Annotated in this window: 41 protein-coding genes; 14 read left to right on the top strand and 27 right to left on the bottom strand. The window is 50.7% G+C overall.

All coding sequences use genetic code 11. The annotated features are described in order from the left end of the window. The 19 genes from E1162_RS06685 to motA all read right to left on the bottom strand — a co-directional run. The coding region (locus tag E1162_RS06685) for a flagellin N-terminal helical domain-containing protein (RefSeq protein WP_155128582.1) at positions 1-1,157 on the bottom strand (1,157 nt) is incomplete at its 3' end. A gap of 512 nt (positions 1,158-1,669) precedes the next feature. Then, positions 1,670-2,857 (bottom strand): flagellin N-terminal helical domain-containing protein, encoded by a 1,188-nt coding sequence (locus E1162_RS06690; RefSeq protein ID WP_155128584.1) that lies wholly within the window; start codon positions 2,855-2,857, stop codon positions 1,670-1,672. Positions 2,858-3,256: 399 nt separating this feature from the next. After that, positions 3,257-3,982: a flagellar type III secretion system pore protein FliP gene (gene fliP / locus E1162_RS06695; RefSeq protein WP_155128854.1), complete on the bottom strand. Its 726-nt coding sequence runs from the start codon at positions 3,980-3,982 to the stop codon at positions 3,257-3,259. A 20-nt stretch (positions 3,983-4,002) separates the two neighbouring features. Next, positions 4,003-4,527 carry a flagellar basal body-associated FliL family protein gene (locus E1162_RS06700; RefSeq protein WP_155128586.1) on the bottom strand — a complete coding sequence of 175 codons (525 nt, stop codon included), beginning with the start codon at positions 4,525-4,527 and terminating at the stop codon, positions 4,003-4,005. Beyond that, positions 4,528-5,235, bottom strand: a complete 708-nt coding sequence (gene flgH / locus E1162_RS06705) for a flagellar basal body L-ring protein FlgH (RefSeq protein WP_155128588.1) — start codon at positions 5,233-5,235, stop codon at positions 4,528-4,530. Next, positions 5,232-5,726: a MotE family protein gene (locus E1162_RS06710; protein WP_155128590.1), complete on the bottom strand. Its 495-nt coding sequence runs from the start codon at positions 5,724-5,726 to the stop codon at positions 5,232-5,234. The genes flgH and E1162_RS06710 overlap by 4 nt, the downstream gene beginning before the upstream one ends. A gap of 152 nt (positions 5,727-5,878) precedes the next feature. Continuing rightward, positions 5,879-7,012, bottom strand: coding sequence for a flagellar basal body P-ring protein FlgI (gene flgI / locus E1162_RS06715; protein ID WP_371311836.1), 1,134 nt, complete (start codon positions 7,010-7,012; stop codon positions 5,879-5,881). A gap of 4 nt (positions 7,013-7,016) precedes the next feature. Next, a complete protein-coding gene (flgA, locus tag E1162_RS06720; protein ID WP_371311837.1) occupies positions 7,017-7,493 on the bottom strand; it encodes a flagellar basal body P-ring formation chaperone FlgA in 477 nt (158 codons plus the stop codon). A 22-nt stretch (positions 7,494-7,515) separates the two neighbouring features. After that, the gene (flgG, locus tag E1162_RS06725) at positions 7,516-8,304 is read right to left on the bottom strand and encodes a flagellar basal-body rod protein FlgG (protein ID WP_155128594.1); all 789 of its coding nucleotides are present in this window, start codon (positions 8,302-8,304) and stop codon (positions 7,516-7,518) included. A gap of 13 nt (positions 8,305-8,317) precedes the next feature. Then, positions 8,318-8,656: a flagellar hook-basal body complex protein FliE gene (gene fliE / locus E1162_RS06730; RefSeq protein ID WP_155128596.1), complete on the bottom strand. Its 339-nt coding sequence runs from the start codon at positions 8,654-8,656 to the stop codon at positions 8,318-8,320. Then, a complete protein-coding gene (gene flgC / locus E1162_RS06735; RefSeq protein ID WP_155128598.1) occupies positions 8,656-9,075 on the bottom strand; it encodes a flagellar basal body rod protein FlgC in 420 nt (139 codons plus the stop codon). The genes fliE and flgC overlap by 1 nt, the downstream gene beginning before the upstream one ends. Before the next feature lie 3 nt (positions 9,076-9,078). Next, on the bottom strand, positions 9,079-9,462 hold the full coding sequence (gene flgB, locus E1162_RS06740) for a flagellar basal body rod protein FlgB (RefSeq protein WP_155128600.1): 384 nt from the start codon (positions 9,460-9,462) through the stop codon (positions 9,079-9,081). 207 nt (positions 9,463-9,669) lie between these two features. Continuing rightward, the gene (locus E1162_RS06745; RefSeq protein WP_155128602.1) at positions 9,670-10,119 is read right to left on the bottom strand and encodes a BspJ family T4SS effector nucleomodulin; all 450 of its coding nucleotides are present in this window, start codon (positions 10,117-10,119) and stop codon (positions 9,670-9,672) included. A gap of 28 nt (positions 10,120-10,147) precedes the next feature. Beyond that, positions 10,148-11,215 carry a flagellar biosynthesis protein FlhB gene (gene flhB / locus E1162_RS06750; RefSeq protein ID WP_155128604.1) on the bottom strand — a complete coding sequence of 356 codons (1,068 nt, stop codon included), beginning with the start codon at positions 11,213-11,215 and terminating at the stop codon, positions 10,148-10,150. A gap of 46 nt (positions 11,216-11,261) precedes the next feature. Next, entirely contained in the window at positions 11,262-12,296 is a 1,035-nt protein-coding gene (locus E1162_RS06755; RefSeq protein WP_155128606.1) for a flagellar motor switch protein FliG, read from the bottom strand. A 21-nt stretch (positions 12,297-12,317) separates the two neighbouring features. After that, positions 12,318-12,629 (bottom strand): flagellar motor switch protein FliN, encoded by a 312-nt coding sequence (gene fliN, locus E1162_RS06760; protein ID WP_257098734.1) that lies wholly within the window; start codon positions 12,627-12,629, stop codon positions 12,318-12,320. Positions 12,630-12,748: 119 nt separating this feature from the next. Next, positions 12,749-13,345, bottom strand: coding sequence for a hypothetical protein (locus tag E1162_RS06765; RefSeq protein WP_155128610.1), 597 nt, complete (start codon positions 13,343-13,345; stop codon positions 12,749-12,751). After that, the gene (locus E1162_RS06770) at positions 13,326-14,291 is read right to left on the bottom strand and encodes a flagellar motor switch protein FliM (RefSeq protein WP_155128612.1); all 966 of its coding nucleotides are present in this window, start codon (positions 14,289-14,291) and stop codon (positions 13,326-13,328) included. The genes E1162_RS06765 and E1162_RS06770 overlap by 20 nt, the downstream gene beginning before the upstream one ends. Beyond that, positions 14,288-15,151 (bottom strand): flagellar motor stator protein MotA, encoded by an 864-nt coding sequence (motA, locus tag E1162_RS06775; protein ID WP_155128614.1) that lies wholly within the window; start codon positions 15,149-15,151, stop codon positions 14,288-14,290. The genes E1162_RS06770 and motA overlap by 4 nt, the downstream gene beginning before the upstream one ends. Positions 15,152-15,300: 149 nt before the next feature. Between motA and E1162_RS06780 the strand changes: the two genes are divergently transcribed. From E1162_RS06780 to fliI, 4 genes are read left to right on the top strand one after another with little or no spacing between them, the layout of a single operon-like run. Further along, positions 15,301-16,074, top strand: coding sequence for a DUF1217 domain-containing protein (locus E1162_RS06780; RefSeq protein ID WP_155128616.1), 774 nt, complete (start codon positions 15,301-15,303; stop codon positions 16,072-16,074). Between the two features lie 4 nt (positions 16,075-16,078). Continuing rightward, complete coding sequence (gene flgF, locus E1162_RS06785) at positions 16,079-16,801, top strand: flagellar basal-body rod protein FlgF (protein ID WP_155128618.1); 723 nt, start codon at positions 16,079-16,081, stop codon at positions 16,799-16,801. Beyond that, on the top strand, positions 16,802-17,518 hold the full coding sequence (locus E1162_RS06790) for a hypothetical protein (RefSeq protein WP_155128620.1): 717 nt from the start codon (positions 16,802-16,804) through the stop codon (positions 17,516-17,518). After that, on the top strand, positions 17,505-18,824 hold the full coding sequence (fliI, locus tag E1162_RS06795; protein ID WP_155128622.1) for a flagellar protein export ATPase FliI: 1,320 nt from the start codon (positions 17,505-17,507) through the stop codon (positions 18,822-18,824). The genes E1162_RS06790 and fliI overlap by 14 nt, the downstream gene beginning before the upstream one ends. Positions 18,825-18,845: 21 nt before the next feature. Here fliI and E1162_RS06800 read toward each other — a convergent pair whose 3' ends face one another. Further along, positions 18,846-19,520 carry a response regulator transcription factor gene (locus E1162_RS06800; RefSeq protein ID WP_155128624.1) on the bottom strand — a complete coding sequence of 225 codons (675 nt, stop codon included), beginning with the start codon at positions 19,518-19,520 and terminating at the stop codon, positions 18,846-18,848. A gap of 673 nt (positions 19,521-20,193) precedes the next feature. Here E1162_RS06800 and E1162_RS06805 point away from each other — a divergent pair. The 3 genes from E1162_RS06805 (at position 20,194) to E1162_RS06815 (ending at position 30,648) form a co-directional block, all read left to right on the top strand. Beyond that, on the top strand, positions 20,194-21,516 hold the full coding sequence (locus E1162_RS06805) for a UDP-glucose dehydrogenase family protein (RefSeq protein WP_155128627.1): 1,323 nt from the start codon (positions 20,194-20,196) through the stop codon (positions 21,514-21,516). 205 nt (positions 21,517-21,721) lie between these two features. Further along, positions 21,722-29,293: a type I polyketide synthase gene (locus E1162_RS06810; protein ID WP_257098721.1), complete on the top strand. Its 7,572-nt coding sequence runs from the start codon at positions 21,722-21,724 to the stop codon at positions 29,291-29,293. Then, the gene (locus E1162_RS06815; protein ID WP_155128631.1) at positions 29,293-30,648 is read left to right on the top strand and encodes an aminotransferase class I/II-fold pyridoxal phosphate-dependent enzyme; all 1,356 of its coding nucleotides are present in this window, start codon (positions 29,293-29,295) and stop codon (positions 30,646-30,648) included. Before E1162_RS06810 ends, E1162_RS06815 begins: the two co-directional genes overlap by 1 nt. Before the next feature lie 74 nt (positions 30,649-30,722). Here E1162_RS06815 and E1162_RS06820 read toward each other — a convergent pair whose 3' ends face one another. The 5 genes from E1162_RS06820 to E1162_RS06840 all read right to left on the bottom strand — a co-directional run bounded on the left by E1162_RS06820 (position 30,723) and on the right by E1162_RS06840 (position 37,096). Further along, positions 30,723-31,556, bottom strand: coding sequence for an SDR family NAD(P)-dependent oxidoreductase (locus E1162_RS06820; protein WP_155128633.1), 834 nt, complete (start codon positions 31,554-31,556; stop codon positions 30,723-30,725). A gap of 1 nt (position 31,557) precedes the next feature. Beyond that, positions 31,558-33,195, bottom strand: a complete 1,638-nt coding sequence (locus tag E1162_RS06825) for a capsular polysaccharide export protein, LipB/KpsS family (RefSeq protein WP_155128635.1) — start codon at positions 33,193-33,195, stop codon at positions 31,558-31,560. Then, the gene (locus tag E1162_RS06830) at positions 33,164-34,522 is read right to left on the bottom strand and encodes a capsule polysaccharide biogenesis protein (RefSeq protein WP_155128637.1); all 1,359 of its coding nucleotides are present in this window, start codon (positions 34,520-34,522) and stop codon (positions 33,164-33,166) included. Before E1162_RS06830 ends, E1162_RS06825 begins: the two co-directional genes overlap by 32 nt. Continuing rightward, on the bottom strand, positions 34,501-35,895 hold the full coding sequence (locus tag E1162_RS06835) for a capsule polysaccharide biogenesis protein (RefSeq protein ID WP_155128639.1): 1,395 nt from the start codon (positions 35,893-35,895) through the stop codon (positions 34,501-34,503). Before E1162_RS06835 ends, E1162_RS06830 begins: the two co-directional genes overlap by 22 nt. A gap of 73 nt (positions 35,896-35,968) precedes the next feature. After that, the gene (locus tag E1162_RS06840; protein WP_257098722.1) at positions 35,969-37,096 is read right to left on the bottom strand and encodes a polysaccharide biosynthesis/export family protein; all 1,128 of its coding nucleotides are present in this window, start codon (positions 37,094-37,096) and stop codon (positions 35,969-35,971) included. Between the two features lie 531 nt (positions 37,097-37,627). Between E1162_RS06840 and E1162_RS06845 the strand changes: the two genes are divergently transcribed. Together E1162_RS06845 and E1162_RS06850 are read left to right on the top strand one after the other, a co-directional pair. Continuing rightward, a complete protein-coding gene (locus E1162_RS06845) occupies positions 37,628-39,583 on the top strand; it encodes an autotransporter assembly complex protein TamA (protein WP_257098723.1) in 1,956 nt (651 codons plus the stop codon). Between the two features lie 49 nt (positions 39,584-39,632). Beyond that, the gene (locus E1162_RS06850) at positions 39,633-44,015 is read left to right on the top strand and encodes a translocation/assembly module TamB domain-containing protein (protein ID WP_155128643.1); all 4,383 of its coding nucleotides are present in this window, start codon (positions 39,633-39,635) and stop codon (positions 44,013-44,015) included. Between the two features lie 139 nt (positions 44,016-44,154). Here the strand turns inward: E1162_RS06850 and E1162_RS06855 are convergent, their stop codons facing one another. After that, positions 44,155-45,144, bottom strand: coding sequence for a YeiH family protein (locus E1162_RS06855; RefSeq protein WP_155128645.1), 990 nt, complete (start codon positions 45,142-45,144; stop codon positions 44,155-44,157). 467 nt (positions 45,145-45,611) lie between these two features. Here E1162_RS06855 and E1162_RS06860 point away from each other — a divergent pair, with 467 nt between their 5' ends. From E1162_RS06860 to E1162_RS06875, 4 genes are all read left to right on the top strand, one after another. Next, on the top strand, positions 45,612-46,118 hold the full coding sequence (locus E1162_RS06860; RefSeq protein WP_155128647.1) for a class I SAM-dependent methyltransferase: 507 nt from the start codon (positions 45,612-45,614) through the stop codon (positions 46,116-46,118). A gap of 309 nt (positions 46,119-46,427) precedes the next feature. Further along, positions 46,428-47,003 (top strand): YceI family protein, encoded by a 576-nt coding sequence (locus tag E1162_RS06865; protein WP_155128649.1) that lies wholly within the window; start codon positions 46,428-46,430, stop codon positions 47,001-47,003. An 85-nt stretch (positions 47,004-47,088) separates the two neighbouring features. Next, positions 47,089-47,712, top strand: coding sequence for a cytochrome b (locus tag E1162_RS06870; RefSeq protein ID WP_155128651.1), 624 nt, complete (start codon positions 47,089-47,091; stop codon positions 47,710-47,712). 10 nt (positions 47,713-47,722) lie between these two features. Then, positions 47,723-48,271 (top strand): YceI family protein, encoded by a 549-nt coding sequence (locus tag E1162_RS06875; protein WP_155128653.1) that lies wholly within the window; start codon positions 47,723-47,725, stop codon positions 48,269-48,271. A gap of 81 nt (positions 48,272-48,352) precedes the next feature. On the opposite strand, the gene E1162_RS06880 is transcribed toward E1162_RS06875, so the two are convergent. After that, positions 48,353-48,940 (bottom strand): NAD(P)H-dependent oxidoreductase, encoded by a 588-nt coding sequence (locus E1162_RS06880; RefSeq protein WP_155128655.1) that lies wholly within the window; start codon positions 48,938-48,940, stop codon positions 48,353-48,355. 100 nt (positions 48,941-49,040) lie between these two features. Here E1162_RS06880 and E1162_RS06885 point away from each other — a divergent pair, with 100 nt between their 5' ends. Then, the gene (locus E1162_RS06885; protein ID WP_155128657.1) at positions 49,041-49,622 is read left to right on the top strand and encodes a TetR/AcrR family transcriptional regulator; all 582 of its coding nucleotides are present in this window, start codon (positions 49,041-49,043) and stop codon (positions 49,620-49,622) included. Positions 49,623-49,783 lie beyond the last annotated feature (161 nt).

Below are 49,783 nucleotides of genomic sequence, written 5' to 3' on the forward strand. Positions count from 1 at the left end.
TGAATGCCGAGCTGCTGCTGGGTCTGCAGAGCTTGAAGGCGAGTGGACTCTTCGTTCATGTCTGCGTCAACGAGCTGACCAACACCGCGGTCAACTGCGTCCTGCAGGTTACCAACGAATTCAGACTGCATGTCGATACGGGACTTAGCAGAACCAAGAGTGGTAGCCGCGTCAGTCATTGCCTGAATCTGCTTATCTAGACCGGATGTGATGGATTCGAGTTTCGCGATATCTGCATCACTATCGGTTAATTTGGAAATATCCAAAGTCAAGACAGACTGGCCACCAAGGTAGTTGGCGTCGTAAGTTGCCGCGCCAGTGGTCGTATCTAGAGTAACACCAAACTTTGCAGCATCAGTACCGATATCGGCCGCAGCACCCCAAGTTGCTTTAACCGCCGCGTTGAAGGCCTTTTCCTCATCTGTAGCGTCAGCTTCAGGAGTGATTGCGATTTCCTTCATGATTTCTTCTGCGGTAAAGGTTCCAGTAACGTCTACTAATTCAGTAGCAGTACCTTTGCTTTCAGCAATCTTAGCTTGAAGTTTCTTATTCAAAGCCTCTGTTGCGTTTTCCAGCAGCGTCTCGTTAGACACAGAAAGACCACTATCCAGAATACCGGTATTCCCATTGCTATCAATCAAGGTAGTTCCAGTTGTATCAATTGTGATTTTCTGGATAGTTACGTTACCAGCGGAGTCACGAGTAAAACCACCAACAACTTCCTTGTTGAAGTTTGCAGTAGCGGAATCCTGCTCAAGCCAGTTTTCACCGTTAAAAGATGCAGAACCTGAAATAGTTTTCAACTGCTCCTGAAGAGCGCTGATATCTTCTTGAATCTTGCCGCGATCAACACCAGGCTCAGTTGCAGCAACCAGCTTGGATTTGATTTCATCAACAACGTCAACAGCCTGATCAACAGCGGTGAACGCAACATCAACAGTTGCAGCACCAAGACCGAGAGCATCACCAACAGCGTCCATAGCTTTGTTATCGGACTTCATGGTTGTCGCGATAGACCAGTAAGCAGCGTTGTCGGAAGCATCGTTCACGCGCAGACCGGTGGAGATACGGCTCTGAGTGGTTTCCAGGTCTTTATTGATGGTCTGCAGAGTCTGCAGAGCAACCATTGCAGAAGAGTTAGTCAAAAGAGATGACATTGTATTAGTCCCTAAAAAGAAAAATTAGTGGGACATGCCGGAGTATGAATACCGGCTCGGCGCATAAAAGCATCATACTCTACTTGGCTAAAACAATGTGCCAGTAGTGCGCGACTTTGCAGAATGTGTCTGCTTTCAACGCCAAGTAGTGACTGCTTTTTCCTTAAAATCCACGCGTACAAATACGCAGACGACCACTGCAAAGCTCTCGCTCTACAATGGCAAAAAATCATATTCTAACAATTTTAAACGTATTATAGCTCAATTGGAGGCTATAGTTTTATTTCAACTTAATAGTGTATTCTGACCTTCCCTAACTCCCTTATCTTGGGTTGCAGATGAATAAAGAAATCACGCGTTTTTCAAATTGCCGTTAGACCAAAAAAGATCATTGCGACAAGGCTGATGCCTGACGCGAGCTTCTTGATAAAACAGTTTTTAGATTATCATTTGCGAAAAGATGGGAGCGAAATTCGCCCCCATCTACTATCGCAGATTGTACTTCTCTACCCTTAGCGGAACAGAGAAAGAATGTTCTGAGACTGTGAATTAGCGATGGAAAGCGCCTGAATACCCAGCTGCTGCTGAGTCTGCAGAGCCTGAAGACGGGTTGATTCTTCGTTCATGTCTGCATCAACGAGCTGGCCAACGCCGCGGTCAACTGCGTCCTGCAGGTTGCCAACGAACTCAGACTGCATGTCGATACGGGACTTAGCAGAACCAAGAGTGGTTGCCGCGTCAGTCATCGCCTGAATCTGACCGTCGAGAGCAGAAGTGATAGCTTCCAGCTCAGCAATGTCAGTTTCACTGTCGGTCAGACCGGAAATGTCGATGGTGAGAACGGACATTTCAGCAGGAGCGTTGGTGGTAGACGCAACCCAGTTGGTACCATCGTGCTCGAGGTTGAAGTCTGCAGTATCAAATGCGGCTTCAAGGCCTGCTGCGTCGGTGTAAGCTGCTTTCAGGGTTTCCTGAAGTTCAAAGCCTGGGTCACCTGCAGTCAAAGAACCGCCGATTGCAGTCATTGCTTGATCAAGGCTTACTTCGCCAAGATCGCCATAGCCGAGTTCTTCAGCTTTAGCTGCAACAGTTGCGTTAAGAGCTTTGGTCGCTTTGTCCTTAGCAACGTCGAGGGAGAAATCCTTATCCAGGATACCTGCGCCGTTACCGCTGGTGTCGATCAATGTAGTACCAGAAGTGTCGATGTCGATTTTCTGGATGGTTACATTGCCGTCGGAGTCACGAGTGAAACCGCCTACAACTTCTTTGTTGAAGTTTGCAGTGGTGGAATCCTGAGACAGCCAGTTTTCACCGTTAAAGGATGCGGATTCAGCGATGGTTACCAGCTGGTCCTGAAGAGCGCTGATATCTTCCTGAATCTTGCCGCGATCAACACCAGGCTCGGTTGCAGCAACCAGCTTGGATTTGATTTCGTCCACAACGTCAACAGCCTGGTCAACTGCGGTGAATGCAACGTCTACAGTTGCTGCACCAAGACCAAGAGCATCACCAACAGCGTCCATAGCTTTGTTATCGGACTTCATGGTTGTCGCGATAGACCAGTAAGCAGCGTTGTCGGAAGCATCGTTCACGCGCAGACCGGTGGAGATACGGCTCTGAGTGGTTTCCAGGTCTTTATTGATGGTCTGCAGAGTCTGCAGAGCGACCATTGCGGAAGAGTTAGTCAGAAGAGAAGACATATTATTTTGTCCCTAAAGTAAGTCAAAGTGGGACATGCCGGATTGAAACCGGCGCAGCGTATTGAAGCATCATGCTCTACTAAAATTTTAATCTAATCTCAGTAGTACGCTGATTGGTTGAGCTGTATCGCTCATGCATCTTTTATAGATTCCTCAGAGTGATTCTGTCCATAGTCGAATCAGCGTAAAACAACTTCCGCGTGAGCTATACATCCAATGCGGGTATATATTCCACAAGCTATTGCAATATAAAAATAAACATCTAATTTTATGCAACTATTACTATAAAACAGGAAAACATTTCGCTTATTTATATAAATGCGCAAGAAACAAAGAAAAAGGCGCAGAGAATTAGATCTCTACGCCTTAAAAAGCGAAATAACTGTAACTGTATTGGCGCTAGATAAACGACCTGATGAGTCCGGCAGTCAGCAGATGCCAACCATCGATAAGCACAAAGAAGAGCACTTTGAAGGGTAGCGAGATCACCGTTGGTGGTAGCATCATCATACCCATGGACATAGTCAGCGTTGCAACGATCATATCGATGACGACAAAGGGCAGTGCGATGAGAAATCCTATCTCGAAACCGCGCCGTAACTCCGAGATCATAAAGGCCGGAATAAGCACGCGCAGGTCGATCTCTTCCACCGGCGCGTTTTTGTCGTAGTTGAATGAACTCACAGCAAGATCATCGAAAAGAACGAGGTCCTTTTCACGAACATTATCCAGCATAAACTCCCTGAAAGGAGCCGTTATGTTCTTGTAAGCGACCCGCTCGGTTATCTCGTTATCGATCAGCGGCTTAAGGCCGGTCTGCCACGCCTTATCAAAAGTGGGCGCCATGACGTAAAAGGTCATAAACAACGCAAGCGAGATCAAAATGATATTTGCTGGCGTTGTCTGCAGGCCCATTGAGGAACGCAGGAAGGAGAAGGCAACCACAAAGCGCGTGAAGCTGGTCACCATAATCAGAATACCCGGCGCCAGTGATAGCACCGTCAATATGAGAACATATTGAATTATGCGCCCGGAAGCAGTGGCCTGCCCTTCTGGCAACAAAGCTGACAGGTCAAGCTCTTGGGAAAACGCTGCAGACGTTGTGGCTAGCAGTATACCAAGCATCCAACCGAGACGAGACAACGTCACTGCAGCACCACCGATTCAATGATGAGCTCACGCACTGCATCGCCGCCGCGAATTGTTGCTCGCTCGTTGAGGTCATCGCGCAGACGCAATAAACCTCTAGAGCCCTCCAACTGGCGTGGCCCCAATGTTCTTGCGTAGATCAGCAGGTCCTGCTCAATTTCCTTGGCAAGGGCAGCGAAGGCCTCTTCATCAACCACCTGACTATTGAGGATGAGCGAACTCTCGATACGGATCCATGTACCGGAGGACGATAGCAGGTTCGTCACAATAGGCTTGAGCGCAAAGATATGGCTTTTGCTCGCATAAACGGGGTTGATTACGCCTTCCTCGCTCTCGGCCTTACGCTCCTCAAGCAACTGGGTGTGCACACTCCTGACAAGGGAGCTTGCAAAGAGGTACCCTCCCCCAACCGCAAGTGCGGTAAGAAACACAATGGCACCAGCTAACGCACCAACAGACGCCAGTTTTGGCGCAGGTTTACGTGCTGCAGGCTCTTCAGCTGAAAATTCTTGAAGACTCATTTAGTAAGGCCACACGTTATCTAGCAGCTGCTGGCCCCATCCCGGCTGCTGCACTTCAGTCATACGACCACGACCACCGTAAGAAACGCGCGCTTCTGCGATCTTGTCATATTCGATAGTATTTCGGCTGGTGATGTCTTGCGGGCGAACAATACCTGCTACGGAAAGCACTCGAACCTCGTAGTTCACGCGCACTTCCTGCTGACCGCTTATGATGAGGTTACCGTTTGGCAACACCTGCGTTACGACCGCAGCGACGGAAAGCTCGACAGTGTCTTTACGATCAACCTCTGCATCACCCTTGAATCGGGAGTTTGCACCGATCTCGCCGCTGTAGTTACCAGAGCCCGTGAAGCTCTTGCCCCATGTGCCTTCCAATGCACCGGAGGAGCTTGAGGCTGAGTCTCTGCTTCTTTCCGAGGTATTTTCAAGCTTGGCGGTATCGTTGATAAGAACCTTTACGGTTAATACATCGCCAATAGCTTTCGCACGCGGGTCACGGAAAAAGTCCTGCTCACCATCGGCCCAAAGCCCGTTGTAGGCCTTTTTTCCGTAGGAGCTTTGCGGTCCAGTCGTAACCGGCAGTGGCCCAACGTGCGGTGCTAGACCATTACCGACTGGACTTAACGCAGGTTCCTTGCGGATATTTTCGACAGAACTGCAACCGGCAAGCAAACCGGCAAGGGCAACGAGATATAGGGCCCTCATAGACCGGCTCCTTTTGCTGTCTTTTGCGTCAATAGCGCCATGCTGTCAGCCAGATAGGCAGCGCGCTCGGCAGGCATTTCAGCCAGAATGCCGCCAGCTTGACGTGGTTTCATTTGAAGAAGGACAGAAACGGCTGTCTTGTCATCAAGGGTAGATAGCTGCTCGGCAGCCGCATCGGCTCGCATGTTGGCGTAGATCTGTACGACATGCCCCTCTGCTCTTCGCAGAATTTCATCACGCTTTTTCACCCAATGCTGCAGCTCAGCGGTTTTCTCTTCCAGCGCTTTCAGCTTGGCGTCCATCTCTTCCTTTGCAGCAAAGATGGCTCTCATCTGCCACTGAAGGCGGGTATCGGAAGCTGAGTTAGCAACAGAGTCGCAATAGGCCTTTGCCTCGTTGACGGCCTCTTCCTTCAGCGCATGAGGGAGTGCTGGCGCCTGAGCATTTGCAGCGGGAGAAAGTGTCGGCGGCACTTCTGCAGCTACGGGCAATACTCCCCCGCAGCTCATTAGAAGAACTGTCGCTAGCAGACTTTTATAGCCTAAAGACCGTTTTGAGTTCATTGCAGCCGTACTAAATAGATAATCTAGAGGCACTATGACGCTGCTAGCTTGCCCGTGGCTTATGTCTCTGCGCAAGGTGATTACTTGACGACCAGAGTTGCCTGTAGCGCCCCTGCACTCTTGATGGATTGCAAGATGGAGATGATACCGCTCGGCTTCAGTCCAATTCTATTCAGACCGCGAACAAGCGTCTGCAAGTCGGTCCCCTGCACGATCTGCATTTGACCGCCGGTTTCTGTCACCTCAATGTCGGTACGAGGCACCACAACGGTTTCAGCATTACCGCCAATTGTGAACGGCGACGGCTGCGATACCACCGGCGTTTCTGCAATCTGAACGGTGATATTGCCATGGGTGACAGCAACGGTGGAAACGCGGACGTTCTGACCAATAACGACAGTTCCGCTCTTTTCGTTGATGACGACACGCGCAGGAGTATCGGGCTGAACCATCAGCCCTTCAATCTCGGCGACGAAGCGAACTGCACTAATGCCCGACGGACGCTTCACTTCAACAGAGCGATAGTCCTGCTCGGATGCCATTTTGCGGCCATAACGGGTCGTCGTGTAGGCGTTGATAGCGTCTGTAACGCGAACAGCGGTTTTGAAGTCCGGATTTTTAAGCTCAAAGACGAGCGATGGAACTTTGGAAAAGCGGTCTGGCAGCGTTTTTTCGATCAACGCACCATTGGCAATCATGCCCGCTGTCGGCACGCCTTGTGTGATGGAAGCAGCGTCGCCCTCAACAGCAAAGCCGGACACAGACACAGGCCCCTGCGCTACCGCATAAACGTTTCCGTCAGCGCCCATGAGCGGGGTTACCAGAAGCGTACCACCTTGCAAGGACGTGGAATCGCCCAATGAACCGACAGAAACGTCAATCTTGGAACCGTTGCCAGCAAATGGCGGCAATTCAGCTGTCACAACAACAGCTGCAACGTTTCGCGAGCGCAGCTGAGCATCACGAACGTTGACACCCATACGCTCCAGCATCGATTGCAGCGATTGCTCGGTAAATGGCGAGTTACGCATTGTGTCGCCAGAGCCATCCAGCCCGACGACGATACCATAACCAACCAACTGATTATCTCGCACGCCGCGAAGGTCAGCGATATCTTTAATGCGAACGAGTGCGGATGCTGGCCCAACTGAGGAGAAAGCAAATAGCGCTAGCGCAGCAAGGGATCCGGCGACACGGGTAAATTTAGAGAACACCTTCTCAACCACCTTCTACTAGCAAAGTGCCATCTTCTTGAACGACACCGACCACTTGAAGACCGGTATCAAGGTTTTTGGCTTTGACCGTTTCACCCACAGCGCCAGACTGGAGCGGTTCAACAACCGCGATGATCTCAAGACCATCCTCACGGAATATGAGCTTTGCAAGCGTTCCGCGCCGCACAATGAGCGGTTCGCGGGTGGCATTCAGCGCAATTGGATGTCCGGGAATAAGGGTGCGTTTTGCTTCCTTGCCCAAAATAGCGTCTTCATGACGATGTATTGGCATGCCCGCTATTGAGCGCTTCAAAACCCGCTGCTGTGTCAGCATACCCTCTTCGATCAAGTCGCCGGGATAGATAACAAGATTAGGGACAGGAATTTCGGTAACTTTGGACTGGGCGAAAGCTGTAGCGCCGTTACTGAGCGCAATCACCACAAGCGTAACTGCCGATAGTTTTCTGGCTACACTTTTCACCAGTCCTCACTTCCCGCTAAGATTAGCGAATGCCCTTGGAAACAGTACCGGCCATTTCATCTGCCGCCTGCACAACCTTCGAATTCATTTCGTAGGCACGCTGCGCGCTGATGAGCTCGGTAATCTGCTTGACCGGATCAACGTTGGACTGCTCAAGATAACCTTGATGCATAACGCCGTAGCCAGCATCACCAGCAGCACCTTCAACACCAGCGCCAGATGCCTCGGTCTCTCTAAACAGATTACCGCCAACAGCCATCAGACCTGCGTCATTTACAAAGTTGGTGAGCGTAATCTGTCCAAGTTCTTGAGGGGCCTGATCGCCATCAAACACAGCAAAAACTTCACCGCTCTCGTTGATAGCCACTTTGACAGCATCTTCAGGAACAACGAGGCCCGGCTCGATTTCATAGCCATCAAGTGTAACGATAGTTCCCTCGCCGTTGACGTTGAAAGAGCCAGCTCTGGTGTAGAGTGTTTCCCCGTCCGGGCCTGCAATTCGGAACCAGCCGCGACCGTCGATCGCAAGATCAAGCGCGTTACCGGTTTGAACCAAGGAACCTTGCGTGTGCATGCTACGAACAGCTGCCGTTTTCACGCCAAGGCCCTGAGTGACACCTTCAGGGATCGGGGATTCACCGCCACGGTTAGACACACCGGCTGCACGATCAATCTGATAAAGAAGATCCGTGAACTCGGCTCTGGATGCCTTGAACGCAGTCGTGTTCATATTAGCGATGTTGTTGGAGATCACTTCCAGATTGGTCTGCTGGGCAGACATACCTGTTGCAGCAATTGCCAGAGCCTTCATTGCAGGATTTCCCTTAGATACTCATACGTGAGAATTCTTGATAGGCCTCTACGACCTTGTCGCGGATTGCCAAAGCGCTCTGCAAAGAGAGTTCAGCTTTCATGACGGCTTCCACAACGTTTTGAGCGGATGTTTCACCGCGCATACCGCCGATAGAGGCCGCTTCTGCGGACTTAAGGTCCTGAGAGGTTGAGTTGAGGGCCTGTGCCATGCTGTCGGCAAAGCTCTCCTGCGTTTGATTTACCGCCTGAGCTTCACTCGTCGAATACTGGCGCACTCTAGACGTATCACCCAAAGCGCCAACGCCGCGCAGGGAAGAAACCCCGCCCAGGCCAGAAATCGCATCAACCATTATCGGGACCTCAATAAATCAATTGTTCTATTAATCATGGCGCTGGTCTGCTTCATCACCTGCAAGCCCGCTTCATAAGAACGGGTCGTCTCGCGCATATCGGCAAGCTCAACCAACATATTCACGTTCGGCAGTTTAACATTGCCGTTTTCATCAGCAGCTGGATGGGAAGGATCGTATTCAACGCGAAACGGACTATCGTCCCGTCCGATCTTTTTCACATCAACAAGCTCGGCGCCCAACAGACGATCGATCTCGGAGTTGAAGGTAATCGTCTTACGGGAATAAGGCTCGGCACCAGCCGTTTCACCAGTGGAGTTTGCGTTGGCAAGGTTTTCAGAAACAACCCGCATACGCTGGGATTGCGCATGCAAACCTGAACCGGAAATCCTTAGAGATGCAGATAATGGATCAATCATGGCTTATCTCTTACCAAGGCTTGCCAGCATCAAACCGTGGAATGAACTGGTGATCGAAGTTGTAAGGTTATGAGAACGGGCAACCTCGCCCGCTTTAATCATTTCTTGCTCTAGGGAGACGGAGTTCTTGGAGTCATGAACTTCCCATGCTTCGCCGGGTTTCACCTCGAACTGACCAGCCTTGCCTGCGCCAATGTTCATATGGCCGCTGTCGGTCATAGCCATGGTTAATTTGGTCTGATCAAGGATTTCACGAAAAGGCTCAACGTCTTTGGATGCGAAACCTGGAGTATCCGCATTGGCGACGTTCTGCGCAATCGTCGTCTGACGAACTGAAAGCCAGCTCGATTGACGTGCAGCAAGATCGAAAATGTAGACAGGTTCCAAAATGCACCCCACTTAGCAGTCGTCGCATGGGGATAGCAGCTCAATCTTGCCCGTAGCTGACAGGTTACCGCCCTAAGTTGCGCAATTCATTGGGGGAACTGTTTTCTGAGATATCAAAATGCTTGATAAACAAAGGGTTAACAGCAAAAAGCAGCCCTACCCTCTCCTAAAGTAGAACTGCGTGATAATTCTGGAGGAAAACGCCTGCTAGCGCTGGATCAAAGCATCTGCAACGGCATCGGCCAGCTGCTGTGTGTTTGCCTTGGCATCGTGCGAGGGATTATCAAAGGCTACGTACTTGATCGACACAGCTGTGTTTCGTGGAAGCAAATAAAGATCAAAGAGAACTTTGACGCCCATATTGGTAAAGTTCAGCGAGAAGCTTGCAGCTATCTCACCTTCCCAAGCCAACTCAATCCCGGAGTCATCGGCAAACTTCAACGTGCCATCACGGAAGAACATTTCCGATGATGAGTCAACCAGGTCGGCGATATTTGCGTTTTCATGACCAAGGATATGGCGTGCCAGCGCGGACAGGTCTACGAGACGAAGCTCAGTTGCGACTGGAAGAACCGCCTTGGCCAATATCGCCTCGCGATTAATGTCCTCAGCATGAGCATCTATAACGCGATCATTTTCTCTTGGTATGTTATTCAATGACCCAACCTTGCACGCGAACCGGAAACTAATTTCTTCTACCTAGATATACGTAGGATATAATTTCTGCAACCGCTCTATAGTATTCAGCCGGGATATATTGATCGATAGCAACAGATGCATACAAAGAACGAGCAAGAAGTTTGTCTTCAACTACCGGAACATTATTCAGGTAGGCTATCTCCTTGATCTTTAGTGCAAGAAGATCTTGGCCTTTGGCAACCACCATAGGTGCAGCCGATTCCTCTCTATTGTAATAGAGCGCTACGGCAAAGTGGGTCGGGTTTGCTACGACAACGGTTGCTTCTGCTACACTTGACATCATGCGTTTACGAGCACGGTCACGGGCGAGCGAGCGCATACGCGCCTTAACAATCGGATCGCCTTCCGCCTGCTTGTATTCGTCTTTGAGATCCTGTTTGGTCATGCGCAGGTTCTTACGCCATTGGAACCGCGCCAACACCAGATCGAAACCGACAAGCGCGATTGTCGCGACACAGATTGCCGAAAGAAGCTTCATTGCAATCGACAGGATTGTTTCGGGCAATGCATGTGGGTCCACATACATTGTCGTCAACGCTGTCGCTTGCTGAGACTTCAGCACAATCAATGCCACAACCGTCACAATGGACAGCTTCAACAAGGATTTCAAAAACTCCATCGCACCGTTCATGCTGAAAATCCGACCAAAACCAGCTCTGATGGAAATGCGGTTCAGCTTGGGCTGTATCCGATCCACAACGAGTCTAGGTGTGTTCTGCAAAAAGGAAGAGGCAACGCCTAGTAGGATGATCAACCCCGCGATTGGCAAAAGAAAGGCACCGAAACTGAACGCAGAAATCCGCATTAGTTCCAATGCGTCATTCTTGCCGTCGAGCCGTATCTCGCCAGGATTATCTAAAAACCAACGCAAGAAGCCGATCAGTCCGCTCGCGCCATCAACAAAAGCAAATGTAAAAATTAAAAGCATTGCAACGAAGGTCGCCAGAACAGAGGCTTCCTTCGAAACGGGAATATTACCTTTTTCAATCGCATCACGAATTTTCTTCTCAGTAGGCTCCTCCGTTTTGCTATCGGGATCTTGATCGTCCGCCATTAATTACACTCAGACCTTCGAGGGCGTATACATCCAGACGCAAGGCCTAGATGTACACCTCATCACCACGACCGATTTCCAGATCGATTTCGCCAGTGCTTGCCTTCTCAAGGGCCAAATCTGTGATCTGACGACGAGCATCAAGAACTTCACGCTGTGCAACTGGCTCACCAGCAGCCAGATCGTTCTCGACGATACGACGCGCACGGCCAGACATAGACTGCAAGATCGCAGCGCGGAACTCCGGCTTCGTGCCTTTCAGAGCGGTGGTTACCAGTTCTGTCGTCACGTCGTCGAAGATGATCATGCGGGTACGAGGATCCAGATTGACGATGTCCTCGAAGGTGAACAGGAGGCCAGCCAACTGCTCCGCAGACTTTGGCAATACTTCGCGCAGGTTCGACAACGTATCTTCCAGATCGTCGCGTTCCATCTTGTTGAGGATGTCGGCCATACGAACGTGAGAGTCCGAACCAACGGTCCTTGCAAAGTTCACCATGAAGTCTTCGTGAAGCGTTTTTTGCACTTCCTCAGCGACATCTTCCACGATCGGCTTCAAGGTCAGCATACGGCGCACGATCTCGTTGCGCTTGCGACGCGGGATTTGAGAAAGGACGCCAGCAGCACCGCCCGCCGTGATTTTGGAGAGAATGAACGCTGCTGTCTGAGGGTGCTCTTTTTGGAGGTAGGTCGACAGAACATGCTCTGAAATCTGGGAGACTTTGTCCCAGATGGACCGTTTGGAATAGCCCATAACGTCAGACATGATCTCGTCAACCTGATCGGCAGGCACAACGCCCTTAATCAGGCTTTCAGCGCCTTCCACGGTACCAAAAAGGTTCACACCGTCTGTAAACATGCCAATGAATTCGTCGATAAGCTGATCAAGCTCTCTTGCAGGCACAGTTCCCAGTTCAGCCGCGGCGCGGGTGATCATACGCAGTTCGTCATTGTCGAAGTGCGAAAGAACACGGCCAGCTTTTTCATTGCCCATAGCCAAAAGCAGGGCAGCAGCTTTCTGGGTTCCGGACTTATGCAGGAAGCCCTTATCAGTCTTAAGCGCTGGAAGAATCTCTGACATGTTTTACAGCTTTCAATAGTCCTAGGCGTAGCTGCCTTTAGCGCCGACGATCTCGGTAAGAGACACACCGAAACGGGAGTTATCGTCTTCGACAACCACAATCTCGCCGCGAGCAACGGTGCGACCGTTGACGACGATATTGACAGGCTCGCCTACACGGTGATCGAGCGGGATTACCGCGCCGCGGCCAAGCTTGAGCAAGCTTGCAACAGGCATGGTTGCGGAGCCCAGAACCACCTGCATATCAACCGGAATGCCCAGAACAGCTTCGAGGTTACGGTCAACGTTTGCGCTACTCACGCCTGCGTTTTTGTTATTGTTCGAGCTGCCCATAGCATCGCTAAACATAGCGTCTTCAATGGACATATCCGCTTCAGCTGCTGCTGCTTCCCACTGCGCTGCCAGAGCCTCGTCGCTCATTTCATTCGGGTTGGACATAACTTATTCCCTCTTCAATCTTTTTTGTCGGTGCTGTTTACCGTCCTGAAGGAAACTCCCTGTCCGAAAGTTACCTTGCGCACCCGCACACTTTGATTATCTACCGTGGATACAGAAAGACCTTCGGAGCTACCGCTCTTGCGCTCGGCGCCCAACATGTCCGCCACAGAAGTGACCCGCTTAGGCTTGCCGCTTTCATCTTTGTTCCCGCCCAGCTCGTCAGGAATGTGGTAGGCAGGTTCTTGAGAGGTCCGCGAAGAACGGGCACCAGATTGGCGGCCAGTTCGCGAGCCATTGAGAATGGCCAGCTGGTCCTGAAGAAGTTTCGCTTCGTTCTGCGCTTTTGCAATCAGCGCATTCAGGTCCATCGTCACATCGCGGGCGTCATCAATGCGCTTACCCAGTGTCGATACGATTTCCTCACCGCGCACTTTCAGCTCCTGAAGAGACACACCGATCTGGTCCATCGCGTCGCTGGTCTGATCAAAGATGCGCTTGTAGTCTTCGTGGTGACTGGAAAGAATTTTCAGCTGCCGGTACATGACGACAACGCGCCAAGTGGTAACCATCAAGGCAAGCAGCAAAAATCCATCAATTAGATAGGATGTCATCCAAGAGCTCCCCTTCTTGCTGGATCAACTCCTCAACACGCACGGTGTAGGAGCCGGCGACTTGCCCCAGCTTACAATTGAATAGCGGCTGACCATTACAATGCAGCCTTACAGGTGTTTTAGGTGTAGCGTTCAACTCAAGAACAAGACCAACCTCGAACTGGGCCACTTCGTCCAGTGTGAGGCGCTGCTCTTCAAGAACTGCGGTAAGTTTGACTTCGGTACGCTGAATTTCGCTCTGGAACTGTTTGGTCCAGCGGGTATCGCGACCAGAGACTTCGCCAGAGAGAACCTGAGTAAGGTTCTGACGCATCGGGTTAAGGGCAGCCTGCGGCAGGATAATGAAAATCTCACCCTGACGGCCGATAATCTCAGCATTCATGCGGCACAGCACACATGGGTTACTGCGGCGACCCGTTTGAGCGAACTCCGTTCTGGTTTCCAGACGCTCGACTTTCAAAGTCGCATCTGCAATCGCACCGAACGCGCTTTCCAGAGCAAGGGCTGCTTCATCGAACATGCGGCGCGCCAAGCGGTGCTCGACGTTGGTCAGTGCTCGATCTTCGATATAGGTATCTTCTTCACCGTCACCGCCAAGCAGCAGTTCAATCATGGAGAAGATAAAGGACTTATCAAAGCCGAGCAGAATGCGAGCATCCCATTCAGGTGCATGCAAAACCGCGATAACTGCACGGTCCTCATATTCGTCCAGCGCCTCGCCGATACGCTCGTTTGAAACGGACTTCACCGCGATATAAGGCGCGGACGCTGCCATCTGGCGAAGGGTATCAATGTACTGACGGGCCATGCGGTCGAAAACCACATGAAGCATTGGCAGACGGTCAACACCAAGACCGCCAGCATCAAGCAGGCGGGATGGTAGATCGAATTTCGCAGCAGAAACCTGAACGTCTTCGTTATCGATGACCTGCGCGCTTTGCATCATTTAGATCCTCCGCTGTTCATGGTTTCCTGCTCGACTTCATCAATGGAAGGACGGTCATCAGCAGCAATCGTCTTGCGGCCGTATTCCAGCGCAATCTGCGGAGCTGCCCCGTTCATGAATGCCAGAAGCGTCTGTTTAACTTCGATGTAGAGACCATACTTGCGCTCACGCACACCTTTGATGCGGGTCGCAATTGGGCCAACAACGCCGTAGGAGAGGAAGATACCGAGGAATGTACCAACAAGCGCAGCACCAATAAGTGCGCCCAGAACCTCAGGTTCCTGATCGATGGCGCCCATCGCTTTAATAATGCCAAGCACCGCCGCCACAATACCCAGCGCAGGCAGCGCTTCAGATACCATTGTAAGCGCAGCATAAGGCTTCAACTCTTCACGGCCGAGCGTCACAAGCTCTTCATCCATAAGAGCTTCGATCTCGTGCGGACGAACGTTGCCGATAACGATCAAACGGAAATAGTCGCAAATGAAAGAGGTGAGCGATTTATTCGCCAGAACCTTTGGAAAGCGCTGGAACAACTCGGAATTTGCCGGATTGTCGATAATGGCTTCCACATCGTTACGGCCTTTGGACCGCATGATGCGCATAAGCTCGTAAAGCACACTCAAAATATCAAGGTGATCGCGCTTCTTCGGAGACTGGTTCAGCAGAGCTTCTTTAATGCCTGCGCCAGTATCACGAATGGTCTTGAACGAGTTGGCGATAATAAAGGTACCAAACGCCGTACCGCCAATAATCACAAATTCAAAAGGCTGCCACAAAACGCTGATGTAGCCGCCCATCGCGACGTAACCACCAATCATTGAAGCAATAATGATTACAAAACCAACTAGAAAATTCAAAACTATCTCCACTTGATCCATTAGAACCAATAGCGGGAAGTGATAGCGGCGTATGCTTGTCTGAAACTGATGCAGCGCACACCAGCCTCGGGCAAGCAAACCTCTTCATTATGACAGTGAATTTTGTGATAAGCGCTTGCAGGTAAAAGATGCTCGATACAACGCTACGCTACACCATGGTGACCCGCGACTATGAAAAGACAGTCGCGATGAAGGCTGCCGACCCGATGGTGCAACGCGAATCCGAGTACTACCTTGAAACCATCCGAGACATAAAAACCATCGATGAGTTTCTCGCAAATGATCGTATCTTCAACTATGCGATGGAGGCGATGGGCCTTGGGGACATGACCTGGGCCAAAGGCATGATGCGCGAGGCTTTGGAGGGCGGCGTCTCCGAAGATGACTCTTTTGCCAACATGATGACAGACGAGCGCTACGCTGATTTTGTCACCGCCTTCAACTTTGAAGCTTATGGCGAGACTGCTACCAGCTTTGATCGCGCACAGCAGGAAATCGTTGACGCTTACATTCAGCAATCTATCGAGACCACTGAAGGCGAGCAGAACAACGGCGTGCGCCTTGCTTTGTATTTCGAGCGTAAGGCCCCAGAAATCAACAGTGCCTACGACATCCTCGCTGATCCCGCTCTTTATGAAGTGGTTAGCATCGCGATTGGTATGCCGGACAGCTTGCGCGGCTCTGATGTGGACAGACAGGCAGACTACATCAACGAGCGCCTTGATATCGCATCCCTTAAAGACCCAGAGGTTCTGGAGGACTTTATTTTGAAGTTCACCAACCTTTATGACGTTACCTACAATGTTACCGCCGCCCCTACCCTGCAACTGTTTGCAGGATCAGGCAATGGTGTTAGCCCCGACCTGCTTCTTCAGGTCAATAGCTTGAAACTGGGAGGCTAAGCCTATGGAATCCGGACTTTACGTTTCCCTTTCAGCGCAGCTTTCGCTTGAACGGCGCATGGATACGGTGGCGCGAAACGTCGCCAACATGAACACCGCTGGCTACCGCGCCGACGCCGTAAGCTTTTCCAGCCTTGTTTCCAACGCTGGTGAGCATCCGGTTTCCTTTGCTTCCATGGGAGAAACGTTTGTAGACCGCCAAGCAGGTCCTATTACCCACACAGGCAACCCGCTTGATGTTGCGATTGATGGCGACGGATGGCTGGGCATCGTAACCGGCAATGGCACAGGCTATACCCGAGACGGGCGAATGCAGCTTGGTATTGACGGCGTTCTTCGCACAGTGAACGGTAACCCAGTTACCGACGTTGGCGGAACGCCTGTAGCGGTTGACCCACAAGGCGGCCCTCTTACCATCACAAAAGACGGCACGATCTCGCAAGGCGGCCAGCAGGTTGCAGTACTTGGCCTCTTCCAGCTTGCAAAAGATGCGACACTCACACGAGCAGGTAATTCCGGTTTTCTGTCAGATAAGCCAGCTACTGCCGTGGTCGAATTCACGAACAACGGTTTCCAACAGGGATATGCCGAAGGCTCAAACGTCAACCCGATGATGGAAATGACAAGCCTCATCAGCATTTCCCGCGCTTTTGACAGTGCAAACTCCGCAATTCAAAAAATGGAGGATGCCCAGCAAAAAGCAGTTCGAGACCTAGGGGACGTTTAATTGCAAGTTGACCGCATAGGCGGCTCGCGTCCTGCACACGAGCTGGATACTCAAAGTCAAAGCGATATTGCGCCTACAAAAAATAGTGGTAGCGAACCCTTTTCCTTGGGGGAACTGGTTGATTTTGTTAATCCGCTGCAACACATCCCGCTCGTGAACACCCTTTACCGCGAGATAACCGGAGACGAAGCGTCTTCGCGCTCCCGTGTAGCCGGAAGCATGCTTTACGGCACTTTAGCAGCGGGACCGCTCGGCGCTGTTGGACTAACTGCACTTAACATCACAGAGATGGCTGTTACCGGCAAACTCCAAGAGGATGTAGAACAAACCGATCGTGCTCAATCCGTTGCAGAGCTTTCTCGCAAAATTGCCGTACCGGATCCGCTTGATAGCGCGAAAGCACTTTCGCCAGCGGCGGTGAGTGAACAACTGCAGCAATCCACCCGCGCTGTTCTTCCGCAAAAAGTGGCGATGAATGTGGGGGAGCCACTCTCCACGGTGAGCGTCAAAACAGATGCGATTAAGCCACCTGCCAATGAGCCCACCGATCATTACGTTTCTCCAAGGAAAGTAACCCAAGAGGTCAATGATCCTTTGGGAATGGCGCAACTTGATACAGCGAGCCTTGCTGCCGACCCAAGAAATGTATTGAGCCCAGAACTCCTAAATGCGCTCCAAAGCCGCCATTTGAACGCCCTGAGAAATGAATCCACTTAACGCTCTTGAAGCCCTTACCCAAAGCCTACCGGTTAACCGATGGGAGATCGAGGTAAGCGGGAAGGTCTGCGAGGTTAGTCCAAGCTACTTGAAGGTTAAGGGGCTTAGCAGCGGTGTAAACCTTGGCGATCAAGTTTCCTATCTTCGTGTCAACGGTGCGACAGCCTACGGTGAAGTCATCCGCGTCGAGCAAGATAGCGTTATTGTAAAGCCCTACACAGCGCGTACCGACATTGGCCTTGGTACCAAGGTTACAAGACAGGGCGTTCTGAGCTTCAGACCAGATGAGAGTTGGCGTGGTCGCATTATTGATGCGCGCGGACGACCGATTGATAACCTCGGCCCTTTAAAGCAGGGCTGTAGTTCGGTTCTGTTCGATGCCCCACCGCCGCAAGCAATCAGCCGTTCCCGCGTAACCAAAGCCGCACGTACCGGCATTCGGGCTATCGACCTGTTTACGCCAATGTGTCATGGCCAGCGCCTTGGTATCTTTGCAGGTTCAGGTGTGGGCAAGTCCACCACCCTTTCCATGATCGCGCGAAGCAATGACTTCGATACAGTTGTTATTGGACTAATTGGCGAGCGCGGCCGTGAAGTTCGAGAATTTATTGAAGAGACACTCGGCGATCAGCTTGGAAAGTCCGTAGTGGTGGTTGCCACTGGCGATGAAAGCTCCATGATGCGCCGCCTTGCGCCAAAGACCGCAGTTACGCTAGCAGAGTACTTCCGCGATAAAGGTCAGGCGGTCCTTCTGGTACTCGACAGCATTACCCGATACGCGCACGCCCTGCGCGATGTTGCCCTTGCAGCAGGTGAGCCGGCGCTTTCTCGCGGCTACCCGCCTAGCGTTTTTGCAGACCTACCTGCCCTTCTGGAACGAACTGGCCCCGGCATGGATGGCAGCGGAACCATTACAGCTGTGTTCTCGGTGCTCGTAGACGGCGATGATCACAACGATCCGGTAGCCGATAATATTCGCGGCCTACTTGATGGGCATATCGTTCTTGATCGCCACATCGCTGAAGAAGGTCGCTATCCGGCGATGAACCTTCTTTCTTCAGTCTCGCGGCTGGCCCATCACGCTTGGTCGCCGCAAGAGCGCGAACTGGTCTTGAAGCTTCGATCAATGGTCGCACGCTTTGAAGACACAAAAGACCTGCGCATGATGGGCGGTTACAAAGCGGGCACCGATGCGTTTCTGGATCAGGCAATCGAGCTTGTCCCAAAGCTCTACAGAGCCTTGACCCAACCACAAAACGCACCAGCCAGCCGCGATGCCTTCACAGAACTTGCCCAGCTTCTGTAGCAATAAAAAAAGCCCCAACGTTTAGTTGGGGCTGATGATATATCCAAGATACCTTTTTGAATCGATCGGGTCGTATCCCATCCGCGAGCGCAGTTTTTTGCGCAGCTTGCTGATGTGGCTTTCAATCACGTTCTCATCTACTTCGCTTTCGAAGATACCGTAAACGAAGTTGTAGATTTGCGTTTTCGTAAGCCTGCGGCCGTTGTTGCGTGCAAGATACTCCAAGATGCGACGCTCACGCCTTGGCAGGGCAAGTGGCTCACCTTTGGCCTCTGGGTCACGTCCATCGAAGAAGACTGTCAGATCACCAATGGAAATCTCCATAGGCTGAGAAGAAGACCTACGACGAATTGCATTAACACGCGCCAAAATTTCCTGAGGATGGACCGGCTTGCGCAAAACATCATCTACACCAGCGGCAAACCATTTCAACGTATGGTCTAGCGATGGCGCACTATCCAAAATAATGAGAGGCTTCTTCTGACAGCGTCGGCGCACAACCTGCAAGGCCTGCTGCAACGACACACACTCTCCGATCAAAATTGCCTCTACGGCCTCGAAGTCTGCGTCGTGCGCGGCTTCCATCCAGTCCAGAAAGTCGTCAGGTGCAAACCCACTGGTTGCAACCCCCTCCCTCTCCAAACCCGAGGCGTAGCCTTCTGTAACGAGCCTCTGCTCATCTACAATCAGATACATCAAACCAACCCGAATTCATTCGCACTCAATTTGAAGTATTACGAACAGCAACTTCCTGTCAAATGAGTTGAATCTGCGTACAGAGATGTAAATTGGAAGCAATTTCCACTAAATTTTTATGCAATTAAATGACAAATACGATAAGTATACTTACGCACACACCTCAAAACCCCATGATTTTGCGGGTGTTTTTAGAAGAGGTGCAACCAATTCGCCCCTTACGGAAAGATGCCGCATGCACCTTACACAATTTTAGGCAACATCATTTTTTACAGATTCAACAATTAAAAGGACTAATACCAGTTACAAATATGCTGCTCTTTTGTTGGGGAATTTGCCGTTTTTGTGTCCAAACTATGCCAAATATGACCCGCTTAAACGTTTCGCCTGACAGATTCTTTCAATTTTTCGGCATGCAGCTGAGGTCGTTTTGGCTTTGGACTCAGCATACGCCTCATCAGGTTTTTAAAGCAGTGCAATTTTAACGTCGGTATTGACGATAAATCAGATTACGTTCGCAAGCGCTGGGTGATAAGCGGCAGATTGGTCCACATAAAGTGGAGGCATGCACTACTGGTCTTGAGACTTGGACTTTTCTTTGTAACAACCAGCGGCTAATAAAGGCCCCAATATACGCTATATTTAATTAGGTTTAGCCGCTTCAGGAGGCAGTATGGATATAACGGTTATTGGTAGTGGCTATGTAGGCCTCGTATCCGGGGCGTGCTTTGCTGATTTCGGTCACAATGTGACATGCGTTGACAAGGACCTCGGCAAAATCGAGAAGCTCAACGAAGGCCTCATTCCTATCTTCGAGCCGGGCCTCGATGAGCTGGTTCAGAGAAACGCAGAGGCCGGGCGCCTCAAATTCACAACAAACCTGAAGGACGCTGTAAAAGCTGCCGAGGTTGTCTTTATTGCAGTTGGCACGCCATCCCGTCGCGGCGACGGACATGCAGACCTTAGCTACGTCTACGCAGCCGCCGCGGAGATTGCTTCTGCCATCGAAGGGTTTACTGTCATCGTCAACAAATCAACCGTTCCAGTAGGAACGGGCGATGAGGTTGAGCGCATTATTCGCGAGACGAACCCTAAAGCAGACTTTGCAGTTGTTTCTAACCCTGAATTCCTTCGTGAAGGCGCAGCTATTGATGACTTCAAACGCCCTGACCGTATCGTTGTAGGCACATCAGGCGAGCGTGAGAAAGAGGTAATGGCAGAGGTCTACCGCCCTCTCTACCTCAACCAGTCACCACTTCTGTTTACATCCAGACGCACCTCAGAGCTTATCAAGTACGCAGGCAACGCGTTTCTTGCAATGAAGATCACCTTCATCAACGAAATCGCGGACCTTTGTGAAGCTGTTGGTGCCAACGTTCAGGAAGTCGCTCGCGGCATCGGCCTTGATAATCGCATTGGCTCCAAGTTCCTGCACGCGGGCCCAGGTTATGGCGGCTCATGCTTCCCTAAAGACACCTTGGCGCTGGTGAAGACCGCTCAGGATCACGCAACACCAATCCGTCTTATCGAGACTACCTGCGCGGTGAACGATCTTCGCAAACGTTCTATGGCACGCAAGGTTATCGAGGCTGTTGGTGGTGATGCTAGAGGTAAGAAGATCGCAGTCCTTGGTTTGACATTCAAACCCAATACTGATGACATGCGCGACAGCCCTGCCCTTTCTGTCATCCAAGCTCTTCAAGATAAAGGTGCGAATATTCATGCCTACGACCCAGAAGGCATGGAAAGCGCGGCCACACTCCTTGATGACGTGATATTCGGCGGCAATGCTTATGATATTGCAGAAAATGCAGATGCCCTTGTGATTGTTACCGAGTGGAACGCATTTAGAGCACTCGACTTCACCAAGCTCAAATCAGCCATGAATACGCCGACGCTCGTCGATCTTCGCAATATCTACCGGAAAGAAGAATTAGAAAAGCATGGCTTTTCCTACTTCTGCGTTGGCCGGCCAGATCAAGAGCTGACCTCTTAAATTTTATAGTGAGGCGGGAGGGACTCCCCTTCCGCCCCTGTATTTATGTAATCATATTCTGCAGATACCCTGAATTTTAAAGTAGAATTCAGGGGAATTTTTAAAGATTTATTAGTTTTCATAGAAGTCACAGTTCTCCGTTTTTTGCCATTATGCCCGAACAGGCCATTTTACGAGTGCGGCCAAGTAAATTTCGGAAGTAATGATGGCAATAACTGCGACTAACGTTGATATAATTGGTTTTTCCTGTCGGTTACCAGGTGCATCCAACTCCAAACAGTTCTGGGAGCTTCTAGAATCGGGAACATGTTCTGTTTCCAGTGTAGGGCCTGACAGGTTTGCAAAACAGCGCTTCTTCTCTCCGGATAAAAGCGCTGCCGGAAAGACATACACTTTCGCGGCAGGTCAGATTGACGACCCATGGGGCTTTGATCCTGCTTTCTTTGGCATCTCCCCCAGAGAAGCGGTGCAAATGGACCCTCAACAGCGGCTATTGCTGCAGGTTGTCTGGGAAGCTTTGGAACACGCAGGCACGAAGCCAAGCTCTTTGGCTGGCACAAATACCGGCGTTTATGTCGGTGCTTCTGCGCTTGACTATCATCATCGCTTTTTATTCGATCAAGCTGCTGCTGACGCACAGTTCATGACTGGAAACACACTTTCCATTGTCGCAAATCGTATTTCCTACATATACGACCTACGCGGCCCTAGCTTTACCATCGACACCGCTTGCTCCTCCTCCTTTGTAGCTCTACACGAGGCGTTGACTGCATTGGAAAGCGGGCAGATTGATACCGCAATCGTATGCGGTGTAAACCTATTGCTAAGTCCTTTTTCCTTCATGGGTTTTTCACGGGCCTCTATGCTGTCGCCACAGGGTCTTTGCCGGGCTTTTGACGCCAAAGGAGACGGTTATGTGCGCTCAGAGGGCGCGGTTGCCTTTATCTTGAAGAGATCTGATATTCTTGATTGGCGCGACCAGAGTTTTGCTCGCTTGCTTGGCTCCGGCCTAAACTCCGATGGACGAACTGTTGGTATGTCATTGCCTTCAGGGAGCGCGCAAGCCGAGTTACTGAAAGAAGTTTATGGTGGGCTTGAGATCGATCCGAACCAACTCGCGTTTATCGAGGCACATGGGACCGGAACACGTGTAGGCGACCCAGCAGAGGCTCATGCCCTCGGCACAGTATTAGGCCAAAACCGCACTTCTGCGCTACCCATCGGCTCAGTGAAAACGAATGTTGGTCATCTGGAACCCGTTTCTGGACTTGTTGGTCTACTCAAAGCAACGCTTGCTCTCAAAGAAAACACGCTACCTCGCACACTGCACTTTAACGAACCAAATCCTGACATCGATTTTGAAGGGTTGAATCTTTCCGTTGCAGCGCGGCAGCTACCCTTGAGAGAGAGTGATAGCCCTCGACTTGTGGGTGTAAACTCCTTTGGTTTCGGCGGCACTAACACGCACGTTGTAATATCCGATCCAGTGGTAGCCCTACCTACAGTAAAGGCGAAAGGCGACACGCCTCTCATTTTGTCTGCAAAGGGCAACGCAGCACTGCAAGATCAGGTGAAAAACTATCTCGATTACACCTCTTCCATGTCGGCTGAGGAGAAACAGGCTACTGCAAACGCTCTTGCATACAGGCGAGATCGACTGGAAAACCGACTTGTCGTGTCAGCAGCAAATGATGAAGACCAGCGCAAGGCACTTGAGACCTTTCTTGATGGTAACGCGGACGACCGCATAACACTTGGCTCCGGCGCAGAATTCGATAGCCCAGTTGTCTTTGTTTTTTCAGGCAATGGAGCTCAATGGGCGGGCATGGGTATTGATGCCTACCAACAAGACCGGAGTTTCCGCAAGGCTCTAGAACGGGTCGATAAACTTTTCATGGGCCTTTCCGGATGGTCCCTTGTCACAATGCTCTTCTCTCAAGACTTAGAGACTGAAATTGAACGCACCGAGATTGCGCAACCTCTCCTTTTTGGAATTGAGGTCGCCATTGTTCAGGCGCTCAAAGCAAGAGGCATAAAACCAGCGGCAACGTTGGGTCACAGTGTTGGTGAGGTAGCAGCGGCTTGGGCTGCAGGTCGCCTTTCATTGAAGGATGCGGTAAAAATTATCTATCACCGCTCCAGCCAGCAGGAAATTACACGTCATTTGGGCGGCATGGCCGCACTTCTGCTTTCAGAGGCTAACGCTACAAGTGCAATTGCAGAATCTGGTTTATCGTCACTAACAATTGCAGCGATTAATAGTGGGCGAAGTGTGACGATCTCGGGTCGTAGCGAAAGTCTCGATGCTTTCACACAAATTGCTCGTGAAAACCGTTGGGCTTTGCGAAAACTTCCGTTTGCTTATCCATTCCATTGCGATCTGGTTGAGCCAATTAAGGAACCATTATTGGCCGCACTAGGCGACATTAAGCCCAAAAAAGGCTCAATTCCATTTTTCTCCAGTGTGGCACCTGATAATCCAGACCCCAAACTCGACGCCGCATACTGGTGGCAAAATGTTCGGCAGCCTGTTCGCTTTCAGGATGCTGTAAATTACAGTCACGTTAAGTTACCTAACGCGATCTATCTAGAGGTCGGCCCCAATGCGGTTCTAGGCACTTATCTGCGCGACATTTTCAAAGAACGGGAAGCACGGGTAACAACTGTTGCAAGCTTAAAGCGCCCCGAAAAGAACCAGATATCATGTGTCAATCCCCTCGAGAAGATAGCAGCGAGCTTGGTGGCAGAGGGCGGGGCATTCGACGAACCTATCTTCTTCGGACGGGAATATGCATCCGCCGCCGGTCTTCCATTATACCCATGGCAGAACGCCGAATTCATTGCTGATAGGACCGACGAAGCCATTGAGCTATTCCATCAGGACAGTTGGCCTCTTCTCGGTCACAGAGACAGACAATCGGATTGTGAATGGTACAATCTGCTCGGCATTGCGTCACATCCGTACCTGAAAGACCATAAGGTGGATGGAGCTTATGTCTTTCCCGGAGCCGGCTTTATTGAAATGGCCGCCAGGGCCGTCAAGGAGTGGACAGGCCAGGATTGCGTTGACCTTCGAGATTTCGATATCCTCTCCCCTTTAGTTTTGGACGACGGTCATGAAACCGAAACGATCACTCGGATTTCCAGCGATGACCGTGTTGTTGAGATATCGAGCAGACCGAGATTGAAGGGAGCTGACTGGTCTCTTCACTTTAGAGGGCATTATCAAACAGCGACTAAATCAAGTTTGGGGCACATCGCAGTTGATGGCGCAGAAGAAGGACATTCAATCCCTGGGTTTCAGCTCTATGAATTAACTCAAAAGTTTGGTTTGAGCTACGCTGAACACTTTTCACTGATACAGAACATTGAGGTCACTGGAACATCATCTGTAAGCGCAACGCTATCTCATAGAGTACCCACTGGTAGTTTCTCCGTGTCTCCATTTCACTTAGATGCGGGATTCCACGCACTTTTTGCTCTGATCGAGGAAGATACATTACTCCCGAAAGACTGCGGCTTTGTGCCGGTAAGATTTTCAAGAGTGCAAATTTCAAAGTCAAACGCTGTCCCAACCCTAGTTAATGTTTCAATCGAGCGCGTTGCAACTCGTTCTTTGGTTGCCGACTTTGTCTACATGGATGAAGCAGGTGTTCCAATCGCATCGCTTCAAGGCGTTCGTTTTAAGGCTATGCCTTTAGCACAATCCAATCAGCAGGACGGAATACACTATTACACGTTTGCCAAGCGCTTGTCGCAGAGCGCTTCTCATAACGACTGGTTGGAAAGCTCTTACTTCAACATCGCTGCAAAAATGACCTTTGATAGATGCAAAAGCGATCAGGCTGTAGAGGTAGATCTCTACCTTGAAGCCTTTGCACTTACTTTTATTCACGATCATTTTTGGAAGCTGTCACAAGAGTTCAACCGACTAATAAAACCACTTGATCTCGTTGAAAGACAGAGAATACACCATTCTTCGCTCCCGTATCTAGAGCGACTTTTGACTTTCCTAGAAGATAGCGGATTGGCGGTAGAAACTGAAGGCGCTTGGGAAATCGACAAACCTAGCGACCCCCAATTGTTCCAGAATTTGGCTCGAGAATCTATTTCCCGTTTTCCGATGGAGACGCCCCTTATCTCCTTGCTTGCCAGAGTTAGCAAAGACCTAACAAGTCTCCTACAAGATGGTTTAGCAAAGGATGCCAAAAGTTATTTCTCAGATACGCTCTTTATGGCGGCCATAGAAACTCGCTCTGAGCGCCTTTCGGGCAACACAGTTTTGAGTGACGCCTTCTTGGAAATTCTCACAAACAAACCCAAAGACACGCGCGTCCAAGTTGCCGTTCTGGGATGCAACTTAGTAAAGCATAGCTCTGAATTCTCGAAGCTTTTACCTCTAGAAGCGGCTTCTATTTGGGTGTTTGACACCGACAAATCAGCAATAGAAAGAGAGGAGCGAAACTGGCAAGGCCCCGCTAACTGGAATTTTAGATATCTGGACAAAGCGAGTCTTGAGGGCATCGATTCCTTTGATATTCTCATCTCCGTTGATGAAATAAGCACGATCGACAGAAACCTCTTTTCTACCCTAGTAAACAAACTAGTTGGAGGAGGCTTATTGCTCGCCTCCCCGTTAATGCCTTCCGTCATCAGCGACATTATCAACGGTGTTGGTGTTAATTGGTGGGAAGAGAACTCTGTCCCAGGTTTTCCGTCCGGCAGAGCCCGCAGCGCAGAGGACTGGCAGCGGGAATTGGGATACACAGGCTTCGCCAAATCTTCGATCACCTCCTCACCAGATGGGACAGTTTGTTTAATCGCAGCGCAAAAGGGAATTCGCCCCAGAGATAGTGAAGCCGCTACACAAACGAGTGTGTCGAACAGCAACATCCCCACTTTCCTTCTCATTGCGGATCCTGAGAATGGAAGCAATAAAGTAGCTAGGGCTATGCAATTGGCCCTAAGAGACCGTGGTTGTGATGGTGTCCTTGCTATTTGTTCAGATAAAACAGAGAAGGTAAGCGACAACGAATGGTTGATTAACCTCGATCGTGGCTGCCCAAAACTAGCGTACCTTTTGGACACCTGTCCCGCTGGCATCGTTCACATGGCTGGTGCTTACAGCTGCAGCCCACTTGCTCAAAATGATGTAGAACAACGTCTCTTTGCTCTGACTGAGCTTCTTACTTCAATTAATAATCGCAAAACTAGTCTTGCCATCTTCGCACCAGGGGGTGCTCAGCATCACACGGGGGCAGCTAGTCACAATGCTTGCCAAGCTGCGGTTTGGGCGTTCGGGCGTGTTGCTCTGAATGAGTATCCGAATATCGACATCAAAATGATTGATGCTCATCCCACCTTAGAACCTGGGGTTGTTGCAGTTCGGTTGACTGAAGAACTATTATGTACCGATCAGGAGCGAGAAGTCGTAATAGACAGTGCTGGTCGTAGTGGGTTGCGGATTGCTCCTTGGAAAGAGCCATCGCAAGAGAGAGCGGTTAACTCTCTCGCCTTATCTCTAGGAGATAGGACTGGAATTGATGCGCTGAGCTGGAAAGCATCTGAACGAGTTACCCCTGGTAGCAATCAGGTTGAAATTGAGGTTATCGCTACTGGTTTGAATTTCCGTGACGTTATGTGGTCCCTAGGACTTTTGCCGGAAGAGGCTCTCGAAAATGGTTTCGCAGGCGCTAGTTTGGGAATGGAGTGCACTGGGCGAATTACAAGAACCGGCGAGGGTGTTTCGGACTTCGAAGTCGGCCAAGAGGTTATTGCTTTCGCCCCTGCGTGTTTTTCAAAATATGTAACACTGCACGAAAGCTACTGCGTTAATAAACCTGATGCATTGAACCCAATCGCGGCTACCACAATTCCTGTCGCCTTCTTGACAGCATACTATGCCCTTGTAGAGCTTGCACGCCTCAAGAGCGGAGAAAGCGTACTAATACATGGAGGCGCAGGCGGTGTTGGTCTCGCAGCGATACAGATTGCCAGATGGCGGGGGGCTCGCATTTATGTGTCTGCAGGTTCGCCCGAAAAACGCGCCTATCTCTCAACTCTGGGTGTTGACGGTGTGTTTGACTCTCGCTCTTTAAATTTCGATGAACAGCTGATGGCAGAAACAAATGGCCAAGGCGTGGATCTGGTACTCAACTCTCTTTTCGGAGAGGCTATGGAACGCAGCCTCAATACTTTAAAACCCTTTGGTCGTTTTTGTGAATTGGGTAAGCGAGACTTCTTTTCCAACAACCGAATTGGGCTTCGTCCATTTCGTCAAAACCTGAGCTATTTTGGTATAGATGCGGACCAATTGTTATCTCTGCATCATAATAAGGCTCGTCTGATATTATCACAGCTAATGGAGCTCTTTACGGATGGGACGCTCACTCCTCTTCCTTTTCGAGTATTTGACGGCAAGGATACGCAAGAAGCTTTCCGTTTAATGCAACGTTCGGGACACATTGGAAAGATCGTCATTAAAGCTCCACAGCTCCCAGAAAAAAGCAATTCTATACCGAAGCTGAAATTTAGACGAGACGGTGCATATATTGTAGTCGGAGGCACTGGGGGCTTCGGAGGACAACTAGCCATACTATTGGCAAAGGAAGGCGCTCGCAATATTTATCTATTATCTAGAAGTGGAGATACGTTGGAAACTGTACACAAAACTATCAAAGAGTTTTCAAGCCTAGGCGTAAAAGTAACGGTTATGGCGTGTGACGTGTCAAACAAAGAAAAACTCTCTGAGTGCTTAACGTGTGTGCGAGAAAGCGGTCATGACATTAACGGTATTTTTCACTGCGCAATGTCTCTGCGAGATGGCCTAATCAATAATCTTTCGAACGAGGACTTTCAACTTGTCTTAGATGCGAAGATCCAGGGCGCGAGCCATTTGGATGAGCTAACCAGTCTAGATCCAATTGATCATTTTGTCCTTTTCTCCTCGGCAACAACCATCATTGGCAATCCTGGTCAAGCAAACTACGTAGCGGCCAATGGTTATCTAGAGGCACTTGCGGCTAGTCGACGGCAAAGAGGTTTGGCTGGACTTGCCATTTCTTGGGGTGCGATTTCTGACGTAGGTTTCCTTGCTAGAGATAAGGAAAAAAGTAAACTTCTCGCGAGAAAATTGGGCACACATTCCCTAACTTCGAAAGAAGCACTAGCAGCTTTAAAGCGACTTATGTCGCTAAAGGCATCAGAGATGCCATTGGCATCGGTTGCAATTGCAAACGTAGACTGGTCAGAGGCTGCAAAAGATCTGCGCCTTCTTAGTTTGCCTTATGGCGAGTACCTTTACATCTCGCGTTCTAAAGATGGACTCGGTGGCGTAGGAAAAAGTGAACTTAGAGCCTTCCTGAGAGGGAAGACACTCGAGGAAGCAACTGTAGCCCTCAAGGAACTCCTAGCAAAAGAGATTGCACGAATCCTGCGCATTACCTCTGACGAAATAGATCCTTACAAACCACTCTCCGCAATCGGAATGGACAGTTTGATGGCTCTAGAACTTCGGACCAGTGCTGAGTCACAACTAGGTATAGAGATACCTCTAATGTCGATTGCCAGCGGCACAACTTTGGCCGACTTTGCTCGAAAAATAGCAAAGCGCACTAAAGATGAAAATTCGGAACAAAGCCTAACTAACCTAGAGGCACAGGCACTTGAAGGGCACCATATAAACGGCGGTATAGATCTAGAGAATGAGGAAATTTCTGCCGTTATAGACAAGATTGAACGCTCTTCTCGAGATATAGATACAATTCTGGAGAGATAATGATTCAGAGAAAAGAACCCTCTAGCCATGAACATCTCCTTGAGGCTGCTTTAAATGCGAGAAAGGCAGTATCTCAGAGGAAGAAAATTCAAAGAAGCCCTTTTCAAGGCTCGTTTGATTTTTCAACGCTACCGGAAGTAAAACAACTCGTTGTCCAAAAGGCTGCCGCTGACTTTCTCGGGGTGCAGAATCCTTTTTTTCGCCCACATCAGGCGCTTTCCCGTGATGAATGTCAGATTGATGGACATAAATATACAAATTTTGCGTCATACAATTACCTCGGTTTCAACGGAGATGCCCGTGTAGCTAGGGCTGCGATCACAGCAATAGAACAGTTCGGCACAACTGTTTCTGCAAGTAGGATTGTGGCTGGTGAGAGACCCTTTCATCAGGAACTTGAGCGAGCTATTGCCCGAAAATACGGCGCAGAAGACGCAGTCGTGATGGTCAGTGGCCATGCTACGAATACTACGACCATTGGTCATTTGATGGGCCCGGATGACTTAATTATCACCGACTCTCTAGTACATAATTCAATATCAGAAGGGGCCCGACTGTCAGGAGCAGCTCGTTTCAATTTCCCTCATAACGAATTAGACAAACTAGATCGGCTACTTGCAGAGAACCGTCATAAATACAAAAACGTATTAATAGTTGTCGAAGGGCTCTATAGCATGGACGGTGATACGCCGGATCTAAATCGACTGGTAGATCTAAAGAGCGCTTACAACGCTTGGCTTATGGTAGATGAGGCCCACTCTCTTGGAGTACTAGGAACATACGGCTCAGGGTTGGCCGAACACGCAAGCGCATCCCCAAAGTCAGTAGAGATTTGGATGGGGACGCTGAGTAAAACGCTTGCTTCGTGTGGGGGGTATATAGCTGGCAGCAAAGTACTTTGCGATTATCTGAGAGCCACCGCACCTGGTTTTGTTTATTCAGTAGGCTTGGCGCCTCCCCTTGCCGCATCTGCGCTTAAGTGCTTGGAACTTATGGACTTAGAACCAAACCGTGTGGATGTCTTGAGGGCGAACTCAAAGCGCTTCATCGAGAGCGCTAAGAGTGCCGGACTAGATACGGGGCTCAGTGAAGGATATGCGGTTGTTCCAATAATGGTGGGAGATTCCATTAGCGCGGTTGCGCTATCCAACAAGCTGCTATCCTGCGGCATCAATGCACTACCTATTATTTTTCCGGCGGTTCCAGAGAAGCAAGCTCGGCTTAGATTCTTCGTTACGGCAGCTCATAGCTTTGAGCAAATCGACTATGCGGTCAAAATGACCCGACAAATGCTTGATGAGGTCCGATCAGAGGCTTCATTAAGCGATAAATTACGCGAAAGCATATCAAGTTAGTTTTTTAACTATCTTAACAATCTCATATGCCGTAACGCACAAATTTTCTTAGTAGGTTAGAGGGCACTTTACCTTTATGCAGGCTCCTTATTGCCTATACACTTCACTAGCCTGAGATCATCGCTGACCACGGCCTGAAACGGACGCATTGTTAAGTCAGAAAGCGTTGCAGGTAAAAAGAAGTTTTGTAACCAAAGGGACACAGTAAGAGCCTTGGGGAAGGCTATTGATGGTCTCCGGCGAGCAAGTCCTCTAGAGATGATGGCTGCAGCACGCTCAGAAGAAATTTCAAAGGGCTTTAGGCCGCTGTGGCGGGCAGTCATATCGCTGGTCACAAAGCCGGGATAAATTACACATACATCTACCCCGAACGGTTTTAACCACCCTCTAAGGGCAATACCATAAGCCGCGATCGCCGCTTTTGATGCACTATAACTTGGCATGTCGGGTAGCGCCCGAATTCCGGCCAACGAGGATACTAATGCAATCTGGCCTCTCCCGCGTTGCTTCATCTGCTCCAACAACGGAGAGACTGTATTAACGACACCTTGCACATTGATATCCAGTAGTGCACGTACGGCATCTTCATCTTCCTTGGAGCGGTCTACTCCAAGACCGTTACTCACACCTGCATTGGCGATCACAAGATCGACAGCAGAGACCCTATTAAACCGGAACAGCGCCTCCTCCATGACATGCTGGTCCCGAACATCAATCGCTTGAATTTCACAGTCGGCTCCCAATTGTTGGCAGAGCTCACCTGTTTCTGCCAGCGCCTCTAAATTTCGACCAATCAAGAGAAGCTTCGTCCCTTCTTTCGCAAACGAGATGGCGAGATCCCGCCCAATACCTCGTCCCGAACCAGTAATAACGACTGATTTGGGGTGATGTTTCTTGCGTCTAAACATATCAGAATCCTAGTTGCCGTCCTGCCCACGATAACTTTTGCAAAGCTGCTGTTTTTACGAACTCCCGCCTTTTAGCTCTTAGTTCAACTAACCCCTTAATCAACTGCTCTGGTGTAGTTGGCAGCATCGACTTGGGATCTAAACAAAGCTGATAGTCAACAAGGCAAATGTAGATCAGCTCTTCTAAACTAAGTTTACGTTTGCGCCGCTTAGTAGGTGTCCTGTCGTTTGTTACCCCCCAACCAGCATAAAATGGTATGCCATAGGCATAAACTGGTATTTCTCTGACTAACGCTTCAAAGCCGGTAAGAGATGAGAAGGTAGCAACTGAATCTACGCGATCAAGCACCTCAGTAATCGATTGCTTTTCAACTACTTGATCACAGAGCGTTGCTTGGATCTGCGGCTCTATTGCCCCTTGCCGTAGTCCTGCGACAACGTCAGGGTGAGGTTTGTAAACAATATGGGCCTCGGGAAAGTCTTGCCGAACCCGTTGCAGTAATTCAACATTTACATTGGAGCTAGCTTCCCATTCGATCAAAGATGACTGAGACTTACGTACTGCCATGTCATCACTAACCTGCCCTGGTACTAGTATTGCGCCTTCCGGAATTTTTAGCTTCTCCCGCCCTCGAGAAGTGAGGTTGTACTTTGAGATTTTGTGTTTACGCAGCATCGAAAGAAGCAGCACTCCACGCTGCCGCTGCCACTCATTCAACTGTTTATGATTGAGAAGATACTCTAACCGACTTGGTCTAGAAGCATCATAATATATCCCTCTATCATCGAAGGCTATCGACGCCCCTCTTACTAAGCCGGCCCCAAGCCCGACGGAACGTAAAAAACCGTCTTCAATGAGGTAATAATCGTTAGACTGCGGTAGGTGCGGAGAGTTGTACGCGGCGGCGGCCCAAACAAGCGCTTTACTGGTACTTTCTTTAGCCCGTTTAATGGCATCTTCCGCGCTATCAGTAAACTCCACCTTGTGGGGCCATTTTTCGAACAGGGCGCGAATTGTGGCTCGGTTCCACGGCTTCACGCCTGCGCAGATATAGCTTTGATTTGCAAGGGCTTGACACTGCCTCTGGGCTTCCACCAAATCCAGCGCCTCGCGAGCTGAAAGTAACTCACCATCATGAGGAGAAAAATACACAGAGCAGTGTGTTAGTAACCACTCACAAGAGATGTTCTCGCGAATGAAATCTCTCGACTTCAGAAACGAGTGTAGGGCTAAACTTTCTACGGCACCGCCTATCTCATGAAAGCGCTCCGCAACTAGCTTTGGTGGTAAGTCATCGGGCGCACTTTCATTCTCCCAGAACGGACGAACTTCGCTATCGCCTAAAAGGCGAATGAGGCTGAGGCTACAGCAATCCCTATTCTTCAAATCAGGAAGTAAGTCAAAAGGTCCACCACAGTATCCGACTACTGGTAAATCATACTCTTCTGCCCACTTAAGTGCGGGCTCTGCTTGATTGCTGTCAAGTGAGACAAGTACGCCCCGAGACAGTCTTGCAGGTAGACGATTTACTATCAGCGATGTTCCAAACACCTTGCCTAGGCGCTTCATCTGTCCAGCGGGTGCTCGCCCGAAATGACGATAGCCTTTAAAACTCATAGGCAGGCTCCACAACTGCATTCAACACTCTACGGCGAGGCGGTAACCTATCTTCCTCTGGGAGAAGCAAATAGCTCAGGTCAGAGAGCTTTAGAGCAATATTTCGGCCCGCGATTTTGAGGCCCCTTCGATTATAAATCGAACCATGGACTTGAGATCCAAACTCGAGAACCTTTTGGAACGCCAACAACGTGGGCTTTTCTGGCGTACGCCCATTGGCCCAAAAATCATCTAGTTCTTCTTGAAAGGTCAGTCTCTTAAGATCATATAGGGCCATCCCCATGCACTTCACTGGCAAGTCTGCCTGAAGCGCTTCAATCCCTGCTGTCGAATTGATTGTTACAACACCGCGGCATCCTTCAAAGAATTGCGAGAGCAATCCGCAATCAACGAGGTGAACTCTGCCACTTACAGCGTATTTGTTTGCCAGAACTTCAAGCCGTTCAGACCAGTCTATAGCACCGGTATCTAGTGGATGGGATTTAACAACTAACTGACTGTTCTGATGAGAGAATTTTGAGAATGAGCTGACTACTTTTTCAAGTGCTTCAAGCTGCCCTGAAAAAGGAGAGTTCTTTCTAATCTGAAAGTCGCCTTCAAGCTGGAGCGGAAAGAGATAATGACCGTACTTGCTTTGGCTAACCGCTTCCAAGGCAGAAAACGTGTCCCTCTCTCGCGATGACTTTCTAAGAGACCTTGCCAAGAAACCCAAGTATTCGCGAATGGGATGATAAAGAGTATGCCTGCGATAATGAGGAAAAAGTGGAACGAGCGCTATGTTCAAGAGGTTGTAGAAAACGTCCGGTGCTGCAACTAAAAAGAAGCTCGTCTTGAAGTGCTCTTTGTGTTTTGTATCCGGTAGTTTTGCAGCAAGCGCCTCAATCTCTTTGGGGCAATTGGGTAGCCAACTGTTTGGTCCAAGTCCATCAGCCTCCAGCGTTAAGAACGAAGGGCGGAGCATTCCCAGTTCTGTCACCGATACAAACACACTCTGTTTTCGTGCTTCACGAATAGCAACGCGGTGATAGAAACGCTGATCTGAGTGCACCACAAGGTCTGTTACCCCTAACTGCGCCATCAAAGCTGCACACCAAGCCTTCCATTGACGCGGTTTACCTCGAAACCAGAAAGTACCCTTGCCAGGCCAACCCCATACATCGCCTGCACAAAGGTTTACGCGATACACTTCGTGGCCCATTTTACGTAGCCGTCTTCCCACCTGTCGAAACAATGGTGAAATCGGCCCCTGTAGAAAAATAAATACCCGTTTACCCGCAGCACCCTTTGCAGCCACTGGGATATTATCTCGAACTAAACCAGACATTCTCAGGCCTGTTGCTTGCTCCATGCGCTCAAGATCCGGTCTTTTTGACCACGGGACTTAATTTGCTCCAACAAACTAGTGGGAATGCCGAGTTCTCTTGCTCGCGACAAACGCGGAGGAACTTCTTCCAGAGCACCAAGGCTGTTGATCCGGTTTTCGATGAGCATTCGCGTTGCTGAAATAGCCGCCACCTGCCGGCCTTCCCGAGTGTAAAAATTGCCCCTTACCTGAATGGTTGCCGCCAGCGCTTTCTCCAAATCCGCAAGCAGCTCTCTATCCGGTGGTGAAGGTCTGTTCCAAAATGCATCCAGACCATCTTGGAATGTTATTCCCTCAACGTCATAGAGGGCAATTCCTAGAATTTTGACAGGACACATCAACCGCAACGCATGTAAGCCTGTGGTGCTATTAACCATTATTGCCCCGCTCGCATGCTTGAGAAGGGTGGTAAGGTTGCCTCCATCGATCACATGAACGCGTCTTTTTACCCCGTAGGCCTTAGCTGTTTTCTTGATCAAGCTCACCCACGGTTCAATGCCGTTATCAAGCGGATGAACCTTGAAAACCAGCCGCTGCGCTTTAGGGGCCGAGCGGGCAAAGCTCTCCAGTACCAGTTCTATCGCCTCGCCCAAATGATCAAACTGCGAGTTATATCGAAGCTGATAATCGCTCTGAAGTTGCAGCGGAAATACGAAATAGCTTGCGCCGCTTTCGATCACATCTTCAATAAGCATGTTTGCCGCCCTGTTCTTCCGGTTCGAACGGAAAAGACGGGGTAAAATGCTCAAGTACTCCACGAGCGGATTGTAGTATTTATCGCGATCAAACCTCAAATAGGTCCAAAATAGAAAGAAATTGCTGAGGTTATAGACCACCTCCCCTACGGCTTCCTGCCAGAAGGGATAGGGATACAAGGGACGAGAATCCATTTTGGGGCTATCGGCAGCAATGGCTCTGATCTTGTCTGCTGAGAGAGGGAAACGGGAGTACGCCCCCATTCCATCCCTCTCCAGCGTTATCCAGTCAGGCCGCAAGTAACCAAATTCGTAGGCGTAACACGCGACGCCGATTTTTCGGCATAGCTCTAGAGCAGCTGCATGGTAGGGAAAACGGTCCTGATAATAGACAACATCTGTAATGCCGTGGTCTGCAATAAAGCCTTCCAGAAACTCAGGCCAATCATTCAAGCTACCGCGGTAACTCGTCGCCCTCTTATCATGCCAGAAAAGCCAATCACCGATGCATAGGTTAATTCGGTAAGTTCTAACGCCCCATGCTTCGCAATGGTTGGCCATATCCCGTGCAAAGAATGAGGGAGGTCCCTGTAGAAACAAGAAGGCACGTCCCTTTTTTAAAGGGCGTTTTTCTTCAACTGGCCGCTCGTTTTGTGCATTCATGGGAACTAAACCGACTATCCCTTTACAAGGCTGTAAGCATTAGTTTTTTCCGTCTGCCCGTTCCGCGCAATCCCTAGAAAAGCTCTAGGTTATTGACAGTGGCAACATTGGAAAGCAGCGGCGCGAGAATTTGCAGAAATTTGCCAAACTCTGCCGTTGGATGTGAGGAAACGTAGAGAATATCCTTGTCGCGCATACTGAAAGATCGCGCTTTAAGGTAACCGTTAGCCTGCCTAACATTGAGGCGGTAAATAACCGGCACCTTTCCGCCCTGCATGATCTCTCTTTGGGGCTGCAAGCGTTGTACGAGAGATCTGTCCTCATAACGGAACAGGAAAACACCGGTCGGGTCTGCGCGATAATCTGAGAGCCCGCCAACAAGGGCAATAGCCTCTGCCAGCGAAAGCGACTTTGTTTTAAATGGAACCAACTGCTCACGCGCTACAGCGCCAAATGCCGAGAAGCTTCGAGGATGATAGGAAAGCAGGATATTATCGCCTGAGGCGACTTGAATGTTGTTTCGCGGATTTTCTATTAGTTCCTCAAAACGCGCTGTCCCGGACCTTCCCTGACGCTTGAGCGTTACAACCGTTTCATAGGTTGTTTTACTCGCGCCGCCTGCCTCTGCAACAATCTCCAAGAGCCTCGAACCTTGGCTACTTATCGGGTACCGGCCAGGCTTATTGACGTCGCCAACCACGACGACCGAATTAGACCTGTTGCCCGTTAGGTGCACCACAACCTGCGGCTCAATCGCTTTACCTGTAAGCTGGCGCTGAATAACACTGCGAACGCCCTCTACGCTCAAGCCCTTTGCCCGTATTCGCCCTGCGTATGGAACGAAGATGAAACCGTTCTCATCCACTTGTGTTTCAACGCGGGATTTCTTTGAAGTCGCGGTAGAAAAAAGTCCGTCTTGCGCTGCTTCCCAGATACTGATGCTTAAGGAATCCCCTACCCCAAGGACCTGAGTGGCCCCTCTCTGCGGAACGCCGCCGAACTGCTCTGCAAAGCCCGCTGGCGCGTAATGGCGCAGGGTCTGGAGTGCTGCATCATCAAGTTCAACAAGCGCATAATTTGCCGTATATGCGTCTTCATTGACCTGCTCAGACGAAATAGCATAGGCGCTCGGACCATCATTTGGCAGCGCACTACAACCGGCAAGCATCAATGTAACGCAAACTAACCAATACCGCAGCATTCACGCCCCACCGGCTTTCATTCTTCATTAATTCCGTAACAAAGAATGCCGATTCAGTATCCGTTAGCAACTAGAGCAAATTAACCCATTGAATTTACATAGGTTATTCAACTGCACATATACCCAATCAATTACACAGCAAACCCCAATATCAGCGCGTTATTTATTACAATTACAATAGCACTAGATCTTTGTAATGACACAGTAAGTCTATGAATTCACTAAAGAAAGCAGCTCTCCAAGGCGAACTCGTTTTTTTTATGGATAGAGAACAACTCTAAGAGGAAGCCAGTAGTACCGCTTCCCGCTATTAGATAGTGACACAGTTTCGCCTTAATCTACGCTGTTAACACTCTCACAAACCAAGTAGTTTCCATGGGTTTCACCCATTGTGAGGCGTTGCGTCTCAAATTATAAAATGTGCATGGAGGCGTTAACGCTCGCTTCACACTCTCGATGGGCTAACACCCTTTCCTGCGGTGCTCGGGCAGCTTTGACGCGTTTTTCGGGTCACTTACTTTGGAATGTGCTTTGGCGTACTGCCCTAATAAAAAACTGCTTAACAGGGCGGGAAAGCGTATCGCTGCGCTTTCCATGGCATTTATTGCCTGCACATTTGTTGCTCCATACGAAGCCAATGCGTTTTCGTTGTTCGGTTTTCATTTGTGGGGTGAGAAGGAACCGGACCCGAGTGATTTCTCCCTGCCAGATCCGACGCCGTACACCGTAACCTTTACGGTTGAGGAAGCGCCGGAGGCAGAGGACAAGAAGCTTGTAAAAAAGCTAGAAAACAGCAGCCAGCTTGTATCCCAGGTTAAAAACCTGCCGTCCGGTGTTACTGGCTTGAAAGCACGCGCTCTTTCTGACTTTGAGCAGCTTGTGGCCCGCCTTTATGCTGCCGGCCATTACGGCGGTCTTGTCTCCATCACAATCGACGGTGTTCCACTTCAGCAATCTCTTGAAGACCCTAAGGAGATTGAAGTCCGCCCTGTTCCGGTTAACATCGTGGTTAAACCCGGCCCGCTATTCACATTCGGCACTGCCAATGTAACCTATGCAGGGCCTGTAACTTCGGAAGATCGGGTCCTGCCGGATGCTAGTAGCCTTGGTATTGTCGAGGGTGAGGCCGCGTTTTCTGCCAAGGTGCTTTCAGCCGAAAAGGCTGCATTGAAGGCGATGGCGGATAAGGGGTACCCGAAAGCTCAGATCGCACAGCGCAGCCTTGTTGCTGACCATAACTCCAATGAGCTGGACGTTACCTTGCGCGTAGAAAGCGGCCGCAAGGCGTTCTTTGGCCCTGTAACGGTGGTTGGCGCGACAAAGGTCGATCCGGAATTCATCAAGGAATATGCTCTCATCCCAGAGGGCAAGCAGTTCGATGGCAAATTGCTGCAAGACTCAGAGCAGCGCCTCAGAGACCTTGAGGTGTTTGCAAGCCTTCGCATTCAGCCAATTGGCGAAATTCAGCCAGACGGCACTCTTCCGATCCAGATCAGTGTCGCAGAGCGACCGGAGCATGTTTTCGGCTTTGGTGCGAACTGGTCTAGCAATGAAGGTATTGGTGTTGAAGGATATTGGCGGCACCGTAACCTCTTTGGCCAAGCGGAAAAGCTGCAGCTTTCCGGCTCCGTCGGTAACATTGACTCCGCAGCTTCTGATGATCTGGAATATGATGTTCGCCTTGGCTTTGAAAAACCGGGCGCTTTTGGTCCAACAACGTCTTTCACCAGCTCTTTAGGTGCCAAGCAGGAAAATCCCGACAACTATCGCAGCCGCTCTATCAGCAGCGACTTCTTCTTTATCAAGCAGTTCGACGAGTTTCTTGAAGGACGGCTTGGCGGTGAACTCTACTTTGCCAACGAGGAAGATGTCTTTGGCATGCAGGATTACTTCCTGCTCGGAGTACCGGGATACGTTGTTTACGATGACCGCAATGACAAGCTGAACCCGACCAAAGGTACATGGGCAACGGCGTTTGTAGAGCCTGCTTATGATGCCATTGGCAACTCGCCGCTGCTGTTCTCACGGCTTTCGGTTACAGGTTATTTGCCAATTGGTAAGGACGATCGATTTGTACTCGCTGGACGCGCTGCTACCGGCTCTATCGTTGCCGAAAGGCTTACGCAAATACCGGCTGCAAGGCGGTTTTACCTTGGCGGCGGCGGTACCGTTCGCGGTTATGCCTATAAAAACATCGGCCCGCGAATTGGTGACGATGTAACGGGCGGACGATCGTTCATGTTGTTCAACGGCGAGCTACGCGCCCGTGTAACCGATAACTTTGGTGTTGTCGGCTTTATCGATGCAGGTGCTGCGTACGATCCAATTCTACCGAACTTCAGCGAGCCGCTCAAAGTCGGCGTTGGTGGCGGCATTCGGTATTACACGCCTGTTGGCCCGCTTCGGTTGGATATCGGTGTACCTTTGGAACCGGATAACAACGACCCGAGTTTTGCCCTTTACGTTGGTATTGGTCAGGCATTCTAGTCTTCTGCCATTGCGCAGATTTTAATAACCATTTTACGGAGCAATTTCCGTGTTGCTGATTAAGCGTTTGTTCTCGTTTATTTTTAAGGGCTTCGTTGCCTTGGTCTCGCTGCTTGGGCTTGTCTACGTCCTTGTTGTGGGCGCTGGCAGTTTCGAGCGGGGACAAGAGCTTACTGGACAATTGTTATCCGCGCTTATTCCAGATGTTACGATTGAGCGACCACGCATTGACTGGGCGCTGGATGTCGATGTGCACAAGGTCTCCGTTAGCGACGTAAAAGGCACTTGGCTGGAACTGCAAGGGCTGGATCTGGACTGGTCCCCTATTGCGCTCTTTAGCGGACAAGTGGTTGTCGACAAGCTAAGCGCACTCTCCGTCCGCGCCACAAGACGGCCAGAACCTAGCGCAGAGAAAGAACCGTCAGGTGAGAATAAGTCATCACTTGAAGACTTTCTCATCATCCCTGTTGATCTGAAAGACGCTGAGATCAGCGAGATCATTCTGGACTCGCCAGTTCTTGGCGCGCCTGCCCTTTTGCGGGCAGATGCTGAAGCACGGCTTACCACAAAGCCGGAAAAGATTTCCGCCAAACTCAATGTTAGTAGACTGGACGAAATCGAAGGGTTTCTGGCTGCTGATTTGACCTTCGCGCCAAACTCTCAGCTGCTTGATTTCGATGTTGAGGTATTTGAAGCCAAAGGTGGGTTGTTCGACGCGCTGACCAACGCTCAAAACGCTCCTTCTGTAAAGTTTAGCCTGACCGGAAACGGTCCGGTTGAGGACTGGAATAGTCAGCTTTCGCTTGCTTTGGATGGCAAGGAAACCGTGAGCGGTCAGGCACGGTTCCAGAAGCAGGATACAAACCGCCTCCTTACGGCTAACCTTAGTGGTGCGCTCGCGTTTTTGCTTCCTGAAAGCCTTGGCGAGTTGTTTGAAGGACAGACCGCGCTTGTCGCCGAGGTCCAACTTAGTGACAGCTTTGACGTACTGGAGGGGACGCTAAACCTTTCAACAAACACGTTTTTTGCCAAGGCAAACGGCAATCATGACCCTGCCTCTGGCCGCCTTCTCGTCAACAGTACGCTGGAGACAAAGCTCGCAGATGGCCAAACACTTACTATCCCACTAGAAAACAACGAGATTTCACTTGGTCGTGCATCCGCTACTTTCCATGCGGCAGGCCCGATTTCCGAAATTGATTGGGAAGTGAAGGTTGATAGCCTAGGCGTTGCTGCACAGGGCGTATCGAGTGAATCTGTAACCCTATCTGCGAAGGGGCAGGACGCAAATCTCACGAAAGATCAAGGCCTTGTACCTTTTATAGTAGAGGGTGATGTAAAGGGCCTTTCCTATCAAAACGCTGACTTGCAGGCGCTGCCAACGTCAGCGCAGTTGCTAGCAGGAGGCCGCGCCTCTATTGCTCAATCTGCCCTTTCTCTGGACCGGTTTGCGCTTGTTGCGCAGGATCTTGCAGTGCGGTTGGAAAATTCAACGCTTTCTCTTGCAGATAGCCGTATTGAAGGCTCCCTCACCGCTTCCAAGCTGGACCGTTTTTCAAAAATCGCAAAGCGCGATTTTGGCGGTGATGTGCAAGCGCATTTTACTGTTACAGGTCCACTTGCTGAAAAACAGGGACGGATTGAAACGCAGGTTACAGCCGAAGGTTTGAAGATTGGCTCAAAGGAACTTGATGGCCTGATCGACGGTGATACCAAGTTAGTGGTGGCTGCAAACATTGATGCCTCCCCCCCTGAAATCGAGAGGGCAACTGTCACCATTGAGCGGGCGCAGCTTGTTGGGCCGCATGCCCGCTTAAGCGTGCAAGGCAACGTGAATAACGGCGAAGCAGACGCAGGCTTAAGCGTTGAACTTTATGACCTAAACCGCATTGACCCACGCCTACAAGGTGCGCTTACAGCCAACCTTGGTGTGCGCGGGCCGGTTCGCGCAGCCGATGTGGTGCTAAACGCCTCCACCAGCAACCTCGTTCTTAACGGTACAGCGGTTCCATCGTTGAAGGTTGAGGGCAATGCAAAAGCTGATCCAAAGGCACCCAACGGGCAATTGAACCTTTCCGGCATTATGAACGAGAGAGCCTTCTCGGTATCGGCAGTTCTTTCCAGTGAAGGTAAGAGCGCCGAGATCGGCTCCTTGATTGCCAAGGTCGGTGAGAACGAAGCCAGCGGCTCCTTCACCATTGCAGACATGAGCGCGTTGCCGACGGGTATTTCCGGCAACCTTACGATCAATGCTCCTGATCTTTCGCAGATCGCACCGCTGCTTTTGACAGAAGCGGAAGGCGCAATTACCGGATCGGTAAAGCTGGATGATAACTCCGGTTCTATCCTTGCAGACATTGATCTGCGAGCGAGCGATGTGAAAGTCGCTGACCTTGGCGTTGAAAGCATCGCCGCGCAAATCAATCTGGAAGACATTTTTGCGAAACCGCGCCTTGATGGTGAAGTGCTGGTTAGCGCTCTCAAGGCCGGTGAGTTTGTCGTCAACACCGTGAACTTCAACGCCAATACCAGCGGCGATACCATTGCCTTTGAGGGCAAGGCCGTTCTTGCGCAGGACGATCAGTTCGTCGCGCTGAATGGTGAACTCGCGACGCTGGATGACGGTGGCTTTACCCTCACGCTGAATGAGCTTGATGGCAGCTATGATGGCATCGACACAAAGCTTAACCAGCCAGCGCGGATTACGGTTGGCTCTGGGCAGCAGGCAATCGAAGCTCTCGTGTTAGAGCTGGGTGATGGCAGGCTTACTGTTTCGGGCTCCGCCGGTGAAAATTTGGATGTGAAGGCAGACCTTGCCAGCATTCCCGTAAGCCTTGCCAACGCGTTTGTGCCGGACCTTGCACTAGCGGGACAATTCAACGGCACTGCCACTGTGACGGGCCCTTCTTCCAACCCGCAGGCGCAGTGGTCCATTCAAGCATCCGGCCTTAATGCAGCGCCGCTTCGCCAGCAGGATATTCAGGCCGTTTCGATTGAAAGCACTGGCAGCTTTGCAAACAACACTGTGAGCCAGCAGACGACGCTTTCCAACCCTGCAGGGCTGGATGTTCGCTCAAAAGGAACAATTACCTTGGGCTCTCCAGTCAGCATGGATGTTGACGTTGATGGCCGTGTTCCAATGTCCGTACTTAACGGCCCGCTGATCCGCTCTCGCGTTTCGGCAACAGGAGCAATCAATCTGGATGGCAAGGTTTCCGGCCGCCTTCCACTGCCTCAAATCAGCTTTGTCGCAGCACCGGATAATCTGGAGATTACCCAGCTCACCAGTGACCTTGTGCTGAAGAACTTTACCGGCCGTATCACCAGTGACGGCAAGGCTATTAAGCTTGAAAGCCTTGGCGCGGAATTTCTTGCGGGCGGTACGCTGAATGCCAACGGACAGGTCGATCTGGGCGATGGTTTGCCAGCAGACATTACCCTCACCATAGACAAGGGCCGCTATATCAACGGTGATCTGGTCAACGCGCTTATCAACGCCGCGCTTGAGCTGAAAGGACAGCTTGGCGGCAACGGAGCACCTGCAACTATTTCCGGTGAAGTGACCATTGAGCGGGCAGATATCGGCATCCCGACATCTCTTGGCACCTCAATCAATCCAGTAGGCGTCAAGCATGTTAACGCCCCTATTCCGGTTGCTAAGCAAGCACAGGAACTGGCCCGGGATGAAGGCCGCGGCTCTAGCGCGCAGGCGGAAAACCAGAAGCAGAGCAAGCCGATTGCGCTCGATATTACAATGAACGCGCCGGGACAGATTTTCGTTCGTGGTCGTGGTTTGAACGCAGAGGTCGGCGGTGCTTTGACCGTTAAGGGCACCACCAACGATATTGAAACCGTTGGTCAGTTTTCGCTGCGCCGTGGCCGCTTTGATATCCTTTCAAAGCGCCTCACCTTCAGTCAGGGTGATGTTACCTTTGCCGGTACCTTCATTCCGTTCCTGGACTTTGCCGCTCAGACGACCACCAGCGAAGCCGAAGTGACGATCTCCATTACCGGTCCGGCGGATGAGCCAGTTATCACATTCAGCTCGGTGCCTGATTTGCCGCAGGATGAAATTCTGGCCCAGTTGCTGTTTGGCCAGTCGTCTACAGACCTGTCGCCTTTACAGCTTGCCCAGCTTGCTTCTGCCGTTGCAACGCTTTCTGGCGGGGGAACCGATGGCGCATTTTCCGCGCTGCGAAATTTGCTTGGCTTGAGTGATATTGATGTGAGCGTTGACCCTGAGGGTAATGCGGAGCTTTCCGCTGGTACCTATATCAACGAGAACATCTATCTGGGCGTTACGCAGGATACGGGCGATGGCAGCAACCGCGCCACGGTAGATATCGAGATCACCAAGAACCTGCGCCTCCGTGGTGAAGCAGATTCCAAGGGTGATACCAAAGCCGGTTTCTACTTCGAACGGGAATACTAGGTATCTGCTGATAAGCGTGGGATCGACGGGCCCTTGAATTTGTAGATACCAGTGATGCAAACAAAAAAGCCCCGAGGCACGACATGCGCCTCGGGGCTTTGTTTCGTTTTGTGGCTAGTGGCCTAATTGGGCTCGAGACCTAGACCATCAAGAACAGCAGTGCAATTGCCAAGCAGAGCAAGAACACGGTCTCGCCAATAACAACGGCGATATGGCGGAAGCCAAGATCTGCCATTGCCTTAAGCGAGGTTTTTGTTCCAAGACCTGCGATAGCTGCAACCAGCAGCCAGCGGGACGTGCTGTCCAGCGAGGAGCGTACGACCTCTGGGATCACACCGGTTGAGTTGATGACCAAGAGGCCAGCAAACGCCAGAGCAAACCATGGGAATGGAGCCGAACCACCTTCTGCGCCGCGCTGATTGCGATAGGCGTAGGCAAAGGCCAAAACGATCACAGGCAGCATAGCCACGCGCAGCAGCTTTACATAGGTGCCGATATCGCCCGCCGTATCAGAGATAGCGTAGCCAGCGCCAACAACCTGCGCCACATCGTGGATTGTCGCGCCAAGCAGGATGCCCGTTTGGGTATCGGTAAAGCCGAACAGCGAGAACAGCAGCGGGTAGAAAATCATCGCCACCGTTGAAAGGCTGGTTACCGCAATAACGGTGAAGAGCGTGTCACGCTCCGCCTCTCTGTTTTGTGGCATTGCAGAGGAAATTGCCAGTGCAGCGGAGGCACCGCAAATTGCTACAGCACCACCTGTCAGCAGGCCGAATTCTTTGGATTTGCCACTGATGCGGGCAAGGAACCAGCCAAAGGCGATTGTTGCGAAAACACAAAAGACAACCAGTAGCAAAGGCGCAAGGCCCAATGACTGGATTTGCTGCAGTGTTACCCGCACGCCTAGAAGGGCAACACCCACGCGCAGTAGCTTTTTTGCCGTAAAATCAATACCGGCAATACACTTTCCCTCTTGGGAAAGGAAATTGAAGGCCATACCCAGCAACAACGCAAAAAGCATTGTGGGGCCACCATAATGGTCTGACAAAAAGCCAGCGGCCGCGCCAATTGTTCCGCAGAGCAACAAGCCGGGTGCAAGTTCCTGCCCCCTCTTCAGGACGCTTTGCATGAACGTCTCTCCTTAACTTCCGGCCCTTTATGCAAAAAGGCCAGCACTTCGACTTGATAATATCAGGCAAGCGGAAGGCTTCAGCCCTCTCGTTCCACCCAGTCCTTTTTCAAAGCCACGGACCCAATTTTTCGGGTTCTCATAGCTTTTTGTTCCCCTCAAACGCTTTGATCAGCGCTTTTTGCCGGTTTCTTCCGCGGATATTCCCGCGCCTTTACGCGCCCTGCCGCATTCGCGTAAAGCCAAGAGTATCCTTTAACAGGAAGATCCCAGTGTTTTCTTACCTAAGAGTACTTTTTTGATTCTGATAGGGGAAGCCCACGCCTAAGTGTGCATGAGCGCAAAGAGGTGCGCGCTGTTTACCCCAGAACCATCAAAAGCAAAAGAATAGAATGGGCTGCGGGCTTGCCCTTTGGCACACCTGTTGTGTATGAGAGGCGCAAAGCTCCAGAGCCTCGGGAACAGACATGAAAAAGTACGACGATATTTACGCCAAGGACCAAGACTACTTCGGTCATACCTCCAAACAGTTCACCACCATGTTCTCCAATCTGGATTTTCGTGAAGGTACTATTTTGGATATTGGCGCAGGTCAGGGTCGTGACGCCCTCTTCCTTGCAGCCCGCGGCTACCGCGTTATCGCCGTTGATACCTCCCGCGTTGGACTGGAACAGCTGGACCAGCGAGCAGCCGAATACGATCTGCCGATCGAAACTGTGCATGCCGATGCGCAGGGCTACACGCCGAATGAAACAATCGACGCTGTGGTGTGTGACCGTTTCTTCCACGAGCTGCCATCCAACGCCCGCGTAAAGTGCCTGCAGCGCCTCATGGGCTTTTTGAAGCCGGATGGTTACATGCTTATTGCCGATGACAAGAGCGTTCTGCCTCAGCTTCGTGATGCGCTCAAGAAAGAGAAGTTCGACTTCCTACGCGATAAGAACGGCATTCTTTTCGCAGTGAAGCCTATGTAATTGACGAAGGCACGCGCCCTATCCGAGTTGATATGGCAAGTGATCCTAAGAAGAATCTGACCCGCAGTTTTTATAGCTGCGGGTTTTTTGTTTTCCCTGTTTTACAAAGGCACCGAAGGGAAATTCGCTCATCCTTGATGATGCTTAAAATAAATTTCCTTTAAAACGCAGCAAGTTAGAGAACATCACGATTATTCACGGATAGTGAACAATGCGTTCAATTGCAATTTCTCAGATAAACGCAAATATGGCCACAACAACGTTTTAATACGTACAGTCGATTTGCTTTATTACGAGGAGTTCAACATCATGTTTCGCAAAACACTAGCAGCGGCATTTGTCGCAAGCCTTCTTTCTACTCCCCTTGCTGCTGCTCCTGTCGAATATAACTTCGACATGTCCCACTCCAATCTGGCCTTCTCCTACAATCACCTTGGCTTTTCTACCACTGATGGCCGTTTCAAAGACTGGCAGGGAACGCTCGTGATTGACGAAGAAGAGCCTGCAAAATCTTCCGTTGATGTGACCATCTCCATTGGCAGTCTTGATACCTTCTGGCCTGCGCGTGACAAGCACCTTCTAAGCGGTGACTTCTTTGATGCGGCGAACTTCCCGACTGCGACCTTCAAATCCACCGCAGTAAAGAAGACCGGCGAGAACGAGCTGGAAGTGATGGGCGACCTGACCATTAAGGGCGTTAGCAAGCCAACCACCCTCTACGTGAACGTGAACCGTATTGCCGAGCACCCAATGGCGAAGAAGCGCACCGTTGGCGTGACTGCAACCACCACCGTGAACCGCTCCGAGTTTGGCATGGGTGCCAACGTTCCTTATGTGAGCGATGAAGTCGTGATCACCATCAACAGCGAAGCAATGGTGAAGTAACCACGGCTTTTCCGAAAGCCTTGAACTCGTCGTGGCGGGGCCTGTCCAATGGTCTCGCCCACCCCTTATGAGCGAGGATGGCGTGATGCTACGCAACACTAAATTTGGATACGGCTCTCTTGCCATTCTGTTCCATTGGACGATGGCGATCCTTATCATCGGCATGTTGGGCCTTGGTCTTTACATGGTGCGCCAGCCGCTTACCGCGCCAGAAACCTTCGCCCTTTTTCAGTGGCATAAGTCATTCGGCATTGTTGTCTTTGCCCTCGCGCTCGCCCGTCTTGTCTGGCGCTTTTCCAACCCAGCGCCTACCCTGCCTGAAAATATGGGAGCCTTGGAGCGCCTTGCTGCCCATCTAGGTCATGCAGGTCTTTATGCTTTGATGTTATTTTTGCCGCTTAGCGGCTGGCTTGTCGTCTCCTCCAGCCCCTACAACATTCCGACCCTTTTATTCGGCAGCATCAACATTCCGCATATGCCTTTGGGCTGGGCGGTAGCGGAAAAGACCAGCCTTTCTGATCCGGCAAGCCTCATTCACGAATACGCTGCGTACCTGCTAATCGTTCTGGTTCTGCTGCATATCGCGGCGGCTTTGAAGCATCACTTTATCTCCAAAGACGACGTGCTGGTTCGAATGATGAAGCCAAGTTCTGCCGCTCCAAGTGAAGCCAGCAAGCAGCAGTCCCCATCCCAATCAAAAGCGACTTAGGATCAATAAAATGAATTTACTAAAAGCAGCTTTTCTGAGTGCTTTCACCCTGTTCGCCACAAGCGCTTTTGCAAGCCAGTGGACGGTAGACACAATCAACAGCAAGGTGTCATTCACCTTTGTTCAAAACGGTGCATCCTCCACCGGCTCCTTCAACATGTGGAACGCGGCAATTGTTTTTGACCCTGCTGCCCCTGAAAACGCCAAGATTGAAGCGACTATTCAAACCGGTAGCGCGGATACGGGCAATGCACAGACCGACATTACCCTGGCCGAGCAAGCTTGGTTTGACATCAACACCTACCCCGACGCCGTCTTCACCAGCTCTGAAGTAAAAGCGCTTGGCGGGGACAAGTACGAGGCCAACGGTAACCTTGCTCTGCGCGGTGTTTCTGTCCCTGTTGTCTTGCCATTTACATTAAAGATCGATGGTGACACAGCCACCGCTAAAGGCAAGATCACGCTGGATAGAACCAATTTTGGCATTGGTAACGGCACGCCGGAATCTACCGTAGCGAACGGGGTTATCGTTGAGGTGGATGTGATCGCCACACGGTAGGTGCAGCCAGTCGCGATTTTGAAGACCTGTTGTTGAAACCGCCCGTAGCTGGAAGGCTGCGAGCGGTTTTTCTTTTGCGGCTCATGCGCCTTGCGCGCCCAAACGGGCAACGCCTGTCATCCAGCTTTCAACCTGCCCGTCCCTAGGGTGACTTGCGCCTGCAAAGTACGTCACCTTGGTTGGCTTGATGCCAACAAAGCCCAGTATCTGTTTGCGTAGCTGCCATAGCATCGCGTTTTTATAAACCAGTCGTAAAAACCAGCCCGGCGTGTCGGACGTTAAGATGAGCCTTGCCGTGCGCCCGCTTAGCATTGGCAGGGGAAGGCCTGCTTTGGTGCTGCGTGTGTCGAAGGTGCGGCCGGGCAGAAAGGCTCTGTCAAAAAGCCCTTTCAGCTTTGCAGGCAAACCACCCCACCACATCGGCGTTGCCAGAACGATATGCTCGCTCCACTCGATATCCTGCATGACCTTTTCCAGCGATGGCTCAAGCGGTTTAGCATCCTTAAAGCTGGAAACACCGAAGTCGCTGTCAAACTGCAGATCGTGCAGATGGGTGATACGGACCTCGTTTCCGGCAGAGCGCGCTTCCTGCGCATAAACTTCTGCAAAGTTTCGAGACAAAGACGTGGCGGCGGGATGGCCGTTCAAAATGAAAATGCGCTTGCTCATGGTGAGTCCCTCATTAATTGACCATGGTCAATAAAGACTCAAAAGTGACCAAGGTCAATATAAATTTGACCACGGTCAGTAAAATTGATAGTGAGAGCCTATGAAGAAGCCTATCCAACAGCGAACGCTAAAAACCCGTGCCCGTCTGATTGAATGCGCCCATGAGCTTATTGAAGCGCACGGGTATGCTGGCCTGCGTATTGAAGACCTTGTTAAATGCGCTGGTGTGGCCAAAGGCACGTTCTTTGCGCATTTTGCCGACAAGGATGCGTTGATGGAGCTTTTGATCGCCGAACGCATCAATCAGCACCTTGACGCAATTGAGAAAGCGCCGACCCCGCGTAGTGTGGAGACCGTTGTTAGTAGCTTGATGCCGCTTTTGCAGTTTATGGCCTGCGAACGCTATGTGTTTGATGTCATTTTACGCCATTCCGGCGCGGCCCAGAAAGAGGAAGTCGGCGCGATTGCCATGACGTTTGATCGTCAGGTCCGTGTTGTCAGTCACTGGCTGGCTGAAGGGCCATTTCGCAAGGATGTTCCCGACAGATTGCTCGCTGACGGCATTCAGGCTTTTTGCGTTCAGACGATGGCGCTTAACTTTTGCGCGCTTCACAACAGCATTCCCATGGACGAGCAGCTTCTGCCTTATCTCAAAGCGTGGCTTCTGGAAAAAGTGGACTAGCCCTGGCTTGAGGGTGCTGCTGCTTCTGTCTGGACCCCGCATCAAGTGCGGGGTGACATCATTGCTAGGAGCGGTTTCCGCCCGTCACACCGCTAAGTATCGTGAATACCCCGCTAGCCCCTGCCTCATCCGTCATACCGGACGAGCGGAGCGGTGATCCG

It is taken from the genome of Pseudovibrio flavus, from assembly GCF_009711345.1.
GTDB lineage: Bacteria > Pseudomonadota > Alphaproteobacteria > Rhizobiales > Stappiaceae > Pseudovibrio > Pseudovibrio flavus.

Bases quoted from the DNA above. Each gene is read 5' to 3' on its own strand.
- E1162_RS06690 (WP_155128584.1), bottom strand. From the start codon at position 2,857: ATGTCTTCTCTTCTGACTAACTCTTCCGCAATGGTCGCTCTGCAGACT.
- fliP (WP_155128854.1), bottom strand. From the start codon at position 3,982: ATGCTTGGTATACTGCTAGCCACAACGTCTGCAGCGTTTTCCCAAGAG.
- E1162_RS06700 (WP_155128586.1), bottom strand. From the start codon at position 4,527: ATGAGTCTTCAAGAATTTTCAGCTGAAGAGCCTGCAGCACGTAAACCT.
- flgH (WP_155128588.1), bottom strand. From the start codon at position 5,235: ATGAGGGCCCTATATCTCGTTGCCCTTGCCGGTTTGCTTGCCGGTTGC.
- flgG (WP_155128594.1), bottom strand. From the start codon at position 8,304: ATGAAGGCTCTGGCAATTGCTGCAACAGGTATGTCTGCCCAGCAGACC.
- fliE (WP_155128596.1), bottom strand. From the start codon at position 8,656: ATGGTTGATGCGATTTCTGGCCTGGGCGGGGTTTCTTCCCTGCGCGGC.
- flgC (WP_155128598.1), bottom strand. From the start codon at position 9,075: ATGATTGATCCATTATCTGCATCTCTAAGGATTTCCGGTTCAGGTTTG.
- flhB (WP_155128604.1), bottom strand. From the start codon at position 11,215: ATGGCGGACGATCAAGATCCCGATAGCAAAACGGAGGAGCCTACTGAG.
- E1162_RS06755 (WP_155128606.1), bottom strand. From the start codon at position 12,296: ATGTCAGAGATTCTTCCAGCGCTTAAGACTGATAAGGGCTTCCTGCAT.
- fliN (WP_257098734.1), bottom strand. From the start codon at position 12,629: ATGGGCAGCTCGAACAATAACAAAAACGCAGGCGTGAGTAGCGCAAAC.
- E1162_RS06765 (WP_155128610.1), bottom strand. From the start codon at position 13,345: ATGACATCCTATCTAATTGATGGATTTTTGCTGCTTGCCTTGATGGTT.
- E1162_RS06770 (WP_155128612.1), bottom strand. From the start codon at position 14,291: ATGATGCAAAGCGCGCAGGTCATCGATAACGAAGACGTTCAGGTTTCT.
- E1162_RS06780 (WP_155128616.1), top strand. From the start codon at position 15,301: ATGCTCGATACAACGCTACGCTACACCATGGTGACCCGCGACTATGAA.
- flgF (WP_155128618.1), top strand. From the start codon at position 16,079: ATGGAATCCGGACTTTACGTTTCCCTTTCAGCGCAGCTTTCGCTTGAA.
- fliI (WP_155128622.1), top strand. From the start codon at position 17,505: ATGAATCCACTTAACGCTCTTGAAGCCCTTACCCAAAGCCTACCGGTT.
- E1162_RS06800 (WP_155128624.1), bottom strand. From the start codon at position 19,520: ATGTATCTGATTGTAGATGAGCAGAGGCTCGTTACAGAAGGCTACGCC.
- E1162_RS06805 (WP_155128627.1), top strand. From the start codon at position 20,194: ATGGATATAACGGTTATTGGTAGTGGCTATGTAGGCCTCGTATCCGGG.
- E1162_RS06810 (WP_257098721.1), top strand. From the start codon at position 21,722: ATGGCAATAACTGCGACTAACGTTGATATAATTGGTTTTTCCTGTCGG.
- E1162_RS06815 (WP_155128631.1), top strand. From the start codon at position 29,293: ATGATTCAGAGAAAAGAACCCTCTAGCCATGAACATCTCCTTGAGGCT.
- E1162_RS06820 (WP_155128633.1), bottom strand. From the start codon at position 31,556: ATGTTTAGACGCAAGAAACATCACCCCAAATCAGTCGTTATTACTGGT.
- E1162_RS06825 (WP_155128635.1), bottom strand. From the start codon at position 33,195: ATGCAGTTGTGGAGCCTGCCTATGAGTTTTAAAGGCTATCGTCATTTC.
- E1162_RS06830 (WP_155128637.1), bottom strand. From the start codon at position 34,522: ATGGAGCAAGCAACAGGCCTGAGAATGTCTGGTTTAGTTCGAGATAAT.
- E1162_RS06835 (WP_155128639.1), bottom strand. From the start codon at position 35,895: ATGAATGCACAAAACGAGCGGCCAGTTGAAGAAAAACGCCCTTTAAAA.
- E1162_RS06840 (WP_257098722.1), bottom strand. From the start codon at position 37,096: ATGCTGCGGTATTGGTTAGTTTGCGTTACATTGATGCTTGCCGGTTGT.
- E1162_RS06855 (WP_155128645.1), bottom strand. From the start codon at position 45,144: ATGCAAAGCGTCCTGAAGAGGGGGCAGGAACTTGCACCCGGCTTGTTG.
- E1162_RS06860 (WP_155128647.1), top strand. From the start codon at position 45,612: ATGAAAAAGTACGACGATATTTACGCCAAGGACCAAGACTACTTCGGT.
- E1162_RS06865 (WP_155128649.1), top strand. From the start codon at position 46,428: ATGTTTCGCAAAACACTAGCAGCGGCATTTGTCGCAAGCCTTCTTTCT.
- E1162_RS06870 (WP_155128651.1), top strand. From the start codon at position 47,089: ATGCTACGCAACACTAAATTTGGATACGGCTCTCTTGCCATTCTGTTC.
- E1162_RS06875 (WP_155128653.1), top strand. From the start codon at position 47,723: ATGAATTTACTAAAAGCAGCTTTTCTGAGTGCTTTCACCCTGTTCGCC.
- E1162_RS06880 (WP_155128655.1), bottom strand. From the start codon at position 48,940: ATGAGCAAGCGCATTTTCATTTTGAACGGCCATCCCGCCGCCACGTCT.
- E1162_RS06885 (WP_155128657.1), top strand. From the start codon at position 49,041: ATGAAGAAGCCTATCCAACAGCGAACGCTAAAAACCCGTGCCCGTCTG.